General features: G+C 69.9%; 57 protein-coding genes (2 of these 57 cut by a window edge). 23 read left to right on the top strand and 34 right to left on the bottom strand.

The features are described from left to right. Window positions 1-664, top strand: partial view of a glycosyltransferase family 2 protein gene (locus AB0K73_RS15835; protein ID WP_360515194.1) — the 3' portion only. The gene continues 128 nt to the left of window position 1, outside the view; 664 of the gene's 792 nt are visible here — the last part of the coding sequence; its start codon lies beyond the left edge, outside the window; it ends in the stop codon at window positions 662-664. 34 nt (window positions 665-698) lie between these two features. On the opposite strand, the gene AB0K73_RS15840 is transcribed toward AB0K73_RS15835, so the two are convergent. Beyond that, complete coding sequence (locus tag AB0K73_RS15840) at window positions 699-1,607, bottom strand: alpha/beta hydrolase (RefSeq protein ID WP_360515509.1); 909 nt, start codon at window positions 1,605-1,607, stop codon at window positions 699-701. A 159-nt stretch (window positions 1,608-1,766) separates the two neighbouring features. On the opposite strand from AB0K73_RS15840, the gene AB0K73_RS15845 reads away from it, so the two are divergent. Further along, window positions 1,767-2,165 carry a thioredoxin domain-containing protein gene (locus AB0K73_RS15845; protein ID WP_360515191.1) on the top strand — a complete coding sequence of 133 codons (399 nt, stop codon included), beginning with the start codon at window positions 1,767-1,769 and terminating at the stop codon, window positions 2,163-2,165. 24 nt (window positions 2,166-2,189) lie between these two features. On the opposite strand, the gene AB0K73_RS15850 is transcribed toward AB0K73_RS15845, so the two are convergent. Genes AB0K73_RS15850 through AB0K73_RS15860 form a run of 3 tightly spaced genes read right to left on the bottom strand, consistent with a single transcriptional unit; the run spans window position 2,190 to window position 4,696 of the window. Beyond that, window positions 2,190-2,807, bottom strand: coding sequence for a hypothetical protein (locus tag AB0K73_RS15850; RefSeq protein ID WP_360515188.1), 618 nt, complete (start codon window positions 2,805-2,807; stop codon window positions 2,190-2,192). 5 nt (window positions 2,808-2,812) lie between these two features. Further along, window positions 2,813-3,691, bottom strand: a complete 879-nt coding sequence (locus AB0K73_RS15855; RefSeq protein WP_360515185.1) for an LLM class flavin-dependent oxidoreductase — start codon at window positions 3,689-3,691, stop codon at window positions 2,813-2,815. Window positions 3,692-3,700: 9 nt separating this feature from the next. Beyond that, the gene (locus AB0K73_RS15860; protein ID WP_360515182.1) at window positions 3,701-4,696 is read right to left on the bottom strand and encodes an EamA family transporter; all 996 of its coding nucleotides are present in this window, start codon (window positions 4,694-4,696) and stop codon (window positions 3,701-3,703) included. A 70-nt stretch (window positions 4,697-4,766) separates the two neighbouring features. On the opposite strand from AB0K73_RS15860, the gene AB0K73_RS15865 reads away from it, so the two are divergent. Then, the gene (locus tag AB0K73_RS15865; protein ID WP_360515179.1) at window positions 4,767-5,312 is read left to right on the top strand and encodes a CGNR zinc finger domain-containing protein; all 546 of its coding nucleotides are present in this window, start codon (window positions 4,767-4,769) and stop codon (window positions 5,310-5,312) included. 104 nt (window positions 5,313-5,416) lie between these two features. Here AB0K73_RS15865 and sigJ read toward each other — a convergent pair whose 3' ends face one another. Beyond that, complete coding sequence (gene sigJ / locus AB0K73_RS15870; RefSeq protein ID WP_360515176.1) at window positions 5,417-6,358, bottom strand: RNA polymerase sigma factor SigJ; 942 nt, start codon at window positions 6,356-6,358, stop codon at window positions 5,417-5,419. 134 nt (window positions 6,359-6,492) lie between these two features. Between sigJ and AB0K73_RS15875 the strand changes: the two genes are divergently transcribed. After that, window positions 6,493-6,948 (top strand): DUF6069 family protein, encoded by a 456-nt coding sequence (locus AB0K73_RS15875; protein WP_360515173.1) that lies wholly within the window; start codon window positions 6,493-6,495, stop codon window positions 6,946-6,948. Window positions 6,949-7,028: 80 nt separating this feature from the next. On the opposite strand, the gene rpsO is transcribed toward AB0K73_RS15875, so the two are convergent. Continuing rightward, window positions 7,029-7,298: a 30S ribosomal protein S15 gene (gene rpsO / locus AB0K73_RS15880; protein WP_130351110.1), complete on the bottom strand. Its 270-nt coding sequence runs from the start codon at window positions 7,296-7,298 to the stop codon at window positions 7,029-7,031. A 134-nt stretch (window positions 7,299-7,432) separates the two neighbouring features. Between rpsO and AB0K73_RS15885 the strand changes: the two genes are divergently transcribed. After that, the gene (locus tag AB0K73_RS15885; protein ID WP_360515169.1) at window positions 7,433-7,798 is read left to right on the top strand and encodes a DUF488 family protein; all 366 of its coding nucleotides are present in this window, start codon (window positions 7,433-7,435) and stop codon (window positions 7,796-7,798) included. Window positions 7,799-7,859: 61 nt separating this feature from the next. Then, a complete protein-coding gene (locus AB0K73_RS15890; RefSeq protein WP_360515166.1) occupies window positions 7,860-8,309 on the top strand; it encodes a CHRD domain-containing protein in 450 nt (149 codons plus the stop codon). Window positions 8,310-8,327: 18 nt separating this feature from the next. On the opposite strand, the gene AB0K73_RS15895 is transcribed toward AB0K73_RS15890, so the two are convergent. Then, window positions 8,328-11,741: a DEAD/DEAH box helicase family protein gene (locus AB0K73_RS15895; RefSeq protein WP_364775510.1), complete on the bottom strand. Its 3,414-nt coding sequence runs from the start codon at window positions 11,739-11,741 to the stop codon at window positions 8,328-8,330. Window positions 11,742-11,965: 224 nt separating this feature from the next. Here AB0K73_RS15895 and AB0K73_RS15900 point away from each other — a divergent pair, with 224 nt between their 5' ends. Together AB0K73_RS15900 and AB0K73_RS15905 are read left to right on the top strand one after the other, a co-directional pair. Beyond that, on the top strand, window positions 11,966-13,357 hold the full coding sequence (locus AB0K73_RS15900) for a DUF222 domain-containing protein (RefSeq protein WP_360515160.1): 1,392 nt from the start codon (window positions 11,966-11,968) through the stop codon (window positions 13,355-13,357). Between the two features lie 109 nt (window positions 13,358-13,466). After that, window positions 13,467-13,715, top strand: coding sequence for a hypothetical protein (locus AB0K73_RS15905; RefSeq protein WP_360515157.1), 249 nt, complete (start codon window positions 13,467-13,469; stop codon window positions 13,713-13,715). Window positions 13,716-14,061: 346 nt separating this feature from the next. Here the strand turns inward: AB0K73_RS15905 and AB0K73_RS15910 are convergent, their stop codons facing one another. From AB0K73_RS15910 to AB0K73_RS15930, 5 genes are all read right to left on the bottom strand, one after another. Next, window positions 14,062-14,364: a hypothetical protein gene (locus AB0K73_RS15910; protein ID WP_360515154.1), complete on the bottom strand. Its 303-nt coding sequence runs from the start codon at window positions 14,362-14,364 to the stop codon at window positions 14,062-14,064. Next, complete coding sequence (locus AB0K73_RS15915) at window positions 14,364-15,503, bottom strand: restriction endonuclease subunit S (protein ID WP_360515151.1); 1,140 nt, start codon at window positions 15,501-15,503, stop codon at window positions 14,364-14,366. Before AB0K73_RS15915 ends, AB0K73_RS15910 begins: the two co-directional genes overlap by 1 nt. Next, a complete protein-coding gene (locus AB0K73_RS15920; protein WP_360515148.1) occupies window positions 15,500-17,008 on the bottom strand; it encodes a class I SAM-dependent DNA methyltransferase in 1,509 nt (502 codons plus the stop codon). The genes AB0K73_RS15915 and AB0K73_RS15920 overlap by 4 nt, the downstream gene beginning before the upstream one ends. Before the next feature lie 191 nt (window positions 17,009-17,199). Continuing rightward, on the bottom strand, window positions 17,200-17,814 hold the full coding sequence (locus AB0K73_RS15925; RefSeq protein WP_360515145.1) for a LysE family transporter: 615 nt from the start codon (window positions 17,812-17,814) through the stop codon (window positions 17,200-17,202). After that, entirely contained in the window at window positions 17,811-18,548 is a 738-nt protein-coding gene (locus AB0K73_RS15930; protein ID WP_360515142.1) for a metallophosphoesterase, read from the bottom strand. The genes AB0K73_RS15925 and AB0K73_RS15930 overlap by 4 nt, the downstream gene beginning before the upstream one ends. 140 nt (window positions 18,549-18,688) lie before the next feature. Between AB0K73_RS15930 and AB0K73_RS15935 the strand changes: the two genes are divergently transcribed. Beyond that, a complete protein-coding gene (locus AB0K73_RS15935) occupies window positions 18,689-19,531 on the top strand; it encodes a MurR/RpiR family transcriptional regulator (protein ID WP_364775554.1) in 843 nt (280 codons plus the stop codon). Between the two features lie 126 nt (window positions 19,532-19,657). Then, complete coding sequence (locus tag AB0K73_RS15940; protein WP_360515138.1) at window positions 19,658-20,134, top strand: hypothetical protein; 477 nt, start codon at window positions 19,658-19,660, stop codon at window positions 20,132-20,134. 42 nt (window positions 20,135-20,176) lie between these two features. On the opposite strand, the gene AB0K73_RS15945 is transcribed toward AB0K73_RS15940, so the two are convergent. Then, window positions 20,177-21,022, bottom strand: coding sequence for a CPBP family intramembrane glutamic endopeptidase (locus tag AB0K73_RS15945; protein WP_360515136.1), 846 nt, complete (start codon window positions 21,020-21,022; stop codon window positions 20,177-20,179). 75 nt (window positions 21,023-21,097) lie between these two features. Between AB0K73_RS15945 and AB0K73_RS15950 the strand changes: the two genes are divergently transcribed. Next, window positions 21,098-22,222, top strand: a complete 1,125-nt coding sequence (locus AB0K73_RS15950) for a M4 family metallopeptidase (RefSeq protein WP_360515134.1) — start codon at window positions 21,098-21,100, stop codon at window positions 22,220-22,222. 9 nt (window positions 22,223-22,231) lie between these two features. Beyond that, window positions 22,232-22,558, top strand: coding sequence for a protealysin inhibitor emfourin (locus tag AB0K73_RS15955; RefSeq protein WP_360515131.1), 327 nt, complete (start codon window positions 22,232-22,234; stop codon window positions 22,556-22,558). Window positions 22,559-22,567: 9 nt separating this feature from the next. On the opposite strand, the gene AB0K73_RS15960 is transcribed toward AB0K73_RS15955, so the two are convergent. The 10 genes from AB0K73_RS15960 to AB0K73_RS16005 form a co-directional block, all read right to left on the bottom strand. Continuing rightward, complete coding sequence (locus AB0K73_RS15960; protein ID WP_360515128.1) at window positions 22,568-23,350, bottom strand: anti-sigma factor; 783 nt, start codon at window positions 23,348-23,350, stop codon at window positions 22,568-22,570. Then, window positions 23,331-23,897: a sigma-70 family RNA polymerase sigma factor gene (locus AB0K73_RS15965; RefSeq protein WP_360515125.1), complete on the bottom strand. Its 567-nt coding sequence runs from the start codon at window positions 23,895-23,897 to the stop codon at window positions 23,331-23,333. The genes AB0K73_RS15960 and AB0K73_RS15965 overlap by 20 nt, the downstream gene beginning before the upstream one ends. Before the next feature lie 108 nt (window positions 23,898-24,005). Further along, complete coding sequence (locus AB0K73_RS15970; RefSeq protein WP_360515122.1) at window positions 24,006-24,686, bottom strand: class F sortase; 681 nt, start codon at window positions 24,684-24,686, stop codon at window positions 24,006-24,008. 5 nt (window positions 24,687-24,691) lie between these two features. Then, the gene (locus AB0K73_RS15975; protein WP_360515119.1) at window positions 24,692-25,540 is read right to left on the bottom strand and encodes a DUF4397 domain-containing protein; all 849 of its coding nucleotides are present in this window, start codon (window positions 25,538-25,540) and stop codon (window positions 24,692-24,694) included. Window positions 25,541-25,639: 99 nt separating this feature from the next. After that, entirely contained in the window at window positions 25,640-27,973 is a 2,334-nt protein-coding gene (locus AB0K73_RS15980; protein WP_360515116.1) for an FdhF/YdeP family oxidoreductase, read from the bottom strand. Then, window positions 27,970-28,827 (bottom strand): formate dehydrogenase accessory sulfurtransferase FdhD, encoded by an 858-nt coding sequence (gene fdhD / locus AB0K73_RS15985; RefSeq protein ID WP_360515113.1) that lies wholly within the window; start codon window positions 28,825-28,827, stop codon window positions 27,970-27,972. The genes AB0K73_RS15980 and fdhD overlap by 4 nt, the downstream gene beginning before the upstream one ends. Before the next feature lie 5 nt (window positions 28,828-28,832). Further along, window positions 28,833-29,528, bottom strand: a complete 696-nt coding sequence (locus tag AB0K73_RS15990; RefSeq protein ID WP_360515110.1) for a lysoplasmalogenase — start codon at window positions 29,526-29,528, stop codon at window positions 28,833-28,835. 147 nt (window positions 29,529-29,675) lie between these two features. Then, window positions 29,676-30,047, bottom strand: a complete 372-nt coding sequence (locus tag AB0K73_RS15995; RefSeq protein WP_360515107.1) for an FKBP-type peptidyl-prolyl cis-trans isomerase — start codon at window positions 30,045-30,047, stop codon at window positions 29,676-29,678. A 169-nt stretch (window positions 30,048-30,216) separates the two neighbouring features. Continuing rightward, window positions 30,217-31,374 carry a PrsW family intramembrane metalloprotease gene (locus AB0K73_RS16000; RefSeq protein ID WP_360515104.1) on the bottom strand — a complete coding sequence of 386 codons (1,158 nt, stop codon included), beginning with the start codon at window positions 31,372-31,374 and terminating at the stop codon, window positions 30,217-30,219. 48 nt (window positions 31,375-31,422) lie between these two features. Beyond that, a complete protein-coding gene (locus AB0K73_RS16005; protein WP_360515101.1) occupies window positions 31,423-32,811 on the bottom strand; it encodes an FAD-binding oxidoreductase in 1,389 nt (462 codons plus the stop codon). Window positions 32,812-32,885: 74 nt separating this feature from the next. Between AB0K73_RS16005 and AB0K73_RS16010 the strand changes: the two genes are divergently transcribed. The 3 genes from AB0K73_RS16010 (at window position 32,886) to AB0K73_RS16020 (ending at window position 36,054) form a co-directional block, all read left to right on the top strand. Next, complete coding sequence (locus AB0K73_RS16010; RefSeq protein WP_360515098.1) at window positions 32,886-34,502, top strand: AlkA N-terminal domain-containing protein; 1,617 nt, start codon at window positions 32,886-32,888, stop codon at window positions 34,500-34,502. Window positions 34,503-34,598: 96 nt separating this feature from the next. Further along, window positions 34,599-35,474, top strand: a complete 876-nt coding sequence (locus tag AB0K73_RS16015) for a fumarylacetoacetate hydrolase family protein (RefSeq protein WP_360515095.1) — start codon at window positions 34,599-34,601, stop codon at window positions 35,472-35,474. A gap of 139 nt (window positions 35,475-35,613) precedes the next feature. After that, on the top strand, window positions 35,614-36,054 hold the full coding sequence (locus tag AB0K73_RS16020; protein ID WP_360515092.1) for a hypothetical protein: 441 nt from the start codon (window positions 35,614-35,616) through the stop codon (window positions 36,052-36,054). A 116-nt stretch (window positions 36,055-36,170) separates the two neighbouring features. Here AB0K73_RS16020 and AB0K73_RS16025 read toward each other — a convergent pair whose 3' ends face one another. Both AB0K73_RS16025 and AB0K73_RS16030 read right to left on the bottom strand, forming a co-directional pair. Next, window positions 36,171-37,685 (bottom strand): aspartate ammonia-lyase, encoded by a 1,515-nt coding sequence (locus tag AB0K73_RS16025; protein WP_360515089.1) that lies wholly within the window; start codon window positions 37,683-37,685, stop codon window positions 36,171-36,173. 131 nt (window positions 37,686-37,816) lie between these two features. Then, complete coding sequence (locus tag AB0K73_RS16030) at window positions 37,817-39,376, bottom strand: amino acid permease (protein WP_360515086.1); 1,560 nt, start codon at window positions 39,374-39,376, stop codon at window positions 37,817-37,819. 229 nt (window positions 39,377-39,605) lie between these two features. Here AB0K73_RS16030 and AB0K73_RS16035 point away from each other — a divergent pair, with 229 nt between their 5' ends. The 5 genes from AB0K73_RS16035 to AB0K73_RS16055 are packed head-to-tail and all read left to right on the top strand — an operon-like array spanning window position 39,606 to window position 44,682. Continuing rightward, complete coding sequence (locus AB0K73_RS16035; RefSeq protein ID WP_360515083.1) at window positions 39,606-40,973, top strand: glutamine synthetase family protein; 1,368 nt, start codon at window positions 39,606-39,608, stop codon at window positions 40,971-40,973. Then, a complete protein-coding gene (locus AB0K73_RS16040; protein WP_360515080.1) occupies window positions 40,954-41,748 on the top strand; it encodes a gamma-glutamyl-gamma-aminobutyrate hydrolase family protein in 795 nt (264 codons plus the stop codon). The genes AB0K73_RS16035 and AB0K73_RS16040 overlap by 20 nt, the downstream gene beginning before the upstream one ends. Beyond that, window positions 41,745-43,106 (top strand): aldehyde dehydrogenase family protein, encoded by a 1,362-nt coding sequence (locus AB0K73_RS16045; protein WP_360515077.1) that lies wholly within the window; start codon window positions 41,745-41,747, stop codon window positions 43,104-43,106. Before AB0K73_RS16040 ends, AB0K73_RS16045 begins: the two co-directional genes overlap by 4 nt. Before the next feature lie 13 nt (window positions 43,107-43,119). After that, window positions 43,120-43,911: a 3-oxoacyl-ACP reductase gene (locus AB0K73_RS16050; RefSeq protein ID WP_360515074.1), complete on the top strand. Its 792-nt coding sequence runs from the start codon at window positions 43,120-43,122 to the stop codon at window positions 43,909-43,911. A 9-nt stretch (window positions 43,912-43,920) separates the two neighbouring features. After that, window positions 43,921-44,682 carry a GntR family transcriptional regulator gene (locus tag AB0K73_RS16055; RefSeq protein WP_360515071.1) on the top strand — a complete coding sequence of 254 codons (762 nt, stop codon included), beginning with the start codon at window positions 43,921-43,923 and terminating at the stop codon, window positions 44,680-44,682. Between the two features lie 109 nt (window positions 44,683-44,791). Here the strand turns inward: AB0K73_RS16055 and AB0K73_RS16060 are convergent, their stop codons facing one another. From AB0K73_RS16060 to AB0K73_RS16085, 6 genes are all read right to left on the bottom strand, one after another. Beyond that, window positions 44,792-45,127: a hypothetical protein gene (locus AB0K73_RS16060; RefSeq protein WP_360515068.1), complete on the bottom strand. Its 336-nt coding sequence runs from the start codon at window positions 45,125-45,127 to the stop codon at window positions 44,792-44,794. Between the two features lie 129 nt (window positions 45,128-45,256). After that, the gene (locus tag AB0K73_RS16065; RefSeq protein WP_360515065.1) at window positions 45,257-45,589 is read right to left on the bottom strand and encodes a peptidase; all 333 of its coding nucleotides are present in this window, start codon (window positions 45,587-45,589) and stop codon (window positions 45,257-45,259) included. Continuing rightward, window positions 45,586-46,764, bottom strand: a complete 1,179-nt coding sequence (locus AB0K73_RS16070; protein ID WP_360515062.1) for an inorganic phosphate transporter — start codon at window positions 46,762-46,764, stop codon at window positions 45,586-45,588. Before AB0K73_RS16070 ends, AB0K73_RS16065 begins: the two co-directional genes overlap by 4 nt. A 92-nt stretch (window positions 46,765-46,856) precedes the next feature. Beyond that, on the bottom strand, window positions 46,857-47,339 hold the full coding sequence (locus AB0K73_RS16075; protein ID WP_360515059.1) for an 8-oxo-dGTP diphosphatase: 483 nt from the start codon (window positions 47,337-47,339) through the stop codon (window positions 46,857-46,859). Window positions 47,340-47,365: 26 nt separating this feature from the next. After that, on the bottom strand, window positions 47,366-48,394 hold the full coding sequence (locus AB0K73_RS16080; protein WP_360515056.1) for a 6-phosphofructokinase: 1,029 nt from the start codon (window positions 48,392-48,394) through the stop codon (window positions 47,366-47,368). Between the two features lie 114 nt (window positions 48,395-48,508). Then, window positions 48,509-50,635 (bottom strand): DEAD/DEAH box helicase, encoded by a 2,127-nt coding sequence (locus AB0K73_RS16085; RefSeq protein WP_360515053.1) that lies wholly within the window; start codon window positions 50,633-50,635, stop codon window positions 48,509-48,511. A 255-nt stretch (window positions 50,636-50,890) separates the two neighbouring features. On the opposite strand from AB0K73_RS16085, the gene AB0K73_RS16090 reads away from it, so the two are divergent. After that, on the top strand, window positions 50,891-51,097 hold the full coding sequence (locus tag AB0K73_RS16090; RefSeq protein WP_360515050.1) for a hypothetical protein: 207 nt from the start codon (window positions 50,891-50,893) through the stop codon (window positions 51,095-51,097). 41 nt (window positions 51,098-51,138) lie between these two features. Here the strand turns inward: AB0K73_RS16090 and AB0K73_RS16095 are convergent, their stop codons facing one another. Continuing rightward, window positions 51,139-52,989, bottom strand: a complete 1,851-nt coding sequence (locus AB0K73_RS16095) for a DUF2207 domain-containing protein (RefSeq protein WP_360515047.1) — start codon at window positions 52,987-52,989, stop codon at window positions 51,139-51,141. 74 nt (window positions 52,990-53,063) lie between these two features. Between AB0K73_RS16095 and AB0K73_RS16100 the strand changes: the two genes are divergently transcribed. Both AB0K73_RS16100 and AB0K73_RS16105 read left to right on the top strand, forming a co-directional pair. Further along, window positions 53,064-53,342, top strand: a complete 279-nt coding sequence (locus tag AB0K73_RS16100; protein WP_360515044.1) for a metal-sensitive transcriptional regulator — start codon at window positions 53,064-53,066, stop codon at window positions 53,340-53,342. 8 nt (window positions 53,343-53,350) lie between these two features. After that, complete coding sequence (locus tag AB0K73_RS16105; RefSeq protein ID WP_360515506.1) at window positions 53,351-53,893, top strand: O-acetyl-ADP-ribose deacetylase; 543 nt, start codon at window positions 53,351-53,353, stop codon at window positions 53,891-53,893. Between the two features lie 5 nt (window positions 53,894-53,898). Here AB0K73_RS16105 and AB0K73_RS16110 read toward each other — a convergent pair whose 3' ends face one another. Both AB0K73_RS16110 and AB0K73_RS16115 read right to left on the bottom strand, forming a co-directional pair. Next, a complete protein-coding gene (locus AB0K73_RS16110; protein WP_360515041.1) occupies window positions 53,899-54,792 on the bottom strand; it encodes a glycerophosphodiester phosphodiesterase family protein in 894 nt (297 codons plus the stop codon). Window positions 54,793-54,868: 76 nt separating this feature from the next. After that, window positions 54,869-55,254, bottom strand: partial view of an SDR family oxidoreductase gene (locus AB0K73_RS16115; RefSeq protein ID WP_360515038.1) — the 3' portion only. 1,093 nt of this gene lie beyond the right edge of the window; 386 of the gene's 1,479 nt are visible here — the last part of the coding sequence; its start codon lies beyond the right edge, outside the window — the gene reads right to left on this strand; it ends in the stop codon at window positions 54,869-54,871.

Here is a 55,254-nt window from a genome sequence, read left to right on the forward strand (position 1 = left end):
TGCCACGGGCGACGTGGCGGTCGCTGCGGGTGCCCGGCTCGTGGTCGAACCGCTGCGCGGCATCTGGCCGGCGACGGCGGCGGGTTTCGACGCCGCCACCGGCGAGATCCTCGCCCGCCTCGACGCCGACTCCGTGCCCGGGCCCGGCTGGCTCGCCGAGATCGAGCACCGGATGTCGCGTGCCGACCAGCCGACCATCGTCACCGGGTCGGGCGTCTTCTACGGGGGCAACGCGATCGTCCGCTGGATCGCTCGCAACGTCTACATCGGCGGATACTTCAGCGTCATCGGCCCCCTGCTCGGCCACCCGCCGGTCTTCGGGTCGAACTACGCCATGCGTCGCGACGCCTGGCTGCAGTTGCGCGAACTCGTGCACCGCGACCGCGCCGACGTGCACGACGACCTCGACCTGTCGTGGTGGATCCAGCCCGGCATGACGGTGGTGCGCGATGACCTGCTGCGCGTCGGGGTGTCGGCCCGACCGTTCGACACCCTCGCGGGGCTCTGGCGCCGAGTGCGCATCGCGTTCCACACGCTCGCCATCGAGTTCCGCGCATGGTCGCCGCTCGAGCGACGGGCAGCGCATCGGCGAGCACGCGAGCGCTGGGAGTCCGCCGATGAGGCGGACGAGGGCGCCGACGGCGAGGAGCCGGTGCCCGCCTGATCGGCGCGCGGCATCCGTCGCCCGCATGCGACCGTCAGGGCGTCGCGTCGGTCTCGGCGAAGAGCGCCTCCATGTCGCGCACCAGCTGGTGGGGCGCCGTCTCGCACGGGCTGTGGCCGGTGGGGTAGACGGCGAAGCGGGCGCCGATCTCGCGCGCGAACCGAGCATGCAGCTCGCGCGGCCACAGGTCGTGCTCGCCCACGGCCACGAGCTTCGGCACCGGCGAGGCGGCGACGGAGGCGCGCACATCGGGGGTGCGCATCATGAGCTCGACGATGTCGTCGACGCTCTCTCGGCGGGTGAGCGCGAACCGGTCGCGCACGAACGCGAGCCGGCGCGGCGGCACCCGGTTGAGATTGCTGCGGATGCCCCAGAGCATGAGTGCCGCGGCCTGGCGCGCCGAGGTGATGCCGCTGATCGGCCCGATGCGCTTGATGCTGCGGAACGCCAGCCCGGGTTCGGGCGGAGCGCTGAGCAGGGTGAGGCTCGCGAACCGGTCGGGTCGCTCGGTGAGCGCGAGCTGCGCCAGCGTGCCCGCGAAGCTGTAGCCGAGCACGTGGGCCCGTCCGGCGCCGTCGTCGAGGACGGCGAGCAGGTCGTCGAGGAACAGCCGTTCGTCGTACCGAGCACGCGGCGGCGTGAGGTTCCACGGCCCGGCGTCGGCCGACTCGTACTGCCCGGCGAGGTCGAAGGACTCGACCCGGTAACCGGATGCCGCGAAGAGCGGCATCATCAGCACGAAGTCCTCCTTCGAGCCGGTCGCCCCGGGCACGAGCACGACCCGTGGACCGGACGCAGGTCCGAACGCCACCCGCGCGAGCGGGCCGCTCGGCGCGGCGAAGCGCGTGACCTCCGTGCCGCGCGGGAACGCGCGCCAGTCGAGGTCGGGAATGGCCGCGTCGAGCAGGCGCGCCTCGTCGGCCGCCGAGGACGCGTCGGGCAGGCGCGCCTCGTCGGCCGCGGACGCCGCATCGGGCGTGCCGCGGCGGCGGAAGGATCCCAGCACCCCACCGAATGCGACCACGCCTTCACGATAGCGGCACACCGTCGTCCCACAGGCAACCCGGGTCGACCGTCCAGTGGGCACGCGTAGGGTGGATCGATGGCTACCGTTGCGCTGACCCTCGACACCTTCGAGAAGACCATCCTCGACGGCGGAACCGTCTTCGTCGACTTCTGGGCGGGCTGGTGCGGCCCCTGCCTGCAGTTCGCCCCGAACTACGAGGCGGCATCCGAGGCGAACCCAGACCTGACGTTCGCGAAGGTCGACACCGAAGACCAGCAGCAGCTGGCCGCCGCGATGAACATCACGTCGATCCCCACGATCATGGCGTTCAAGGACGGCATCGGCGTCTTCGCACAAGCCGGGGCGCTCCCCCGCGCCATGCTCGACGACCTGATCTCGCAGGTGCGCGCGCTCGACATGGACCGCGTGCGTGCCGATCTCGCGCGGCAGGAGACCGAGCAGGCCATGGCGTCCAGTGAGGCCGTCGAGGAGTGACCCCGCGGATGCCGCGAGCCGCCGCTACCCGTCGCGGCCCGCGTCGTCGATCGCCGCGAGCCCGCTGAGGTCGAGCTCGACCCCGTAGGGCCGCCCGGCGCCCGTGATCAGCGCAGGCACCCGCACGTACCGACCGCGCTCGCGGAGGCTCTCGAGCAGCTCGACCCACCGGTCCTCGGTTGCGCGGCCGAGGAATCCCGCGTGCCGCGGACGGTCGCCGCCGGCGAGCTGCACGCCGATGCGATACCGGCGCGAGAGCCACCGACTGGCCCGCGGTACGAGCACCACCTCCTGCTCGGCGCCGCCGTGCAGGCGTGCCAGCTCGATCGCCGGCTGGTGTCGATGCGTGTCGTCGACGGGAACGACGGCGCGCACCTCGCGCGACCGCCGTGGCGCATCGACGAGCTCGAGTCCCTCGAGCGTGGAGAGATCGCCCCACTGGTCGGGGTTCTCCCGGCGGACCGAGCGCACGAGCGATGCGGCCAGCCAGCCGAGCGCCGCCACGATGAGGGCGATGAGGCCCCAGAACAGCACGGGTGGGGCGTCGGGACGCACGAACGTCGTGAGCAGGAGGAGCACCACCAACACGAGGAACGGGGCCGGCTCCCACCGGGTGAGGGGCTTGGAGCGTCGCGCGGGCATGGCCTTCAGGCTAGCCGCTGCGCCACCTCGTCGAGCACCGCCTCGTCGCCCGCGTACAGGCCCTGCTCGCGCGGCCAGTGCGTGACCACGTCGGTGTAACCGAGCGAGGTCGCACGCCCGAGGGCCTCATCGAACGCATCGATGCTCGACAGGGCGTAGCGACCTTCGTCGTCGAGCAGCAGCGTGCGGCTGATCGTCGACGGGTCGCGGCCCGCGTCGGCGCAGACGTCGTCGAGGCGGCGGATCAGCTCGCCCGCGCGCCGCCACCACGACTCCGCGTCGTCGGCCGAGCCCGCTGTGGTGACCCAGCCGTCGGCGAGGCGCACCGCGAGGGCGAGCGCCTTGGGTCCGTCCGCGGCGAGGAGGAGCGGTATCCGCGGCTCCTGCGAGGGCTCGCCGACCATACGGGCGCGCACGGCCGTATACCAGTCCCCCGTGAACGAGACACCGCCGGAACCCGGTGGTTCGTAGCGCAGCAGCACGTCGAGGGCCTCCGCGAACTCGCGGTAGCGCTCGAAGCGCTGCCGCGGCGTGAGGTCGGCCTGGCCGAGCACGGATGCGTCGAACCCGGTGCCGCCCGAACCGACGCCCAGGAGCATCCGGCCCCCCGAGATCTGGTCGACCGTGGCGATGTCCTTCGCGAACGGCACCGGATGGCGGTAGTTCGGAGACGCGACGAACGTGCCGAGGCGGATGCGGCTCGTCACGCCGGCCGCCGCCGTGAGCGTCGGCACGGTCGCGTGCCATCGTTCACCCGCAAGACCGCGCCACGAGAGGTGGTCGTACGTCCACGCGTGATCGAAGCCGTACTCCTCGGCGGCCCGCCAACGCCGGGCGGCTTCGGGCCAGTCGTATTGCGGGAGAATGACGATTCCGACGCGCATGCGGCGAGTCTACGGCGCGGAGGTCTGCCGCTCGGGCACGGGCACCGCCCCGGTCTCGACCGGAACGAGGTCGATGTCGAGGGCGACCGCGACCGTGTCGGCCGCGCTGCGCTCGAGGCGAACCAGCACGATACCGCCCAGGATGAGGAGGCCGCCGATGGCCTGCACCGGGCCGATGGCCTCACCGAGGAGTGCCCACGCGACCACCGCCGCGAAGATGACCTCGGAGAGGCCCAGGAACGACGAGAGCCGGGTGCCGAGCATCCGGATGGCCTGGATGCCCGCCACGTAGGCGAACGCCGTCGAGAACGCGCCGACCGTGAGCACGGGCACCCACCAGGGTGCCGTGGCGCCGAGGAAGTCCACCTCGACGAACGCGACCTGGAACGGCACGAGCCCGGTGAGCGCCGCGACACCGAGCACGACGGCGCCGATCGCGAGCCCGGCGGCCGCGAGCGCGATGGGCGGCACGCCGAGGTCGTCGCGCTCGCCGATGACGTAGTAGACCGCGACACCGATCATCGCGACGCCGGCCATGACCACGCCGAACGGGTCGAGCGCTCCCCCGGCGGGGCCGACCACGAGCACGAGGCCGGCGATCGCCACGACCGACCCGGCGAGGACGACCAGTTGCGGGACGTGCCGCGTGCGAACCCACGCGAACAGCACCAGTGCGACCGGGGCGAGGTACTCGATGAGCAGCGCGGTGCTGACGGGAATGCGGGCGAGGGCCGTGTAGAACGCGAGCTGCACACCGGCGACGGCGATGACGGCGTAGATGAGCACCGTCCACTTCGCGCGCCATAGCGGCCGGAGGTCGAACTTCAGCGCGATGAGTCCGGGCACGGCGAGCAGCAGCGCCGCGACGATGACCCGGAACAGCACGGCCGCACCCGGAGACCAGCCCGCTTCGAGGAGCGGTTTCACGATGGCGCCGCCGGCGCCGAACGCCAGCCCGGCGGCGAGACCGAGCGCGATGCCGAGGATGCCGCGTCTACTGCCCATGTCGTTGCCCCTGTCATGCCCGAAAGTCGTTATGCTCGTGACAGTACTCGCATCGAGTGTCAGGAGTCAAATGATTTTCACCCATGACACGGAGGCGGCCCTGGGGTTCGTCGCCGCGCTCGCGGACACGGCGCCCGGGGCATCCGATTCCGGCGACGACGAGCTCGCCCACCCGGTGCAGCTCGACGCGCTGCTCGATGCGTGGACGTACTCGGGCCGACGCGACGGCGACGAGCGCGAACTCGCCGAGGTGCGCGAGGTGCGCACCCGCCTGCGGGCGCTCTGGCTCCTCGATCGCGACGATGCGGCAGAGGCCGTGAACGAACTCCTCGCCGAAGCGAACGCGCTCCCCCGACTCGTGCGACACGACGGCCTCGACTGGCACATCCACGCCACGCAGCCCGACGCGCCGCTCGCGCGTCGCATCCTCGTCGAGGCCGCGATGGCGCTCGTCGACGTCATCCGCGCCGACGAGATGCACCGCCTGCGCGAATGCGACGCCGACGACTGCGACGGCATCTTCGTCGACGTGTCGAAGAACGCGTCACGCCGGTTCTGCAGCACGCGCTGCGGCAACCGCATGGCGGTGCGGGCGTACCGGGCGCGCACGGCCTGACGGCTAGGCCGTCTGCCCGGCGTGCTCGCCCTCGGCGATCTCCTCGATGGTCTTGTCGATGAAGGCCGGCAGGTAGGCGGCGCGGCGGGGCATCCGCCAATCCGTCAGTCCGCCGTCCAGCCGCGGAGCTTCTCGGGGTTCCGGATGGCCCAGACCGCCGTGATCCGGTCGCCGGCGAAGTCGAACGCCATCACGGTGCCGACGACCCCGTTCTGCAGCAGCACCAGCCCGGGTTGGCCGTTGACGGAGCGCTCGAGGATCGTGAGGTCTGGCGCTTCGCGGACCAGCCCGACCAGCCGGCGCGCGATCTCGTTTGCGCCCTCGATCGGATGCAGCTCGGCGGTCACCAACCCGCCGCCGTCGGCCCGCGCGGTGGCGTCGGGATCGAGGATGCCGATGAGCGCCTCGATGTCCTGCGCCTCCCAGGCCGCCTTGAAGTCGCGGACGAGGCCGGCACGTCGGGAGCTCGGCGTCGGCCTCACGGGTGCGGTTGAAGCATCGATGCGTCGCCTGGCCGAGGACGCGAGCTGCCGGCAGGCCGCCGGGCTGCGTCCGACGATGTCGGCCACCTCGTCGAAGGAGTAGCGGAACACGTCGTGCAGGATGAACGCGACCCGCTCGGCCGGCGTCATCAATTCGAGCACGACGAGGAATGCGAGGTTGAGCGACTCGTCGAGCGTGACCCGGTCGGCGGGATCGGCGTTGGCGGCGCCCGGGCGGCCGTCGCCCCACGCTCCACGATCGGGCAGCGGCTCGGGGATCCACTCCCCCACGTACCGCTCTCGACGGACGCGCGCAGAGCGGAGCACGTCGAGGGCGATGCGACTCGCGACGGTGGTCAGCCACGCACCCGGAGCCTCGATCTCGGCCTGCTGCTCGGGCGACATGGCGTACCAGCGCGCGTACGTCTCCTGCACCACGTCCTCGGCGTCGGCCAGCGAGCCGAGCAGCCGGTACGCGAGCCCGACCAGCTGCCGACGCTCGCCCATGATGGCCGTCAGGCGCGCGTCGGCGTCGCCGTCGTGCGGCTGGGGTCGGGCGCTCATGGTTCCCTCCGATCGACGTCCTCATCAGTACGACGAAGCATCGGCCGAGATCGTGAGGTGCGCTGTCATCGGGAGATGCGGTTCGCCTCACATTCCGGGCGGATGCCTCGTCGGATCACTGAGAGGAGCACATCATGCACACCGCATCCACCATCGACTCGTCCACCGACACTACTCCGGGGCGCCGATCGAGCTCGCTGCGCCGGGAGGCCCTGATCGGCGCGGTGATCGCCACGACCGTCAACGCCGTGATCTGGGCCGTGGGCCGGGCGCTCGGCGTCACGTTCCATGTCAGGCCCGAGTCGGGCTCAGAGGTGGGGATCCTGCTCGTGATTCCGGCCACGCTCGTCCTGTTCGCGGCCGGTATGTGGTTGTTCGGGCGGGCGGCGCGCCGTTCACGCCGACTCGCTGTGGCCGTGCTCGTCGCGGGCGTCCTGTTCGCGGTCGCGTCGACGGGCGGGGTGCTCTGGGCGGCCGAGGACGCCGCGACCGCGTCGCTGCTCGTGACCATGCACCTGGTCACCGGGGCCGTGTTCGCGGTCACCGCGGCGAGGACGCTCGCGACATCCGCTCGCGACATCCGCTCGTGACATGACGAAGGCCCCTGCCGGGGGCAGGGGCCTTCGCAAGAAGTTCGCGGTGTCAGCGAGAGCCGCGCGGACTGTGACGCTTAGCGGCGCAGCCCGAGACGCTCGATGAGCGAGCGGTAGCGGTTGATGTCCACATCGGCGAGGTAGCCGAGCAGACGACGACGCTGACCGACGAGGAGCAACAGGCCACGACGCGAGTGGTGGTCGTGCTTGTGCTCCTTCAGGTGCTCGGTGAGGTCCTTGATTCGCTTCGTGAGGAGCGCGATCTGGACCTCGGGGGATCCAGTGTCACCGGGGTGCGTCGCGTACTCTTCGATGATCGCCTTCTTGACATCTGCTTCAAGTGCCATAGATGGGATCCCCTTCCTCTTCGTTGCGCGCTGCCCGGGGCCTTGTGCCTGGGCTCTCTTGATGCGCGGCCGTTTCACGGCAACCTCAATACTCTACCAGAGCGGATGCCCCGCGCTTGGCGCACACTGGCCTCATGGCATTCGTGATGAAGCGGGTCTACGAACCCGCCGAGGCATCCGATGGCTACCGGCTGCTCGTCGACCGGCTGTGGCCGCGGGGCGTGTCGAAGGAGCGCGCCGAGCTCGACGAGTGGGCGAAGGATGTCGCGCCCTCCCCCGAGCTGCGCGCCGAATGGCATCACCACCGCGAGCGTTTCGACGAGTTCGCCGCCCGGTACCGCGAGGAGCTCGACGCGAATCCGGCGGCCGAGCAGCTGCTCGGCCTCGGCCGCGAGCACGACCGCGTGACCGTGCTGTTCGGCGCTCGCGACGAGCAGGTGAACCACGCCGCAGTGCTGCTGGCGTGGCTCGGCGACCACGGGGCATCCGTCGAGTCGTGACCTTTCGGCCGGGCCGCCGCGGGAGTAGCGTGCGGACATCGAGTGGAAGTGAGTGAAGATCATGAAGCCCAGCCATTCCCGTACTCTCGCCCTCGCTCTTGCCGCCGCCGCGGCCCTCACCCTCGGTGCGGTCGGCGCCGCACAGGCGGCACCGCCGACGATGACGAAGGTGCCGTTGAACACGGGCCAGGAGGTTCCCGCCCCGACCGAGGGTGGAGCCCACGGCTTCTTCTCCTACGAGATCGAGGGCGACCAGCTCTGCTACACCCTCGAGGTGACCGGCCTCTCGTCGCCCGCCGCCGCCGCGCACATCCACGTCGGCGAGCGCAACGTGCCCGGGCCCGTCGTCGTTCCGCTCATGGTCGAGAACGCGACGAGCTTCGAGGTGAGCACCTGCACGACGGCCGATGCAGCGTTGCTCGCGGCCATCGAGGCGAACCCGAAGGACTACTACGTCAACGTGCACACGCCGATGAACATGCCCGGCGAGATCCGGGGGCAGCTGAAGTAGCGGTCGGCTGCGTCGCCTTCAGGCGGTTCGAGAGGCGTCTATCGGCTCGGCTGTGGCGTCAACCGCGCTCAGCGCCGCCTGGAGCTCGACGATCTCCGCCTCGGTGAAGAGGTCCTCGGGTCCGCCAGGGGCCGTCTGCGAGAACGGCTGCGCGTACAGTGCGCCGATCGGCACCGACCCGGTCTGCGCGAGCCGGTTGACGATGAGGTCGACGAACGAGATCTGACGCGAGCCGAGCCGGTGCTGCGCCACGAAGCTCGCGAGCGCCTCCTGTGCGGCGGAGCGTTCCAGTCCGACGATCGAGCGGATGAATCGGCCGAGCCCGTGCGCCGATTCGACGGCTGGCGCGAGCTCGTCCGCACCGAACTCGCCGCTCTCGGTGAGCATTCGCTCGAGCTCGTCGAGGTCGGTGGATGTGAGCTGCTTGCCGGTGCGGAGCTTGCGGAGCACGACATGGTTCTCGTGCGCCCGCAGATATGCGAAGAGCTTGGCGCGGAAGCGGTCTCGATCGACACCAGGTGTGGCGATGACGAACTCGCCTTCGCCCGAGCGCACGACGTCGTCGAAGTCGGTGTAGATCGCCTTCTGACCGGTGGCGTCGATGAGCTTCACGAGGTCGCGCAGGCGAGTGCGCACGAGTTCGAGCATCGGCAGCGTGACATCCTGCCACCACTCCTCCCCGGCGACTGCGTCGATCAAGCCGAGCTGTTCCCGAACGGCCGGAATGGATCGCTGCTCTCCGAGCGCGGCGGCGATGGCACGTATCCGGTCGCGCGCGTTCGCGAACCCGCCGTCAGCGGTGAGCACGCCGAGTTGACCATGGAGCACGAGCAGGTCGAATCGCTTGGCACGCTCATCAGTGTCGTCGACGAGCGCGGACGAGGGCAGTTCGGCGAGCGCGGATGCCTCGGCGAGCGCGTCTTCGCCGGGCCCGGCCTGACCGACCTGCCACGCATCGCCGCCCGCGAATCGCTCGACGAGGCGCCGATGCGGGCGCACCAGCACGTTGTGCTCGTTCATGCCCACGACGATGCCCTGAAGCCGCTCGGCGAGGGCGGCGCGAAGTTCCCGATCGGCGCCGGTGGCGACATCCGACCGGTCGATCTCGGTGATGAGCGCGAGGCGGGCGTCGAAGAGTCGGCCGTGCAGCGAGCGACCCGACGACGATGCGACCTCGGGCACGTCACCGTTGAAGAACTCGATGTTCCCGCCCACGTCGAAGACGATGAAGTCGCGCTTGTCTTCGCCGGGCCCGTAGAGGTCGGGTCGCAGGCGCGTGCCGCGTCCGACCATCTGCCAGTACTTCGACTTCGAGAACACGGCCTTGAAGAACACGAGGTTGACGACGTCGGGCACGTCGATGCCGGTGTCGAGCATGTCGACCGAGATCGCGAGGTGCGGCGATTTCTCGGGCTGCGCGAACTGGTCGATGAGGACCTGCGCTCGATCGTCGCTCGAGACGATGACCTGCGCGAAGTGGCCCGCGTACTCGGGGTAGTTGGCGTCGAACCGCTCCTGGATGAATCGGGCATGCGCGATGTTCTTCGCGAACACGATGGTCTTGCCCAGCCGATCACCCGCGGCGACGGTTCGGCCCTGTGTCATCACGATCGCCAGGACGTGGTCGACGGTGTCCTCGTTGAAGAGCCAGCGGTTGACGGCTTCCGCCTCGATGCGATCGGGGATCACCCCGTCTTCGCCCCACTCGGTGAGATCCCAGATCTCCTTCTGCTCGTCGGTCAGGTCGTCGTAGCGGATGCCGCCGCGCACGAACTTCGACTCGATCCGGTGCGCGACCGGCGGCACGAGATATCCCTCGTCGATCGCGGTGGCGAGGTCGTAGGAGAACGTGGGCACGCCGTCCTCGAGGTGGAACAGCCGGTAGGTGTTGTGATCGACCTCGTCTTTCGGCGTGGCGGTGAGGCCGACGATGGGCGCGTCGAAGTAGTCGAAGATGGCGCCGTACTTCTGGTACACCGATCGGTGCGCTTCGTCGATGACGATGAGGTCGAAGAACCCGGGGCCGAAGCGGCGCGCGTCATCGCCGTTGTTCAGGAGGCCCAGCATGGTCGGGTAGGTCGAGACGTAGACTCGCCCGTCGATGTCGCGTCGGTCGAGGAGGTTGACCGTGGGGCTGCCGGGCAGATGCGCCTTGAACGCGTTCGTCGCCTGCGTGACCAGGGCCGTGCGATCGGCGAGGAAGAGCACGGTCTTCACCCAGTTGGCGCGAGTGAGCAGGTCGACGAGTCCGATCACGGTGCGGGTCTTTCCTGCGCCCGTGGCCATGACGACGAGCGCTCGGCGCTCACGGTCGTGCTCGAACGCCTCGGCGACGGCTCGAATGGCCTGGTGCTGATAGGCGCGCCCCGCGATCTGCTCATCGACCGGGAGCGAGGCGAGCGGCTTTCGCACGCCCGGTCTGCGGCGCTGCTGCAGCCGAGCCAGTTCCTCTCTCGTGTAGAACCCCTGCACCTCGCGTGGCGGGTGCGCGACGTCGTCCCAGATCCAGTGCTCGTAACCGTTCGAGGTGAAGATGACCGGACGCTGCCCGTACTGCCGTTCGAGGGCATCTGCGTAGAGCTTCGCCTGCTGCTGTCCGTTGCGGGGGTCGCGCGTGGTGCGCTTCGCCTCGACGATGCCGAGTGGCAGGCCGTCGTCGCCCCACAGCACGTAATCGATGCGGCCGACACCGTTCGGCGTACCTTCGAGATCACGTACCTCGACCTCGGTGGCGCGCTCGTCGGATGGGTCCCATCCCGCTTCGCGCAGCAGCTGGTCGATGTAGAGATCGCGGGTCTCGTCTTCTCGGTAGTCGTGCGTGTCGGCCACGACCGCGTTGGCCGCTTTCGCCGCGGCGACCTCGGCCTGGAGTGCCGCGATCTGGGCGAGGAGCTCGGCACTCTCCACCTCCTTCGCCGTGAGCGCGGCATCCTTCGCTGCGTTCTCTTCGAGCGCTTTCGCGAGTTCGGCCTTCGTCTTGACGACGACGCCGGGCTGCGGCTTCGGGATGGAGGCGGCGTCGAACGGCAGCCCCGGTGCGGGCCGGCGTTCGGTGCCGCTCGCGTAGTGCGCGGCCAGCCAGATCAGCACGTGGAACAGTTCGCGCACGATGGCAAGGCTGTCTTGGCCGGTGAGCTGGAACGTCTTGTGCACGGCATCATTGCCGCGCTTGCGGATGAGGTTCATCTTCGTGAACACCGCGCCGCCGACGAGTCGCTTGAACGTCGGCTCGTGCAGGAGCGAGACGAGGTCGTCCTTGTACGGCTTCTGCAGCGAGGCATCCGCTCGGTAGAGCCAGGAGACCGTGAGCTCGACGGTGCGTCGCGCGTAGAAGAGGCTCGACCGAGGGTCGCCGAAGGTGTAGAACTCGGCGCGCGCGGCTTCGGTGGCGATCTCGGGCCAGTCGGCCTTGATGAAGTCGAAGTTGCCCACCCCGGGCAGTTCCTTTCTCGGAGGCGCCGGATGCTGGGTCGGGTCGGCGCTCGGACCGAGCGTATCGAAGGGCGCGGTCGAGGGATGCCCCGGCGCGTCGGTCACCCCCATTCGAGGGGTGGGTTCGTTGCGTTGTTCTGCGGTGCTTTTCGGTCGTCGATCTTCCCGATGACCTGCGCTTTCGGCGCCCCTCCAATGTCAGTGGGTCCTGCTTGGATGGAACCATGCCAGCCACCCCCGACGCCACCCCGCGCGCCGCGCTGGAGCGTGAACTGGCCGAGATCATCAAGCATGACATGACCATCCGGCGGCTGCACGCCGAGCAGTACCGCCGCATCCATCGGGCGCGTGAGCTCGCAGCGGTGGTCGAGGGCGTCACGGCCGCGAGCGCGTCGAGCGAGCGCGATATGGCCACCCGTTCATTCGTCGCCGAGCTCGCGACCACGCTCGGCCAGCACGAGGCATCCGCGTCGCGCCTCATGTCCGAGGCCGACCGGTTGACCGGGCCGCGTCGTGCGACGCTCGACGCGCTCGAGGCGGGTGAGCTCGGGCTCACGCAGGTGCGGTCGGTGCTCGAACTCACGCAGGGCGTGCCGGCTGAGGTCGCCGACGCCGTCGAGGGGGTCGCTCTCGACGCCGCTTCCGACGCGATGGCCCTCGGCATCGTCTCGACGAACGCCGACCTTCGTCGCCGCATGCGCCGGGTGCGCGAGCGGATGCATCCCGAGCCCCTTGTCGACCGGCGCGCTCGCGCCGTCGCCGAGCGGCGCGTCTGCGTCGATCCCGCACCCGACGGCATGGCCTGGTTCGGGCTGTACGTCGAGGCCGAGCGTGCGGTCGCCATCGACGCTCGCCTCACGGTGCTGGCCGCGCGCGAGGCATCCGGCGACACGCGCACGACTGCGCAGCGGGCCGCCGACGTCGCCGCCGACCTGCTGCTCGGCGGCGTGCTCGCCGACGACGACCGCACGCATTGGGGAGTGGCGGGCTCGACTGGCGCCGTGCGGCCGTGCATCAACGTGACCGTGCCGGTGCTGACACTGCTCGGGCTAGACGACGAGCCCGCCGAGCTCGAGGGCTACGGCCCGATCGACGGTGACACGGCCCGCCGGCTCGCAGCGCATGCACCCTCGATGCGCCGAATCTTGGTGCACCCCGAGATCGGCACTGCCCTCAGCTACGGTCGCGAGCACTACCGCGCGCCGGCCGATCTCGACGGGTTCGTGCGCGTACGCGACGGCCGGTGCCGCTTCCCGGGCTGCTCCCGCCGCGCCGAGTACGCCGATCTCGATCACACCAGCGCCTGGGCGCACGGCGGTGAGACCGACGCCTCGAATCTCGCGGTCTTGTGTCGACACCACCATCGCCTCAAGCACGAGAGCGGCTGGCGCGTGACGCACGAAGTCGGCGGCGTGATGCGGTGGATGTCCCCCGCCGGTCACGTGCTGCGCACCCTGCCCGAGCGGCCGTTCATGCCGGTGGGCGCAGGTGAAGGAGTGAGTCCACCGGTCGTCGAGTCGTTCATCGACGACCCGCCGATTCCGCCCGACCCGGTCGACTCGTTCGATGATGAGTGGCAGGCGTTGCTTGAGCTGTGTGAGCCGGTGCCGTTCTGAGGCTGCGTGCCGAGCGCGCCGTGTCAGTGGTCAATGCGAGCCTTGAAGACTTGCCCGAATGCGGTGGGTCATCCGACTACTCGGATGTCGAGAGATCGGAGAGCCAACAATGACCCAGCCCACCCGTCATGTCCGAGCGAAGGTGATCTGCGACAACGGACACGACCACGACGTCTGTGTTCCTGTCAGTCGCGGCGTTCCCCCCGAGTTGCTGTGCGGGCACGACAGCCACTCGAACTTCGGTGGCGCCGCGTCATGCCGCCTTCCGGGCGCACTCGAGGAGCTCGTCGAGCGCGAACTCCGCGACCGTTTTCAGGAGTTCAAGCGGTTGGGTTTCGTGCTCGTCCGCGCCATCTGAGCTCTCACTGCGTGGGCCGGAGGCACCTCGGTCCTCCCGGCCCATCACACTGGGTCTCAGGTTCGCGAAGCTGTTGAGGCGCCGCAGCGGGACCAGGAGCGTCAGGCGAGGAGGGCTGGAAGCTGTGACATCACGGCATCCGCCTCCGCTTTGCCGGCGTACGGACCCGGCATTCGGAACACAACCGCGCCCCACGAGGTGCGGGCTGGCTGTATGCCCGGAAGCCCGAGTCGACCGAGCAGCGCCTCCACGGGATGCCGGAATACGCAGATCACGAGCGGCACCAATCGCTCGCTGAGAGCCGCTTCGAGCGCTTGCTTGCCGTAGGCCAACTCAGCGGCGGCTGTCACATCGCGCTCGCTGCGAGTCGGGCGCCTTGACGAGATCTGTGAATCCGAGGCCGCCAGCGACCGCAGTCCTCCTCGAAGTACGTACCGTTGGGCGGGCCAATAACACCGACTTCGACGAGGCGCATGAGCTGACGTTTGCCGGCGCGACCCTGATAGTAGTGACCTGCATCAACGCTCGCCGGAACGGGATTGAGGCCGACGATCATTCCACGCGGACGCCTCGGCCAGATGTCGGCAAGTGTGAGGAGGTCGTCGCCGAGCCAGTCGGCGCGGGTCTGGTAGCCAACGAACTTCGTCATCAGAGTTCGCCTCGGAAGGCTCGGTGCTGGAGAGCGTCGAACAGTTCCCCCTGCGTTCGAAGCGCACCACTCGACGACTCCAGGCTGCTGTCTATCTCCTCGAGTCGTCGGGCGAACTCCTCCTGCTCATCGAGCGGGGGAAGCGGCAACTCGATCGAGCCAATCGACTGTTGGTTGATCTTGAATGTGCCGTTCGTTGTCTTTGCCCCGGCTTGAATCTGTCTGCGCACGGACGGCCGATTCCAGGCGGTGGCTACGAACCTCGCGTTCACTGCGCTTGGATCGAGCGTCATTGCGATCATCGTGTCGGGGAACGCAACCGCATCGGCGGTGCGATCCACCAGTTGTGCGCGGCCGACGAGGTCCCGATTTCCGTTGCCGCGACAGATCAGTAGCTCCCCCGCCCTCAGGGTCTTCGCCGAGTGATGCTCGGACGCGAATGTTCCGATCTTTCGCTGCGTGAAGTCGAAGCCGTCGCCGGTGATTGCGGAGAGCGTGAGCACCTCCGAAACCACGGTCCCGGAAGTCGAGGGCGAGATTCCATTTCGAAGTGTCCCGCCGTGGATCTCCGACACTCGAACTCGTTGTGGATCTCCGCCTGTTTCGAAAGCATCTGCGAAGAGGGCGCTCGGAAGTTCCCGCAGGTACTCCACGGCACGTGCGCGAGCGCGTCGGAGCGCGTCGGCCTCGTCGAGGATGGCGGCGATGCGGCGCTGTTCGGGGAGGGGTGGGAGGGGAAAGGCGAGCTCTGCTATGTCCGTGCGATTGACTTGTAAGAATGTCGCCCCTCGACCCTTCGCGGCCAACGCGGGCGCCAGGTGCTCGATGAGATGCCATGCGTATCTCGCGTCGAGCAACTCCGACCGCGGGCGTATCCCAGCAACTCCACGGCCGAGCGCGACCCGCTGACCAGCGAGGACGCGAGCCCCAATCGACGCGCGAATGCTCAGGACGATGTCGCCTGCCTCAGCGACCTTCGAGTAGATCGAGCTGTACTTCTTCGGAGATGTAGTGTCACCGGCGAAGTCGCCTGCACCGGCGACGAGCGGCAACCCGGCTCCTTCATCGTTGTAGGCGTCGCCCGGCGGTGCTTGGCCCATCGCGATCTCAGTGACATCTGCAAGTCGGACGATGGTCACGCGACGTCCGCCTCGCGATTCGCCAGCATCCCCCGCAACCGCTTCAGCCCCTCCGCGATCTCCCCCTCGAGCGCCTCGAGCTCGTCGAGAATCTCCTCCGGCGACCGGTGCTCGACCTCCTCGTGCTCGATCTCCCGGTATCGGTTGATCGAGAGGTCGTACCCGTTGTCGACGATCTCCTGCTTGGGCACGAGGAAACTCTGCGCAGTGCGCGGGCGGTCGCGCTCAGCGTCGCGGCTCTGCCAGCGGGCGAGCACATCGGGCAGGTCGTTCGCCTCGATCGGGGTGCGCTTGTCGTCGAGCGTGAATCCGTCGGCACGCACGTCGTAGAACCAGACCTCGTCGGTTCCGCCCGACGAGGTCTTCGTGAAGAACAGGATCGCGGTCGACACCCCGGTGTACGGCTTGAACGTGCCCGAGGGCAGCTTCACGACCGCGTCGAGCTTGTGGTCTTCGACGAGCATCCTGCGCAGCGACTTGTGCGCGTTGGATGAGCCGAACAGCACGCCGTCAGGCACGATCACGGCGGCGCGCCCGCCGTTCTTCAGCAGCTTCACCATGAGCGCGAGAAAGAGCAGCTCGGTCTTCTTCGTCTTCACGACCTGCAGCAGGTCCTTCGCCGTGGTCTCGTAATCGAGGCTGCCGGCGAACGGCGGGTTGGCGAGTACGAGGGTGTAGTCCTCGGTGGCCGGATGCCCTTCGGCGAGCGAGTCGGCTCGCTCGATCACCGGCTCCTCCACGCCGTGGAGCAGCATGTTCATGCTCGCGATCCGTGCCATCGAGGCATCCGAGTCGTAGCCAGTGAACGCACGCGTGTTGAAGAACTCGCGTTTCGCGGCATCCGAGAAGATCTCGTCGCCGTAGTGCTCGCGCAGGTACTCCTCGGCCATCACCAGGAAGCCCGCAGTGCCCGCCGCAGGATCGATGATGCGGTCGCTCGGCGTTGGCGCCGCCATGTCGACCATGAGCTTGATGATGTGACGGCTCGTGCGGAACTGACCGTTCTGCCCGCTCTGCGAGAGCTTCGCGAGCATGTACTCGTAGATGTCGCCCTTGGTGTCGCGATCCTCCATCGGGATGTCGGCGAGAAGATCGACCACCTTCGCGAGCAGCGCCGGCGTCGGGATCGTGAATCGCGCGTCCTTCATGTTGCGCGCGTAGCTCGAACCCTCGCCGCCCATGCGTCGCAGGAACGGGAACACGTGCTCGCCGATGATCTCGAACATCTCCTGCGGCGAGCGATTCGTGAACACGCTCCAGCGCAGGTCGTCGTAGGGCCGCGGCATCCGCCCGGTGTCATCCATGCCCTCGGGGAAGACGCGACGCTCCATGGGCTGGCCGGTGCGGTTCGCCTTGCGCTCCTCGCGGGTGTGGATCTCGTCGAGCCGCCGGATGAACAGCAGGTACGTGATCTGTTCGATCACCTCGACCGGGTTCGCGATACCGCCCGACCAGAACGCATCCCAGACCCTGTCGACCTTGGAGCGCAGTTCACCTGTGATCACTTCGGCGTCGCCGTCCTTCCAACTTGTGCGGCATCCGTGCCGCCACGGTTCGAGTCTGGCAGATGGCACCGACGTGCGGGCGAGGGGCCATGTCGCACCCGCCGTTAGCTTCGCTATTGGCAACAGCGGAACAGCCACGCGGTGTTCAGAACGCCAGTTCCTTCTGCGATCGCCGATCAGGAATGGGCCCTTCAGTGCAGCGACTCCAGAGAAGTCCGGATGCCGATTGCGATGAGCGTGAGGGCGGTGAGCCCTGTGAGGCCGACGCGTACTCGGGGTGACGTACCGAAGCGAGGGGTACGTCGGACTACGTGTCCGAGCAGAGACAACCACGCGAGGAGCATCACGGCGTGAACGACTGCGAATGCGAAGAGGAGCGATACATCGCCTAGACCTTCCAACCGCAGGTTGGGCACGACCAGGGTATAGAGACCGAGTGCCTTGATATTCGTGACAAGCGCGAAGAATGCCCAGAGGATGAGTCGTCGTGCCGGTCGCGAATCGGTCACGGACCGGCGCATCGACCTCAAGGTTTGTGCGCCGGAGAGGATGCCAAGCAGTATCAGGATTGCGCCGCCAACGATGCCGAATATCTCGCGCGCGGTCTGGTGCGTGGCGAGCAACTGTCCGATACCGCTGAGGGCAGCGATCACGACGACGACGGTGATGCCCAGAGTTGTTCCCGCCCACACCTTTGCTGGGGCGCGGCGGTCACCCGCGCTTACGGCGTCGACCGTGATCGCGAAACTCGCTCCGGGACTGACGACGAATGGGAGTGCTGTCAGGGCCAGGAGCGCCAAGGTCATAGCGCTGACGGGCTGAGGTAGTGGAAAACCGTGCTGATCGTCGTACCGGTAATGGCGTGTACCGCGAATCCGGGCATGGCGTCTGGGTCAGCGATCGGGTCGATTCTGCCGCCTAAGCGCATCGTGGACACGATCCCGGGTGCACCGAGGAGTGGAACGCCGGCATAGATGGTTGCGAGAGCGGTGTGGACATGCCCGGTGAAGATGCCGATGATGTTGTCGTGAGTACGGACGAGCTCAGCGAGGTCATCGGTGTTCCTGAGCCCGAACCGGTCCATCACGCGATGCCCCACCGGAACGGGAGGATGATGCAACGCGAGGATGACTGGGCTCTGGGTGCCGGCGAGCTGTTCGCGAGCGTACACAAGAGCCGCCGGGGCGAGAGCACCCTCGTCGTGCTGGTCTCTGTGTGAGTCGAGCCCAATGAGCCGCACATCCACAACGTCCAGCGTGGTGTTCAGGGTGGCAGGAAACCCGTAGCGACCCAGCGCGTCGAGGAGAGGGCCAGCGAGGTCGTGGTTACCCGGAACAGCGAGAATCGGGAGGGCGCGAGGAAGAGTGTCGAACAACTGCTCGTACTCGTTCGCCGCGCCGTGGTCTGCCAGGTCGCCGCTGATCAGGACCGCGTCGAGTTCGGGAAGGTCGGCGACCTGTTCCAAGACAGCCCGGAATCGACGAAGCCGCTGTGAAGAGCCATCGAGGTGCGGATCGCTGAGGTGTGCGATAACGGTCAATGCTTCTCCTATGGTGCGCGGATGTTTGAGATCGAGCCGGTCGGCGTGCGATCAGGGTCACGAATGGCTTGCTGATCGGTCACGATCCAGATGGTACGCTGTTACATATGGATGCACAACCTCGTAACCCGGTTACAGAGATGCGGTTGGGTGTCGATGAATTACGGGGATATTTGCAGTCGCGTCTCGCGGGCATGAGTTCGAGCGAGGCGGATGTGCTGCGGCGCGTGATCGAGGATCCCCAGTTCGCTGCAGAGGCGACAACCGCGGAGCTTGCCAAGCGTGCCGGCGTCTCGCCTCCAACGGTCGTGCGTGCGGCGAGGGCGGCCGGGTTCGATGGGTTTGCCGAGTTGAAGCTGGGGCTCGCCTACGCTCGAGGGTCGGCGCGATTCTTCGCCCCGCCTCAGACGCTCAACGCCACCTCGACACCAGCCGAGGTCGTGTCCACGGTCATGGATGGGGGACGGCGCGCGTTGAGCGCGGCGGAAGGCATCGTCGACCCCTCCGCCGTCAGCGAGGCCGCTGAGAGGCTCGGAGCGTCGAGCCGCGTCGTCGTCGTCGGAGCCGGCACCTCGGCCGCGGTCGCGGCCGATATCGCGTTCCGCCTGACCACGGTCGGCGTCGCCGCAGTGAACATCGCTGATCACATGTCAGCGCTTGTCGCGGCGCGATTGCTCAGAGAAGGCGACGTCGCTCTCGCATTCAGCGCGACTGGTCGGACTCCGCACACACTCTCGGTCTGCGACGCTGCGCGATCCAGCGGGGCATCTCTCGTGGCGATCACGAACCAGACACAATCACCACTTGCCCTGCTGGCCGACATCTCTCTCGTCGTTGGAGGAGACGACCTTGACGACCAAATGGCCGCAGCCGCCAGTCGCGTCGCACACCTCGCCATTGCTGACGCGATCGTCAGCCTCGTTGCCCTGAGGAACCCCGACCGGGTCCGCACCGCAGAGCGAGCGGGCACGGACCTTCCCTAGCCCCTGACCCGCATCCGTCGATCGATCACGAGCCGCGGTGGTTGCTGGAGCAGTACGATCCGGCGCCATTCTGACCTCGGCCGTACGTGCGACGATGAGACGAGTGACCCGAAAGGTCGCACCACCATGACCACCCATGAACCACGAACCGATGAGCGTGCGGGGTATCCGCCGCCGGCGCTCACCGCGGCCGTGGTCGGGCTCCTCGCCGTCGTGCTCGCCGTGTGTGCGGTCATCGCGATCATGGAGACATCCGCCCGCGCACGTGCGTCGTACACGCCGGTCGAGGTCACCGTCGTCGATGAGCACACCGAGGAGCGGGTGGTCGCCGACCGGCGCGGCAGCATTCGCGAGCCGACCCGGGTCGTGAGCGTGGAGCTGCCCGATGGCGCGCGCACCGACCTTCGCAGCGACGACCTCGCCGTCGGCACCACCGCGACGGTCTACCGAGCCGACTCGGGTGGTGTGTTCGAGACTCCACCGGCGCGGCCGGGGCTGTTCGAGTGGTCGCTCTGCGCGGCGACCGTGGCCGCGACGGTCGGGCTGGCGGTCGCGTCGATCAGGTCGATTCGCCGTGTCCTTCGGTCGCGTTCGCCGTCGTGAGCCGAGGATGAGCGTCGGCTCGCGGCATCCGCCGGGCTGCCCCTACACCGGCACGAGCGGGAAGATCGCCGGCCAGCCGTTGTGCGCGTAGACGATCACCATGAACACGATCGCGTCGAAGAGCAGATGCACGACGAGCACATAGGTGAGCGACTTCGTGAGCTTGAACGTGTAGCCCTGGATGAGGGCGAACGGAATCGTGAGCAGCGGCCCCCACGACTGGTAGCCGAGCTCCCACAGGAACGATACGAACACGACGGCCTGCAGGATATTCGCCTGCCACGTCGGGAAATGTCGTCGGAGCAGCGCAAACACCGTGCAGATGAAGAACAGCTCGTCCCACGTGCCGACGGCGTTGACGCCGACGAAGAGTCGCGCGATCTCGTCGGCCTCGGTCACGGTGGGCCAGTTCGTGTAGACGCCCGAGGTGATGAAGTAGAACGGCAGGATGAGCCATCCGGCCGCGATGACCCCGATGAGGTAGAGCCACTGCGTGCGCGTCCACCTGCGACCGGTGCGCCACGGGAAGCGGATGACCCGGTCGCCGTAGACGTAGCGCGAGATGACGTACGGCACCACGACCGCCCCGCCGAGTACGACGGCGAAGCGCACGATGCTCGGGTAGCTGATGTCGGCCTTGAGCGAGATGGTCGAGATGATGACCTGACCGAGCGCGATGAGCGCGAGGTCGGCGAGGAGCCGGCTCGTGCGGCCCGAACGGTCGGTGAGCCACGCCGCGAGCAGCCCGGCGATGAGCATGAGGTAGCCCGGGATCAGCAGCATGAACCCGAACAGCAGCACGGCCGCGCCGCACACGAGCGCCGCCGGCACGAGGCCGATCGGGTGGGTGCGCACCTCGGATGGGGCGGCGAGAGTGGCGGCGGTCATCACCCAAGCTTCGCAAGCCGGGGTGCGCGCGGCAAGTCGCACGCGGCTGTCGGCGGATCATGCCACGATCGGTGCATGACGCGGATGCTCAGGCCCTCACCCCATCCGTCGCGACACGCGGCGATCGTGCCGCCGTACCTGCTCGCCCGCATCGCGGCGAGCCACGACCCGCGTTTCGACCTCGCGGCCGACGCCGCCCGTCGTTCGCTCGTACGCGATTGGTCGATGCTGGAGTGGCGCATCCCCGGCGAACCGCCCTCGTTCGTCATCCATGACCACGCCGCGCGCGACGAGCGACCGGCCGCGGCGCCCGGCATGGCGCCGCAGCCCGACCGGCGCATCTCCGACGCCGAGGGCACCGACGTGCTGCCCGGCCGCCTCGTGCGCCGTGAGGGCCAGCCCGAGACCGGCGACCAGGCGGTCGACGAGGCCTACGAGGGTCTCGGCGACACCTTCGAGATGTTCGCGCGCGTGTTCGCCCGCGACTCCATCGACGACGCCGGCATGCCCCTCGAGGCCACCGTGCACTTCGGCGACCGCTACGACAACGCCTTCTGGGACGGCGAGCGCATGGTGTTCGGCGATGGCGACGGCGAGATCTTCCATGGGTTCACGAGATCGCTCAGCGTGATCGGCCACGAGCTCGCGCACGGCGTCACCGAGCGCACCGCCAAGCTGCGCTACCAGGGGCAGTCGGGCGCCCTCAACGAGCACGTCTCCGACGTCTTCGGGGCGCTCGTCGAGCAGTACTCCATGGGACAGGACGCCGAGTCGGCAACGTGGCTCATCGGCGAGGGCGTGTTCACCGACGCCGTCGAGGGCCGAGCCATCCGCTCCATGATCGAGCCCGGCACCGCCTACGACGACGACGTGCTCGGTCGTGACCCGCAGCCCGGCCACCTCGACCGATACATCGAGACCGACGAGGACAACGGCGGCGTTCACCTGAACTCCGGCATCCCGAATCGCGCGTTCGCGCTCGCCTCCATCGAGCTCGGCGGGTTCGCGTGGGAGCACACCGGACGCATCTGGTACGACGTGCTCACCTCTGGGCGGCTGCGGCCGACGAGCGACTTCCGCACGTTCGCCCTCGAGATCGTGCGAGCTGCGTACGACCGGTATGGCAGCACCTCGCGAGAGGCGCGGGCCATCGCCGGCAGTTGGGCCGAGGTCGGACTCGGGGTGCCCCCGCCGGAGTAGCATCACGACATGGACGTCATCGTGTCGCGAAGCGGCGGCCTGGCGGGGCTCCGGCTCGTCTGGCACGTCCACGTCGACGAGCAACCCGACCGCGACGACTGGTACCTGCTCATTCGGCAGATCCCCTGGGAGCAGCCGCCGCCCGTGCCGCCCGAACCCGACCGCTACATCTACCGCATCCGCTGCGATCCGCACGAGACGACCCTCGCCGAGCGCCAGCTCACCGGCCCGTGGCGCCGACTCGTGAAGCGTGTGCAGGAGACCGCCGAGCCGCAACGGGCTCGACCCTTCAACGGATCCGACCGCGGCCTCAGGAGGCCCGACCGCGACGCCTGACGTCGGCGATCACGTCTCGTCTTCGTGCAGCTCGCCACGCACGATCGAGTCGCCCGAGTGCGCCGGCTCCCCGTCGAGGGGTTCGGCCGAGACATCGACGATCGGGAACTCGCCGAGGTCGACCCCGTTCGGGACGACGAACCGACCCGATGTCCCGTCGAGCAGGCCGAGGCTCACGAGCCCCGAGGCATCCGACCTGATCAGCCAGACCTCCCGCACCGATCCCGACGGAACGGGCGCGTCGAGGTCGACGACGATCGACCGGGCGCCGTCGGCGTCCTCCTCGACGAGGGCCTCACCACTCGCCTCCCAGCCGGGGAACGGTTCGAGCGCGGCCCGGGCGAGCACGGTCTGCGGGGGCGGCGACCCGGTGCGGGCGATGCCGAACCCGAGGGCGACGCCGGCGAGGATGCCCACGACGGCCGCGGCCAATGCGAACGTCCACCACTTGGCGCGGGTGCCGCCGCCGCCGCGCGGAGACGGCGCCGGGGCCGGCGCGTCCGGAGCCGGCCCTTCGGGTGCCGGCGCGGTACGCACCTCCCCGGAAAGCGGGTCGGTTGCGAGCGCGCGATCGAGCCCCAGTTCGGCATGGATGCCGCCCCAGACGGCCGACGACGGCAGGTCATCGCCCTGGTCGGGCACTCCGCCACGGCCGAGGGCCGCGGTGTGGGCGTACGCCTCGTACTCCGCGAGGCACTCGGCGCATGTGTCGAGATGATCGCGGGCGGCCGCGTCGGGCTCCTGCCTCTCGATGGCGAGGACGGCGAGTTCGTCAGGCTCGATGTGCCCCATCGTCCACCTCCCATCGGGTGCGCATGCGCATCAGGCTACGTCGGATATGACTCTTCACGGTGCCGACCGGCAGGTCGAGCGTCTCGGCGATCTCGGTGTGGCTCAGCTGGTCGAAGAACGCCAGCCGCATGACCCGCCTCGGCACCGGCTCGAGGCGCTGGAGCTCCTCGGCGACCATCGCGCGTTCGGCGAGGTCGTCGTGCTGAACGGGCGGCGACGTGATGGCCGCGGCGGCGAGGGTGTCGCCCAGCCGTTGCCGCCGCGACCGAGCCTCGTGCGCGTCGGCGATGCGGTGCCGGGTGATGCCCACGATCCAGGCACCGAGGGCCGACTTCGCCGGGTCGAACCCGGCGCGTCCCCGCCACGCCGAGATGAACACCTGCTGCGTGACGTCCTCGGCATCCGACCGGTCGCCGAGCGACCGCAGTGCCAGGCGGAACACGAGCGGACCCCAGCGCGCATACGCGTCACGCAACGCCACCGCGTCGCCCGCCCTGAAGCCGGCGACGAGCAGGTCGTCGTTCGCGTCGGAGTCCGCAGCACTCACCTCGCGCCAGCCACCCCCTCGTCGACCGTCGATCCGCCCCCGGGGAACCGGGAAGGCCACCACCGGCCGGGTCGGTTCCACCGCTTCGATCAGCATAACCATCGCCGGTCATCCGATCGGTATCGCGGTCACGATGACGTTGCTGAGGTATCGACGGGCGTCGTAGTCGAACTCGCCCCCGCACGTGACGAGCGTCAGCCTCGGGCTGCCGTCGCGTGCGAACGCATCCGACCAGTCGATCGACTCCTTCGGCAGCACCGCCGTGGACTGGAACGCGTACGCGTGCACCAGGCCGTCGGCGGTCGTGACCTCGACACGCGTGCCCGCCGGCGCCCCCGCCAGCCGGGCGAACGGCCCGATGTCGTAGACGGCCGAGTCCACGTGCGCGGCGATCACGGTCGAGCCGGTCGCGTCACCCGGTGCTGAGCCGAAGCGGTACCAGGCGCCGATCGCCGGATTCGCGGGGAGGCCCATGCGTCCCTGATCGTCGAGTCCCACCGATTCGATGGGCACGTCGATGCCGAGGTCGGGCACCACGAGCCGGACCGGCGCGGGCGCCGACAGCGCCGGACGGTCGGCGAGCGAAGCCGACGTGCGCGGGATGTCGGGCACCGGCGCGCGAGCCGGCGACGACGCGGAGGGCGTTGCGGATTCCGCGGCGGCCGTGCCGCTCGCCGACCCCTCACCCCCGGGCACCGTGCACCCGACCAATGTCAGGAGCACGAGTGCGGCGAGGGCCGCGATCGAGGCCGCCCCCACGACCCCGCTCGCGACCCTCGCCCGGAGCATGTGACTCAGCGTTCCGCTCGAGCCGCCGACCGGCGACGCGCCACACCCGCGAGGAGTGCGACCGCTGCCAGCAGCGACGCTCCGATCACCGCAGCCCAGACGGGGGCTCCGGAGTCCTGTCCGTTGGTGGCGACCATGCCGGCCGAGCCGGCGGGAACGCCGTCAGGGCTGGAGTTCATGCCGGCGACCGCGACGGTCTGCACGGCGAGGTCGAGGTTGTCGGCCTCGAGGCTGCCCCACGCGTACACGATGGTGTTCGCGCCCTCGGCCACCTCGACGTCGGCCGGCCCGAGCACCGGCTCGGTCGTGCCGGTCGCCGCGACGGCAGCGGAGACGGTGCCGGCGGCGAGGTCGAGCTTCGCCTCAGCCGGATTGGCGAGCGCCGTGATCACGGGGCTGCCGCCGGCGAGCACGTCCACGGCAGGTGCCGCGGCGACGTGGCGCACGGTCAGTCGGCCCTGGCCTGCCGCCATCTGCGACGTGTCGTTGGTGAAGAGCGTCGCGGTCGGGTCGCCGCCCTCGTTCAGGTGAGCGACGGCCGTGTAGTTGACGCCGCCCTCGAGCGGCAGGTCGATCGGCCCGATCGCGGGCGACGAGGCATCCGCTGCATCGGACGCCGTGATGGCGACGGTGTAGGTGCCGGCCGGCAGTTCGAGCGGCCCGGCGAGATCGCCCGGCTCGAAGTCGTCGAGCGTCAGTTCGTCGTTGACGTAGACGTCGACCGTGAGGCCGGGCACGCCGTGCAGCACCGACAGCATGGCGGTGTCGGTGGGTGCGGCGGTCGCCGGCGCTGCGCCGGCGAATGCCACGAGTGCGCCGGCTCCCAGCGCGGCGGCAACGATGGTCTTCTTCATGGTGTCCTCCAGATGCGGCCCACGTGGGGCGGTGAATGTCCTTCACCACCTGTTTCCGGAGAATCCATGCAAACGGATGCATCGCATCCGAACTTTTTTTCAGACCGCCGCGCGCGTGCCCTCCCGGTCGGAGCTCGTCGACCTCGCGCCCACCGGCTCCAGCCGCACGATGACGGCCTTCGACACCGGCGTATTGCTGCCGATCGCGGTGCTCGAGAGCGACACCAGCACGTTCGCCTCGGGGAAGTACGCCGCCGCACATCCGCGCGCCGTGGGGTACGAGACGATGCGCTGGTTCGGCAGCACACGGTCGGGCTCGCCAGGCCACTCGCTCACCACGTCGACCCGGTCGCCGTCGGCGAGGCCGAGCTCGGTGAGGTCGTCGGGGTTCACGAACACGACGTCACGGCCCTTCTTGATGCCGCGATACCGGTCGTTCAGGCTGTACACGGTCGTGTTGAACTGGTCGTGCGATCGCAGCGTCTGCAGGATGAGCCGCCCGGGCGGGCACTCGATGGCCTCGAGCACATTCGCGCTGAACTGCGCCTTGCCGGTCGAAGTTCGGAACGTGCGAGAGTCGCGCGGCCCGTTCGGCAGCACGAAGCCGTCGCGGCGCCGCACGTCGTCGTTGTACCGCTCGAACCCGGGGATGACCCGGCTGATGTGGTCGCGGATCACGTCGTAGTCGCGCTCCATCCCGCTCCAGTCGATGCCGGTCGACTCCCCGAGCGTCGCTCGCGCCATGCCGGCGACGATGGCGATCTCGCTGCGCACCTCATCGGAGATCGGCGGGATGCTGCCGTGCGACGCGTGCACTGCGCACACGGTGTCCTCCACCGAGACGAACTGCGGCCCGGTCTCCTGCAGGTCGACCTCGGTGCGGCCGAGCGTCGGCAGGATGAGCGCCTCCTTCCCGGTGACCACGTGCGACCGGTTGAGCTTCGTGGAGATCTGCACCGTGAGGTCGGCGCCCCGCATGGCCGCCTCGGCGATCGCCGTGTCGGAGATGGCGCCCACGAAGTTGCCGCCGAGCGCGATGAACACCTTCACCCGTCCGTCGCGCATGGCGTGCAGCGCGTCGACGGCGTCGAGTCCGTCCTTGCGCGGCGGTTCGAAGGAGAACTCCCGCGAGAGCGCGTCGAGGAACTGCGGGGGCATCTTCTCCCAGATGCCCATCGTGCGGTCGCCCTGCACGTTCGAGTGCCCGCGGATCGGTGAGGCACCCGCGCCCGGCTTGCCGATGTTGCCGCGCAGCAGCAGCAGGTTCACGATCTCCTTGATCGTGTCGACCGCCCGGCGCTGCTGCGTGAGGCCCATCGCCCACGTGATGATGACGCGGTCGGCGGCCATGTAGCGGGCCGCGAGTTCGTCGATCTCCGCCGACGACAGCCCCGTCGCCGCGAGCACCTCCGCCTCGTCGAGGTCGGCGAGCCCGTCGGCGAACACCTCGAAGCCGGCGGTGTGCTCGGCGAGGAACTCGTGGTCGAGCACCGTGCCGGGGGCCGCCGCCTCGGCGTCGAGCACGCGCTTCGACACCGCCTGCAGCAGGGCCAGGTCGCCACCCGACCGGATCTGCAGGTGCTGGTCGGCGATGGGCGTGCCCTTGCCGATGACACCGCGCACCTTCTGCGGGTTCTTGTACCGGATGAGCCCGGCCTCGGGGAGCGGATTCACCGCCACGATCGAGCCGCCGTTTCGCTTGGTCACCTCGAGCGCCGACAGCATGCGCGGATGGTTCGTGCCCGGATTCTGCCCCATGACGATGATGAGGTCGGACTTGCCGAAGTCGTCGTAGGTGACGGTCGACTTGCCGACCCCGAGCACCTCGCCCATCGCGGTGCCCGTCGATTCGTGGCACATGTTGGAGCAGTCCGGCAGGTTGTTCGTGCCGAACGCGCGCACGAAGAGCTGGTACAGGAACGCCGTCTCGTTCGCGGTGCGACCGCTCGTGTAGAAGGCCGCCTCGTCGGGCGAGTCGAGACCTCGCAGCCGCTCGCCGATGAGCTCGAACGCGGCATCCCAGCCGATGGGCTCGTACACGTCGCTGCCGGCGGCCTTGTACACGGGTTCGATGAGGCGCCCCTGCTGGCCGAGCCAGTACTCCGTGGCATCCTGCATCGACGACACCGGATGCTCCGCCCAGAACGAGCGCTCGACCTTCACGGGGGTGGCCTCCCAGGTGATGGCCTTCGCGCCGTTCTCGCAGAACTCGAGCTTGTTGCGGTCGCCCGGGTCGGGCCACGCGCAGCTCATGCAGTCGAAGCCGTCCTTCTGGTTGATGTCGAGGAGCAGGCGCGCGGCACGTGCCGGCCCGAGACCGCGGATCGTCGTGTCGAGCGTGCGGAGGATCGCCTCGGGGCCCACGGCCTCGTGCTTGGGGTGCCCGACCTCCAGGTCGGGGTACTCGGCGTTGGGAGAGATGTCCCGACTCATGCTCGAACCTCCAATGGTGCAGCGGCGGATGTCATCCGCTCATCTCCGGCGTAGACGACGAGGGACGCCCCGCGGACGAAGCCCGCGAGCGTCATTCCGACCTCGTTGGCGAGGTCGACGGCGAGTGACGATGGGGCCGACACCGCGGCGAGCGCGGGGATGCCCGCCATCGACGCCTTCTGCGCGAGCTCGAAGCCCGCGCGACCCGAGACGACGAGCACGGTGCCCCGCAACGGCAGCAGGTCCTCGCGCAGCGCCCATCCGACGACCTTGTCGACGGCGTTGTGGCGACCCACGTCCTCGCGCACGACGAGGATCTCGTCGCGCTCGACGTCGACGAGCGCAGCGGCATGCAGGCCGCCCGTGCGCGCGAACACCGCCTGGGCGTCGCGCATCCGGTCGGGAAGCCCCGCAAGCCAGGCGGGGTCGAGGCGCACAGGGTCGTCCATGACCTCGAACGCCGACTTCGAGCGAACGGCATCGATCGAGTCCTTGCCGCAGAGCCCGCAGGCGCTCGTCATGATGAGCGCGTGCTGAGCGGATGCCGCGGGCGGAGCGACACCGGGCGCGAGCGTCACGTCGACGACGTTGTACTCGCCGGAGCCCTCGAGGGGATCGCCGGCGCAGTGTCGGGCGCCGAGCACGTCGTCGCGACGGCGCAGCACCCCCTCGGAGACGAGAAGGCCGAGTGCGAGCTCGATATCGTGCCCGGGGGTGCGCATCGTGACGGCGAGCGCTGTGCCGCCGACGCGCACCTCGAGAGGCTCCTCGACCGTGAGTTCGTCCTCGCGTCGCGAGGTGCGCTCGCCGAGCGTGTAGCGGGCGACGCGGCGCCGTGCCGTGATGCGTGACATGGAGATCACCACCGTTCCGTTCGAAGCATGCGCAGCACTCCGACTGCGATGAGCCCCTGCGCCGCGAGATAGCTCGACATGACGACGAGGTCGTGCAGGGGGAAGTCGTAGACCGGCAGGAAGCGGCCGAGACCGAGCACCGAGTCGGAGATCACGAACAACGCGCCGCCGGCCGCGACGAGCGGGCCGTGCCAGGCCGCGGTCGCCGCCATGGCCGCCAGCACGAGTCCGTAGAGCGCGACGGGTGCGAAGAGCGCTCCGGTGTGCGGGCCCAGGAGCGCGAGGAACCCGGCGTACCAGAGGAGGTAGAGGAGCGTCCACGCCGGCGGGCGGCGGCCGGCCCCGGGCATCCGGAGGAACAGCGCGATGTAGACGACGTGCGCGCAGAGGAAGCATCCGAGGCCGATGATGAATGCGACGGTGCCGGGGAACGAGAGGGCGACGTCACCGGCCCAGGAGAGGGCGATCGCGAGCACGAGCAGCCGACCGGTCGCGCCGATCGCACCGGCCAGCGGCCGGGCCACGACCACGACCGCCAGCACGAGCAGCGGCATGAGCAGCGCCTTCGTGCCGGTCACCGCCCAGCCGGGCCCCGTCTCGAGGATCACCAGGTGCAGCACCGCGGCGACGAGGAACGGCGCGAACGCCGGAAGCATCGTGCTGGTGGAGCTGCTGCGCGTCGGCGCACTGGTCTGGGTCACGTCGTCGTGCCTCTCGGGATAGGTATTTCGATGCTAACCCCTGCCGGGTCCCCCACGTCCGGCGTCATCCATTGCGCGGAAAACTCGCGCAGTACGCGAGGAGGCCGCCGGATTCACCGGCGGCCTCCTCGGGTGGGTGGACGAAGCTCAGCTCACGCCGAGCAGGTCGATCACGAAGATGAGCGTCTTGCCCGACAGCTGGTGTCCGCCGCCGGCGGGCCCGTACGCCTTCTCGGGCGGCACGGTCAGCTTGCGACGGCCGCCGATCTTCATTCCGGGGATCCCCTCCTGCCAGCCGGCGATGAGGGCCTGCAGCGGGAAGTTGATGGACTGGCCGCGGCTCCACGACGAGTCGAACTCCTCGCCGGTCTCGTACTCGACGCCGAGGTAGTGCACGTCGACGGTCGAGCCGGGCTTCGCCTCGGCGCCGGTGCCCTCCACGACGTCCTCGATGACGAGGTCTGCGGGGGCCGGGCCCTCGGGCGCGTCGACCTCGGGCTTGCTGTTGGTGTCAGTCATGCGTTCCATCCAAACCGACGGGGGCCACAGGGACAACCGTCCACCACGCTCTTGCGCTGACTGCGAACAGCCTGCACGCTGGAATTCGAGAACTCGTCGCCTGGTAGAGATGTCGGCATTGCCACACCACAGGGCGGCGAGTCTCTTGTGTGCGAGGCTTCCTCGTCGCTCAGCGCACCAGCGCCGCCCGGTCGGCCGTCACGGCGGTGAGCAGGGCGTGCTCGTCGGCGGCCGCCCGGCTGCCGCCGCGACCCGTGACGATCCGGTGACGTGTGAAGGCCAGGTGCGTGGCATCCGTGATCATCTTGCGCATCGTGGCGGTGCGCGGCGGGGTCTGCGATCGCGCCCACGCAACCGCCTGCCGGCGCCCGGCCGGCGTCGCGAGCATCTCCACCTCGGCCGGGCTGAACCAGCCGGCCGCGCCGTACTCCGCGAGGCGCATGCGCGTGACCCGCATCTCCTCGCGACGGAGGAACCAGGTGATCAGCATGAACCCGATGAAGATCGGAACCTGCACCGTGAAGTACAGGCCGATCGCATCGCTCGCGAACGCGAGCGAGCCGTTCCAGAACCCGTGCAGGAGCACGGCCGCGACGAGGCCGAGGAGGAACCAGCCGATCACGCCCACACCTCCCCCGCGACGCGCGCCGATGCCGAGGGCGAGACCCGTGCACGCCGTGAAGAGCACATGCGCGAACGGGGAGAACAGCCCGCGCACCACGAAGGTGGCGCCGAGTCCGGCCGCCCCGCCCTCGGCGAGGGCCGCACCGAAGTACAGGATGTTCTCCGTGAAGGCGAAGCCGGCCGCGACGGTGGCCCCGTAGACGAGCCCATCGACCGGGCCGTCGAAGTGCGAGCGCCGGAACGCGAAGATCAGGAGCACCCCGATGCCCTTCGCGAGCTCCTCGACGATCGGCGCCTGCACGACCGCCTGCATGGCCTCGTCGGGCCGACCGGATGCGGCGAAGGCGAGCGCGAGTTGCACGCCGAGGTCGACGATGAGGGCGACCGCGACCGAGACCGCGGCGCCCCAGAGGAACGCGAACCACAGCGCCCATCTCGGCTCGGGCTCCCAGCGGTCGACCCAGCGCACGGCGAGCAGCACGATCATGAGCGGCACGAGCGCGAGCACCGAGCCGATGACGAGGGCCGAAACCCCGAGTCCGAGCGCGAGGTAGGCGATCACGAGGAGGCCGACGACGCCGGCCACCACGATGCCGACGGCCGCGAACGCGCCGCCGCCAGCCCGGGCGCGCGGCGGCGGTGCCGACCAGAGCGGCGGCGACGGCGACGGGTTGGGTGCCGGCGACGACTGCGGAGAGCTCACTCGCGCAGCATATCGACCACGGCGGTCAGCGAGTGGATGCCGCGGGCATCACGCCTCGAACATCACGCCCGGATTGAGGATGCCCGCCGGGTCGAAGAGCGCCTTGATCCCGCGCTGCAGCCCGAACGAGTCGTCGCCGAGCTCGTCGGCGAGCCACCGCCGCTTCAGGATGCCCACGCCGTGCTCGCCCGTGAGGGTGCCGCCGAGCGCGACCGCAGTGCGGAACATGTCGTCGGCCGCGGCCCAGACATCCGCCGGCACCTCGTCGCCCGTGAACACGAAGTTCGGGTGCAGGTTGCCGTCGCCCGCGTGCGCGATGGTGGGGATCTCGATGCCGTACCGGCGGCCGATCTCGTCGATCGCGCGGAACATCTCGGGCAGCCGTGAGCGGGGCACGGCGACGTCCTCGATGAGCACCTGTCCCGAGGCGGCGAGCGCCGGGTGCATGGCGCGGCGAATGTCGAGCAGGCGCTCGCCGGCCGCGGCATCCGCCGATCGCGAGACCCGGCCACCGGCGGCGGCGAAGATCTCGGCGATCGTGTCGGCCTCGCTGCCGGCGCCCTCGGCGTCGCTCTGCGCGAGCAGGAACGTCTCGCCGGGCGCGATGTGCTCGATGGGGGTGCCGGCGATGCCGTCGGGCCCGAGGTGGGCGGCGACCCGGGCGAGCCCGGCAGCGTCGATGAGTTCGAGCACCGCCGGGCGGATGCGGGCGGCGGTCACGGCGGCGGATGCCGCGGCGGCCGAATCGACGTCGGGGAACGCCGCGGCGACCGTGACCACCTCGCCGCGCGCGATCGGGCGCAGGCGCACGGTGGCCTCGACGATGACGCCGAGGGTGCCCTCGGAGCCCGTCATGAGCGCCGTGAGATCGTAGCCCGTCACGCCCTTCACGGTGCGGTGGCCGGTGCGCAGGAGGCGCCCGTCGGCGAGCACGACCACGAGCCCGAGCACCGCCTCGCGGGTCACCCCGTACTTCGCGCAGAGGAGGCCGCCGGCGTTGGTCGCGATGTTGCCGCCGATCGAGGAGATGGCGCGGCTCGCCGGGTCTGGTGCGAACCAGAGTCCGAGCGGGGCGAGCGCGTCGTTGAGGTCGCCGTTGAGCACGCCGGCCTCGACGACCGCGAGCTCGTCGGCCTCGGAGATCTCGAGGACCCGGTTCATGCGCGACAGGTCGAGCACGATCGCGCCGGGGCTCGCGATGGCGCCACCCGCGAGTCCGGTGCCGGCACCGCGCGGCACCACGGGCGTTCCGGTCTCGTGGGCGAGGCGCATGACCTGCTGCACCTCGGCGACGGATGCCGCGTGCACCACCGCGAGCGGCGGGGTCGCGCTGCGCCATCCCGACCGATCCTCGCGGCTCGCGTCGAGCACGTCGGCGTCGGTGGAGACGGATGCCCCGAGGGCCTCCTGCAGGCGGGCGAGCGTGGCGTGCGGCATCCCTCCACCCTAGCGACGCGGGCCATGTCCGATTTCCGCCAGTCGATGTCGGCGGGCCGTGCGACGCTGGAGGCATGAGCACCGCCGCCCGCACCATCAGATCGACCGCCGATCCCCTCGACGATCCCGTCTTCGCCGAGCGCTACCGCGCCATGCAGTCTCGCGACGCGCGCTTCGACGGCCAGTTCATCACGGGCGTGCACTCCACGGGCATCTACTGCCGGCCGAGCTGCCCCGCGGTCTCGCCGAAGCCCACGAACGTGAGCTTCTACCTCACCGCGGCGGCCGCCCACGAGGCGGGGCTGCGCGCCTGCAAGCGGTGCCTGCCCGACGCCGTTCCCGGCTCCCCCCAGTGGGACCTGCGCGACGACCTCGCCGCCCGCGCCATGCGCCTCATCGCCGACGGCGTCGTCGAGCGCGAGGGCGTGCCGGGGTTGGCAGCACGGCTCGGCTACACGCCGCGGCACCTCACTCGCGTGCTCACGGCCGAGCTCGGCGCGGGGCCGCTGGCGCTCTCCCGCGCGCATCGCGCGCAGACGGCTCGGTCGCTGCTCACCGCCACCACGCTCCCCGTCACCGACGTCGCGTTCGCGTCGGGGTTCGGCAGCGTGCGGCAGTTCAACGACACCATCCGCGAGGTCTACGAGCGCAGCCCGCTCGAGCTCCGAGCGGCGGCGCGGCTGCGCCGGCGCGGGCGGTCGGCGGCGGCCTCGACAGGGGCCACGGCCTCCTCTGCGGCGGACGTGACCTCGCGGGCGGGTGCCGCGGCAGATGCGACCGGCGATACGACGGGCTTCGTGCGGCTGCGCCTTCCCGCCCGGGCGCCGTTCGACGCGGCCGGCGTCTTCGCCTGGCTCCGGGCGCGGGCGCTTCCGGGCGTCGAGGCGGCCGAAGCCAGGAGGTACCGGCGCACCCTGCGACTTCCGGGCGGCCCGGCCCTCGTCGCCCTCACGGCCGACCCCGAAGCCGCCGCGCCCGCCATCGACATCGAGGCACGGCTCGCGACCCTCGCCGACCTCGCGCCGCTGGTGGCCAGGGTACGGCGCCTCTTCGACCTCGACGCCGACGCCGTGGCGATCGACGCGGCCCTCGCCGCCGACCCGGCGCTCGCGGCATCCGTTGCCGCCGTGCCCGGCATGCGCGTACCCGGGTGCCTCGACGCCCACGAACTCGTGTTCCGCGCCCTCATCGGGCAGCAGGTGTCGGTCGCGTCGGCACGCACGGCGCTCGGCCGACTTGCGGCCGAGCTCGGCGAGCGCGTGCTCGCCATGTCCGACGACGAGCCCGACCTGCTCTTCCCCACCGCGGCCGCGATCGCCATGGGCGGCGAATCCGTGTTGCGCGGCCCTCGCGCCCGCATCCGCTCGATCGTCGAGGTGGCGCGTCGGCTCGACTCGGGAGAACTCGTCGTCGCACCCGAGCGAGACCGGGAGGAGCTCGTGGCCGACCTCCTCGCGCTGCCCGGCATCGGCCCGTGGACGGCCGGCTACCTCGCCATGCGGGTCACGCGTGCGCCCGACATCCTGCTCACGAGCGACCTTGCGCTGCGCAACGGAGCCGCGCGGCTGCGACTCCCGTCCTCCGCGAAAGAGCTCGACGCCGCGGGTGCGCGATGGGCGCCGTGGCGCAGCTACGCCTCGATGCACCTGTGGCGTGCCGCCGCGCCGGCCGATCGAGGCCCGCTCCGTTGACGTCCGACGGTGCTTGTCGACATCCGCTCATGGCCGCTCGACTTCGTTGTCTTCGGCGCACAGCTTCGCCTCAAGGCCGCCCGATAGCCTGAAGGAGTGAAGTTCGCGCACCTGAGAGTCGAAGGCCAGCTCACCCCTCGACTCTCGGTGGTCGTCGCCGAGGCGGCGCTCTTCCTCGACGAGATCATGCCGACACCGCCGCGCGACCTCCAAGACCTCATCGAGCGAGGCCCGAGCGGCCTCGCCCACGTGCGTGAGGCGGTCGATTCGGCGCTCGCCTCGGGCAGCGCACTCACGCCCCTGCACGAGCTGCGCCACGCGTCGGCCGTGCTGCGGCCCGCCCAGATCATCGCGATCGGCGCCAACTATGCCGCCCACGCCTCCGAGCTGAAACTGCGCTCCGAGACGGCGATGACGATCTTCTCACTCTGGCCCAACTCCCTCTCGGGGCATGGCGCCACGACCACCTGGCCCGAGGACCTCACCAAGCAGGTCGACTACGAGGCCGAACTCGGCGTGATCATCGGCCGTCCCGCCCGCGGCGTGCACGTGCGCGACGCGCTCGACTACGTGTGGGGCTACACCATCGTCAACGACATTACCGCGCGCGACCTGCAGTTCAGCGAGGCGCAGTGGTCGCGCTGCAAGTCCTTCGACGGCTTCACGCCCACGGGCCCCGTGGTGGTCACCGCCGACGAGGTGCCCGACCCGCAGGACCTCTGGCTCACGACGAACCTCGACGGCCGCATTCTGCAGGATGCCTCCACCAACGAGATGGTGCGCACCGTCGCCGAGATCATCTCCTACCTCTCGCGGTCGGCCACGATCCCGCCCGGCACGCTCATCTCGACCGGCAGCCCCGGCGGTGCCGGGTACTCCCGCAATCCCCAGGTGTTCCTGCACGACGGCGCCACCGTCACGGTCAGCATCGAGGGCATCGGCTCCCTCACCACGCACTGCCGCGTCGTCTGATCACGGTCCGGCCCCTCAGGGCTTTGCCACGCGACATCCAGCAGTCCCGCCGGGTCGTCAAAGCGCCCGCATAGGCCATGTCGCGACCGTGGTCGTACGGCATCTCCCCCGGTGCCGACGACGAAAGGATCAACCCCCCATGAACGACCAGACCAGCACCTCCACCGGCTCGCCGACGAATGCACGGCAGGGCCGCCGCGTGCGCCGAGCGGGCGCGATCATGGCCGGCCTCGCCGGTGCGGCCGTCGTGGGCACCCTCACGATGGGTGCCGCGTCCGCCGCGAATGCGGCACCGTCCGAGACCGCGACCGATTCGGCGACGAGCCAGTCGCAGCACCAGAAGCAGCACCAGCACCGCTACGGCGCGACGGCCACCGAGACGACGGACGAGACCGGCGGCACGGGCCAGGGACGCATGGGCGCCGGCGGCACGGGCGGGCACACCGGCGAGCGCGGCACCGGTGGCGAGGGCGCGGGCGCGGGCGAATGCGATCACGCCGAGCGGGGCGGGCACGCGGAGCAGGGCGAGCACGCCGAGTCGGGCGTCGACGCGGATGCCGGGGCCGACGCGACCAGCTGAGTCATCCGCCCATGTGACGACGACCGCCGGTCGCGCCCGCTCCGATTCCGGAACCGCGGCGCGGCTCGGCGGCCGCCTCGCGATGATGCGGCATCCGCTCGGTCAGTGCGCGGTACTCACTCCGAGGGCTCGCCGTGCATGTCGATGACGGGAATCGTCTGGGTGACGGGGTGCATGCCAGAGAGGCGCGACGGCGCCAGCTGCCGCTCGACGTCGTGGCGGGTCATGAGCCCGGCCTCGACCACGAGATCGGCCACCGGCCGCCCGGTCGTCAGCGCCTGCTTCGCGAGCGTGGCCGCCGCCGTGTAGCCGATGAACGGGATGAGCGCCGTGATGACGCCGACGCTCGACGCCACCATCGCGTTGAGGCGATCGACGTTCGCGGTGATGCCGTCGACGCAGTTCACGCGCAGCGTCCAGCACGCCTGGCGCATCCACGTGATCGACTGCAGCAGCGAGTGCGCGATGACGGGTTCGAAGGCGTTGAGCTGCAACTGACCGGCCTCGGCCGCCATGGTGACCGTGACATCCGTGCCCGCGATCGCATAGGCCACCTGGCTGACCGCCTCGGGGATGACGGGATTCACCTTTCCCGGCATGATGCTCGAGCCGGCCTGCCGCGGCGGGAGGTTGATCTCGCCGAGACCCGCCTGCGGGCCGGAGGAGAGCAGTCGCAGGTCATTGCAGATCTTCGACAGCTTGATGGCGCTGCGCTTCAGCGATCCCGAGAACGACATGAACGCGCCGGCGTCGCTCGTCGACTCGATGAGGTCGGGCGCGGTCTCGAGGTTCAGCCCCGTGATCTCGCGCAGGTGGCGCACGGCCGCAGCGGCGTACCCGGGGTCGGCGGTGATGCCCGTACCGATCGCGGTGGCGCCCAGGTTGATCTCGGAGAGCAGCCAGATGGTCTCGGTGAGCCTGGCGTGATCCTCGCCGAGCGTGGTGGCGAAGCCGTGGAACTCCTGGCCGAGGGTCATCGGCACCGCGTCCTGCATCTGGGTGCGGCCGACCTTGAGGATGCCGTGGAACTCGTCGGCCTTGCGCCCGAACGACTGGCGCAGGAGCTCGAGCTCGGCGAGCAGCGTCTTCAGTGAGAACGCGAGCGAGATCTTGAGCGCCGTCGGATAGGTGTCGTTCGTCGACTGGCTGCGGTTGACGTCGTCGATGGGGTGCAGGATGTCGTAACGCCCCTTGGCGTAGCCCGCGACCTCCAGCGCGAGGTTCGTGATGACCTCGTTCGCGTTCATGTTCGTCGACGTGCCGGCGCCGCCCTGGATCACCCCGACGACGAACTGGTCGTGATGCTCGCCGTCGATGATGCGTTGGCAGGCCTCGTCGATCCAGGCCGCCTTCTGGGCGCTGATCACGCCGACCTCGCGGTTCGCGCGCGCGGCCGCCTGCTTCACCGAGGCGAGGGCCACGATGAGCTCGGGGTAGACCGAGATGGGACGCTTCGAGATGGGGAAGTTCTCGAGCGCGCGCATGGTGTGCACGCCCCAGTACGCGTCGGCCGGAACCTCGACGGTGCCGAGCGAATCGGTCTCCGTTCGAGTGACCGGCTGGGGATCGGCTGGGTTCGTCACGTGCTCCTCCGCGATGGTGTGCTCGGGCAGGTGGTCGGGTCGGGTCATCGACACGGTGTTGGCTCCATTGCCTCGTTGCGCGCGGGATCGCCGCGCCTTTGGTATTGGTCTCGAGCCTACCGCCGGGGCGCACGGGAGACGGGCGGCGAGATATCCGCTCGCCGCCCGTCGCCACCGCTCTAGACCTTGTCGGATCCGCCCCCCGACGAGTCGACGCCGTCGGCCGCGAGGAGCTCCTCCTCGACCCGGCCGCCGTAGCCCTCCTTCTGCGGGTCGCCGTGCAGGCCGCCCGAGACGGCGTACTCCTCCTCGGGCGAGAGCACGAGGCGGTGGCGGCCCCAGAGGGCGAACACGAGGAGCATGACCGCGTACACCACGATGATCGCGATGATGGCGGGCAGGAAGGTCGGGTTGAGGAGGAACCCGAGGAAGATGAGCGCCGCGATCACGGCGGCGACGACCGCCCCGGGGATGCCCCACGGGCTGCGGTACGGACGGCTGGCGTTCGGGTACTTGCGTCGCAGGATGATGAACGCCACCATCTGCAGCAGGTACGCGAGCACCGCGCCCCACACCGCGATGTTCAGCACGATCGCACCGGCGACGCCGCCAGCGCCACCGGCCGCGTCGACCACGACGAGCGCGACGAAGCCGATGATCCCGCCGGCGACGAGGGCGACCCAGGGCGTCTGGCGTGCACCCGTGAGGGAGAGGAACTTCGGGTAGTACCCTGCGCGCGAGAGCGAGTACATGTTGCGGCCGTAGGCGAACATGATGCCCTGCAGCGAGGCGAGCAGGCCGACGAGCGCGAACAGCGCGAGCAGCGCGGCGAGCTGGTCGCCGACGATCGCCCGGAACCCGTCGAGGAGCGGCTCCCCCGCCGATCCCGTGGCCTCGGCACCGATGACGCCCGTGTTGAGGAACAGCACGAGCAGGCCGGTGATGATGAGCGTGCCACGTGCCCAGAGGCCGGCTCGCGGGATGTCGCGCACCGGGTCGTGCGACTCCTCGGCGGCGAGCGGCAGTTCCTCGATGCCGAGGAAGAACCACATCGCGAACGGCAGCGCGAAGAGGATCGGCAGGACGCCGTGCGGCAGGAACGCGGTCTGGCCGGCATCGGGAGCGATGTCGAAGAGGTTGTCCCAGGCGAACTGGCCGGAGAACAGTGCCATTGCCGAGAAGACGAGCAGGATCCCGATCGAGATGATCGACACGACGATCGCGAACTTGAACGAGATGTTCGCGCCCGCCGAGTTCAGCGCGATGAAGACCAGGTAGAGGATGACCCACCAGATCCACGCGGGCATCGAGAAGCCCAGCAGCTCGCTCGTGATGCCGTCGGCGTAGGCCGCCGAGAAGTACACGATGACCGCGGTCGTCGCGACGTACTCGATGGTCTCGGCGAGGCCGGTGATGAATCCACCCCACGGCCCCATGGCCGCGCGGGAGAACGAGTAGGCGCCGCCCGTGTGCGGCATCGCCGACGCCATCTCCCCGATCGAGAAGATCAGGCCGTAGTACATGGCGACGAGGATCGCGAAGGCGATCAGCATGCCGCCGAAGCCCGCGAAGTCGATGCCGAAGTTCCAGCCGGAGAAGTCGCCCGAGATGACCGCCGCGACCGCGAGGCCCCAGAGGCCCCAGACGCCGGCCGCGCGGGTGAGCCGGCGTTTCTCGAAGTACCCGGATTCGGCGGTCGTGTACTTCACTCCCGAGACCCGGAGGGTGTCTTTCGCCATGACGGCTCCCTTGCTCTCTCATCGCGCGAAGCCCTGGGGGCGGGCGCGGGGTGCGATGCGTGTGGCATGACTATAGGGCGAGCAATGGTCGCCCGTACAGACCTTTTTTCGGGGGTCACTGCGACTGGGTGCCGAGGTCCCGCTGATTCGCGCTGTCGTCGGCGCTCGCGACTGTGATGTAATGGTCGACATTGCAGACCTTTTCACTCGCTCGAGGAGGAGCTCACGGATGTCGGCACCGACCGGATACCTCTCGCTCGACCAGCTTCGCAGCGCCGTGGCCGATGGCCACGTCGACACCGTGGTGGTGGCCTTCACCGACATGCAGGGGCGTCTCATCGGCAAACGCTCGTCGGCGCGGCTCTTCCTCGAAGAAGTCGCACAGCACGGCGCGGAGGCATGCAACTACCTGCTGGCGGTCGACGTCGAGATGAACACCGTCGACGGCTACGAGATGTCGAGCTGGGAGCGCGGCTACGGCGACATGGCCCTCGTACCCGACCTCGCCACGCTCCGCATGGCGCCCTGGCTCGAAGCCACGGCGCTCGTGACCGCCGACCTGCAGTGGCTCGACGGGCGCCCCGTCGAGGCGTCACCGCGGCGCATCCTGCAACGACAGCTCGACCGTCTCGCCGAACGCGGGCTCACCGCATTCGTCGGCACCGAACTCGAGTTCATCGTCTTCGACGACTCGTACCGCGACGCCTGGCGCAAGGGCTATCGCGACCTCACGCCGGCGAGCGACTACAACATCGATTACGCCCTGCTCGCGTCCACCCGCATGGAGCCGCTGCTCCGCGACATCCGGAACGCCATGGACGGCGCCGGCATGTACTGCGAGGGCGCGAAGGGCGAGTGCAACTTCGGCCAGCAGGAGATCGCGTTCCGCTACACCGACGCGCTCGGCACGTGCGACAATCACTCGATCTACAAGAACGGGGCGAAGGAGATCGCCGACCGGCACGGCAGGTCGCTGACGTTCATGGCCAAGTTCAACGAGCGCGAGGGCAACAGCTGCCACATCCACATCTCGTTGCGGGGCGACGACGGCGCAGCGGTCTTCAGCGATCCGGATGGCCCGCACGGCATGTCCAAGCTCTTCCGGCACTTCCTGGGTGGTCAGGTGGCCGCGATGCGCGAGCTCACGCTCTTCTCGGCGCCGAACATCAACTCGTACAAGCGCTATGTGCCCGGAAGCTTCGCGCCGACCGCCATCGCCTGGGGCCTCGACAACCGCACGTGCGCCCTGCGCGTGGTGGGCCATGGGCTCGGCATGCGCGTCGAGAACCGGGTGCCCGGTGGCGACGTGAACCAGTACCTCGCCGTGGCCGCGCTCATCGCGGCCGGACTGCACGGCATCGACAACGAGCTCGAGCCAGGCGACGTCTTCGTGGGCAACGCCTACGAGAGCGACGTGGCACGGGTGCCCGCGACGCTGCGCGAGTCGGCCGACCTCTTCGCGGGCTCGGCGCTGGCACGCGAGGCCTTCGGCGACGAGGTCGTCGACCACTACCTCAACAACGCCAAGGTCGAGCTCGCCGCGTATGACGCGGCCGTCACGGATTGGGAGCGGGTGCGTGGTTTCGAACGACTCTGAGCTGAACGGGCGCGATGACCGCACCACGCACCACGCGGTCGCGCCCGTCATCGGCGTGACCACCTACCTCGAGCAGGCGCAGACGGGCGTCTGGGACGTGCCCGCGTCGTTCCTGCCGAAGGTGTACCTCGACGCCGTGACCGACGCGGGCGGCATCGCCGTGCTGCTGCCACCGCAGCCGGTCTCCCGCGAGATCGCCCGTTCCGTCGTCGCGACGCTCGACGGCCTGATCGTGTCGGGCGGCGCCGACGTCGACCCCGCCCGCTACGGCCAGGAGGCGCATCCGCGTACCGGCGCCCCGCGCACCGACCGCGACGAGTGGGAGGATGCCCTCCTCGCCGAGGCGATCGCCGTGGAGCTGCCGTTCCTCGGCATCTGCCGCGGTGCCCAGGTGCTCAATGTGGCCCTCGGCGGCACGCTCGTGCAGCACCTGCCCGACGTCGTCGGCAGCGAGAAGTACCAGCCGGCCCCCGCGGTCTTCGGCGAGGGCGACGTCGCCGTCGAGCCGGGGTCGCGGCTGGAGGCCGTGCTCGGCGAGGGCCACCGTACGCTGCCCGTGCACTTCTACCACCACCAGGCGCTCGACGAGGTCGCCGACGGGCTCACTGTCACGGCCCGCAGCGAGGACGGCGTCATCGAGGCCGTCGAGCTCGACTCGGTGCCGTTCGGCCTCGCCGTGCAGTGGCACCCCGAGGAGAACGCCGCCGACCGCCGGCTCTTCGCCGGCCTCGTCGACGCCGCCCGCACCCACCGCATGGGAAGGAGCCGCTCGTGAGCCACACGATCGTGAACCCCGCCGACGGAGCGGTCGTCACGACCGTCACGGCGTCGTCGATCGAGGAGACGGATGCCGCGATCGCACGCGCCGCCGTCGCGCAGCGCGACTGGGCGGCCGTCGCCCCCGTCGACCGGGGGCGGATGCTGCGTCGGTTCGCCGCGGCGGTCGACGGCGCGGTCGAGGAGCTCGCGACGATCGAGGTGCGCAACTCGGGACATCCGATCGGGCAGGCCCGCTGGGAGGCCGGCCACGTGCGCGACGTGCTCGAGTACTACTCCGCGGCACCCGAACGGCTCTTCGGCCGGCAGATCCCCGTCGCGGGCGGCCTCGACGTAACGTTCCAGGAGCCGCTCGGAGTGGTGGGCGTGATCACGCCGTGGAACTTCCCCATGACGATCGCGTCGTGGGGTTTCGCCCCGGCGCTCGCGGCCGGCAACGCCGTGGTCCTGAAGCCCGCGGAGTGGACGCCGCTCACGAGCCTGCGCCTCGCCGAACTCGCCCTCGAGGCCGGGCTTCCCGAGGGCCTGTTCCAGGTGGTCCCCGGCAAGGGCTCGGTCGTCGGCGAGCGCTTCGTGACGAACGAGACCGTGCGCAAGGTCGTCTTCACGGGCTCGACCGAGGTCGGCAAGCACATCATGGCCGGTTGCGCCGCCCAGGTGAAGCGCGTGACCCTCGAGCTCGGCGGCAAGAGCGCCAACATCGTGTTCGCCGATGCCGACCTCGAGCGCGCGGCCGCCACCGCGCCCTACGGCGTGTTCGAGAACGCCGGTCAGGACTGCTGCGCCCGCAGCCGCATCCTCGTGGAGCGCAGCGTCTACGAGCGGTTCATGGAACTCCTCGAGCCGGCCGTGCAGGGCGTGAAGGTCGGCGACCCGGCCGACGAGAGCACCGAGATGGGTCCGCTCGTCGCGCGCCAGCACCTGGAGCGGGTCCGCTCGTTCGTGCCCGACGACACCGACGTCGCCTTCCGCGGCGCCGCGCCCGACGGGCCGGGATTCTGGTTCGCGCCGACCGTGCTCACGCCGTCGCGCGATTCGCGGGCGGCGCGCGAGGAGATCTTCGGCCCGGTCGTGTCGGTCTTCCCGTTCGACGACGAGGCCGACGCCATCCGCTTCGCGAACGCGAGCGAGTACGGGCTCTCGGGGTCGATCTGGACCCGCGACCTCAGCCGCGGCATCCGTGTGGCCCGTGCGGTGGAGTCGGGCAACCTCAGCGTCAACTCGCACTCGTCGGTGCGCTACGGCACCCCGTTCGGCGGGTTCAAGCAGTCGGGCCTCGGCCGCGAGCTCGGACCCGACGCGCCCCTCGCCTTCACCGAGACGAAGAACGTCTTCATCGCCGTCGACCCGGCCTGAACCAAGGAGCACCATGGCAGACCTCCCCCGCATCGACCTGACCCAGCGGCTCGCCGGCCGTGTCGCGGTCATCACCGGCGGCGCCTCCGGCATCGGCCTCGCCACCGCGAAGCGGCTCGCCGCCGAGGGCGCGCACGTCGTCATCGGCGACATGGATGCCACGGCGGGCCCCGCCGCCGCCGAGCTCGTCGGCGGCCTCTTCGTGCAGGTGAATGTGACCGACGAGGAGCAGGTGAACCACCTGTTCGACGAGGCCGCCCGCGTCTACGGGTCGGTCGACGTCGCCTTCAACAACGCGGGCATCTCGCCGCCCGACGACGACTCGATCGAGACCACCGACCTGCCGGCCTGGCAGAAGGTGCAGGACGTGAACCTCACGTCGGTCTACCTCTGCTCGCGGGCGGCGCTGCGGCACATGGTTCCGCAGGGCCGGGGCTCGATCATCAACACGGCCTCGTTCGTGGCCGTGCTCGGATCGGCGACGTCGCAGATCTCGTACACGGCTTCGAAGGGCGGCGTGCTCGCCATGAGCCGAGAGCTCGGCGTGCAGTTCGCCCGACAGGGCATCCGCGTGAATGCGCTCTGCCCGGGGCCGGTCAACACGCCGCTGCTGCAGGAGCTCTTCGCCAAGGACCCCGAACGCGCCCAGCGACGCCTCGTGCACATCCCCGTGGGCCGGTTCGCCGAACCCGAGGAGCTCGCCGCGGCGGTCGCATTCCTCGCAAGCGACGACGCGTCGTTCATCACGGCCTCCACCTTCCTCGTCGACGGCGGCATCAGCTCCGCCTACGTCACGCCCCTCTAGGGTCGAACCATGGGGCGGCGGGGGGAGGACGGGCCGGCGGATGCCGCGGGCGAGGTGCTGAGCGCCGGCCTCCTGTTGACCCCCGCACGCCCCGCGAACGCGTTCGAAGAGACCGTGCAGCGCCTGTTGCAGTCGATCCGGCTCGGGCTCATCGGGCCGGGCGAGCGGCTCCCGCCCGAACGCGAACTCGCGGGGATGCTCCAGGTGAGCCGGGACACGCTGCGCGAGGCGCTCGCCTCGCTCGCGGAGGCCGGATGGGTGGTGTCCCGGCGCGGCCGCAACGGCGGCACGTTCATCTCGGAGCAGCTGCCCTCGCCGCCGCCCCGCTCGATGGACGCCGGCGACCGGCTCGCCGCGACCGCGCTCCTCGAGGACACCCTCGCGTTGCGGGCCGTGCTCGAGGTCGGCACCGCACGTCGCGCCGCCGAGCGCGAGCTCAGCGCGGCCGACCGCGAGCGCCTCTGGCAGGCGTACGAGGAGTGCCGGTCCGCGCAGGGAGCGCAGTACCGCATGGCCGATTCGCGGCTGCACCTGCTCATCGCCGAGGTCATCGGGGCGCCGAGCCTCATCCCCCTCGTCGCCGACGTGCGCATGCGGGTGAACGAACTGCTCGACGGGATCCCCCTGCTCGCCCCGAACATCGCCCACTCCGACGAGCAGCACCGGGCGATCGTCGGTGCGATCCTGCGCGGGAACCCCGACGACGCCGCCGTCGCGATGGCGGAGCACATCGAGGGCACCGAGGCGCTGCTGCGCGGCTTCTACGCCTGACGCACGAGCTCGGGGCTGCGGCATCCGTCGCCGTCGTCGTCGTCGCCACGCCCGAACGGGCCGCGCCCCCGAGGAGGCGCGGCCCGTTTCGGCGGCCAGCCGAGCGCGATCAGAGAAACGCGAACGGCAGGAACGGCAGCATCGCGAGTCCGAAGACGAGCGCACCGAACGTCACCAGCACGGCGCCGGCGAGCATGACGGCGTTGAGCACGATGCCCCAGATCGCCATGGTGCGTGACGCGGGCTCCCGCTTCAGCGCCATGATGCCGAGCACGAGGCCGGCGGCCGGCACGAAGAACGTGGAGCTCGCGATGATCGACACGAGCCCGAGCACGAGGCTCGAGATGCTGAACCCGCGCGACTCCTCCGCGGGCGCAGCGGGTGCCGCGTAGGGGTTCGGCTCGCCGAACGGCGCCTGCGGCTGGGTGGGGGTTGCGGTGGTCATGGGGTTTCTCTCCTGTTCGTGGATGTGATTCCACGGTACGGATGCCACGTGGCCGCTCGGTATGGGGCTATCCCCCGAGTCGCGGGGTGGGCGCGCATCCGCATCCGTACCCCGGACGATCGCGCGATGTCAGCGGTGCAGCGCCGGGACGATGAGGTAGATGCCGAAGAGCACGGCGACACCGCTCACGGCGAAGCACGCCCAGGCGCCGACGAGCGCTGCGCGCTTCTGGCCCGCGGTGAGCGGGTTCTTCTTCGCGGCCTTCGCGGCGCGCTTGGCGGCGGCCGCGGCCTCCGCGGGAGAGACGACCGTGATGGCGTCCGTGAATTCAGCGGGTGTCACGACCGGGGTGCGACCGGAGGCGGTGATGAGCCGGATGCCGAGCGAGAAGGAGGCGACGATCACAGCGGCGCCGGTCAGCGCCGCAACGAGGACGATGAGGAAGGAGAACCAGTCGATCACGGCGTCACCTTCCGCTTGGGCTTGGGGTTGCGCTTGATCTTCACGGCACGGCCCGACACGGCGACCTCGCTCAGGACGTTCCGGTGCGAGATCTCGTTGCGGCGCGACCACAGGAAGAGTCCGGTGATGATGACGACGCCCGCGATCGCGTCCACCACGATGCCGGCGATGCCGAGGTGGGCGACGAGGGCGGCGAGGGCACCGACCGCACCCGCCGCGGGAAGCGTCATGAGCCATCCGATGCCGATGCGGCCGGCGGTGCGCCAGCGCACCTTCGACCCCCGGCGACCGAGGCCCGAGCCGATGACCGACCCCGACGCGACCTGCGTGGTCGACAGGGCGAAGCCGAGGTGGCTCGACGCGAGGATCGTCGCGGCGGTCGCGGTCTCGGCGGCGAATCCCTGGGCCGGCTTCACGTCGGTGAGCCCGGTGCCAAGGGTCTTGATGATGCGCCATCCGCCCATGTACGTGCCGAGCGCGATCGCGATGGCGCAGACCACCACGACCCAGAACTGCGGCCCCGTGCCGGCGGGCTGCAGGTTCACCGAGATGAACGTGAGGGTGATGACGCCCATGGTCTTCTGCGCGTCGTTGGTGCCGTGCGCGAGGGCCACGAGCGAGCTCGAGAAGATCTGCGCGTATCGGAACCCGTCGCGTCCGTCGGGCTTGCCGTCGTAGCGACGCGTGATGGCATACGCCAGCTTCGTGGCGGCGAAGGCCACGAGCCCGGCCGTGAGCGGGGCGAGCAGCGCCGGCAGGATCACCTTCGACATCACGACCGAGAAGTCGATGGCCTGGAGGCCGAAGCCGACGAGGGCGGCGCCGATGAGGCCGCCGAACAGGGCGTGGCTCGACGACGAGGGCAGGCCCAGGAGCCACGTCACCATGTTCCAGACGATGGCGCCGATGAGGCCAGCGAAGATCAGCTCGGGGGTGATGAACACCCCGTCGTCGCCCTCGCGGATGATGCCGCCCGAGATGGTCTTGGCCACCTCGGTCGACAGGAACGCCCCGATCAGGTTGAGGATCGCGGCGAGCCCGACGGCCACCTTCGGCCGGAGCGCGCCGGTCGCGATGGGCGTCGCCATGGCGTTGGCCGTGTCGTGGAACCCGTTCGTGAAGTCGAAGAAGAGGGCCAGTGCGACGACCAGCACGACGATGAGGGTGAGATCCACCGGCGACCTTCTCTGGATCGGTGCTTGATATTCACCGGATGTTCAGGGGACGTGGTTGCAGAATCGGCGATCGCCGTGCTTCCCGCACGATACTACGCGACCGACTCCCGCTCCTCCACCACGGTGGCGAGGTCTGCTCCGAACACGAAGGTACGCCGCACGGATGCCCCGGCGAGCACGCTCGGGAGCCACCGCTGGGCGTCGTCCCACATCTCGGTGTACGGCACCCGGTCGAGCGGGAACCACTCGGGATCCAGCTCGTCGGACCCGCGCGGATCGCCCGTCCAGGTGCGGCACACGAAGACGCTCGACTCCTGGCTCCATGGCAGGCGATGCGGGAAGTGGTACGTGAGGAGGCCACGTGGTTCGAGGTCGGATGCCGCGACCACGAGCCCCGACTCCTCGAGCACCTCGCGCACCGCCGCGTCCACGGCGGACTCTCCCGGCTCGAGCTTGCCGCCGAGTCCCACGAAGTAGCCCGTGCCGAGGCCCTTCTTCTTGCGTCCGAGGAGCACCTCGGTGCGGCCCGCGTGTTCGCGCAGGAGGTAGCAGACGCAGACCTGGGGCAGCGGCATCCGTGGTCCCTGAGCTCGTCGGTCGATCAGCCGAAGAGGATCTTGGCCTCGTCGTACCGGTGCTGCGGCACGCGGTTGAGGCTGCCCACGGCCTCGGCGATCGAGACCCTTTCGATGTCGGTGCCGCGGAGCGTGACCATCGAACCCCACGCCCCGTCGTAGACCGCGTCGACGGCGTGCATGCCGAGGCGCGTCGCGAGCACGCGATCGTACGCACTCGGGGCGCCGCCGCGCTGGATGTGGCCGAGCACGGTGTGCCGCGACTCGAAGCCCGTGCGCTCCTCGATCATCGGGGCGAGCTTCTCGGCGATGCCGCCGAGGCGCGGCCGGTTGAACGCGTCGAGCCCGAGGTGCGAGTGCGCCTCCTCCATCGTGTCGAGCTTGAAGCCCTCGGCCACGACGATGAGGGGCGCGCGACCGCGCGCGCGCACCGAGTCGACGTAGTGGCAGATCTCGTCGATCCCCATGGGCTGCTCGGGGATGAGGATCGCGTGGGCGCCGCCGGCCATGCCGGAGTGCAGGGCGATCCAGCCGACGTGGCGGCCCATCACCTCGAGCACCATGGCCCGGTTGTGCGACTCGGCCGTGGTGCGGAGCCGGTCGATCGCCTCGGTCGCGATCTCGACGGCCGTATCGAAGCCGAATGAGTAGTCGGTGGCGGCGAGGTCGTTGTCGATCGTCTTCGGCACGCCGATGATCTTGAGGCCGGCGTCGGTGAGCCGCTGCGCCGCTGCGAGCGTGCCCTCGCCGCCGATCGCGATGATCGCGTCGATGCCGTTCTCGTCGAGCATCCGCTGGATGTTCTCAGGGCCGCCGTGCTCGCCCTCGAACGGGTTGGTCCGGCTCGAGCCGAGGATGGTGCCGCCCTGCTTCGAGAGCCCACGCACGTCGTGGCGCGTGATCGGCATGAGGTCGCCCTCGACGACGCCCTTCCACCCCCACCGGAATCCGACGAACTCGGTGTCGTACGAGATGACGCCCTTCAGCACGGCGCCGCGGATGACCGCGTTGAGGCCGGGGCAGTCGCCGCCGCTCGTCAGAATCCCGATCTTCATGGTGTGGACGTCTCCAAGGTGCTCGACTCGAACATGGGTGCCGGAGGCCACGTCCTCGGGGCGATTCGACTGCGGCAGTCTATAGCGTTGCCGAGGACCGCTCGGTTCCGGGGCCTACAGCGTGCCGTCGAGCGCAGCACGCAGCACGTGCTGCAGTGCGTCGAGCTGCACCGAGTCGGCCGAGCCGGGCTCGACGTCGCTGCCGTCGAGGGCTCGGGCCGCGAGGCCCTGCTTGGAGTCGATGAGCTCCGCAATGCGCGCGTCGATGGTGTGCGCGGCGATGATGCGCCATGCCGTCACGGGCTCATCCTGCCCGATGCGGTGCACGCGGTCGATCGCCTGCGTCTGCTCGGCGGCGGTCCAGCTGAGCTCGGCGAGCACCACGTTCGAGGCGGCCTGGAGGTTCACGCCGACGCCCGCCGCGGTGAGCGAGCAGACGGCGACGGCGACCTCGGGATCCTTGTTGAACGCGTCGATCGCGGCCTGGCGCTGCAGCGCGGTCTGATCGCCCCGAAGCGAGACGGTGCGCAGGTCTCGCGCGGCGAGCGCGGCCTCGGCCTGGTCCATGACGTCGATGTGCTTGGCGAAGAAGACGACCTTGCCCACCGATCGCGCGAGCTGCGCGGCGTAGTCGGCCGCGAGTCCGGCTTTCGCCTGGCCGATCTTGCGCACCATCGTGAAGACGTTCTCGCCCGACTTCGCCGACTTCGACTCCTCGAGCTCGCCCCGGGCGACGGCTCGGATGAACTGATCGCGCAGGTCGTCATCGAGGTTGCCGATGCGGAGGTTCCGCGACTCCACGAGTGCGCGGAATCGGCCGACGAGGCGGTTGCCGAGCTCGCGCTCCGCGGCACGCACCGAACGGCCGAGTTCGTCGTCGAGCTCCACGGGGAGGTCGGCGATGCGCTTGGCCGGCAGGTCGGCGGCCACGTCGACCTTGCGTCGGCGCACGATGCCGAGGTCGATCACGATGCGCCTCGCCTCGGCGTAGAACCCGAGGTCGGCAGGCGTGAGGCCGGTCTCCTCGAGCTTGCCGAGCAGGTCGGGTGACGGCTTGTCGCCGTCGATCCAGCCGAGGAACTGCCAGATCGCGCGGAAGTCGTCGACGTCGTTGATGAGTGGCGTTCCGGTCAGTGCGAGCAGCAGCGGGTTGCCGCCGGGAGCGGTGCTGCGAATCCGGTCGGCGAGCGCGAGCACGTTGCGCGAGCGCTGCGACTGCAGGTTCTTGATGAAGTGCGCCTCGTCGACGACCATGCCCCGGAAGCCGAGCGTCGAGAGCCACGCCATGTGACGATCGAGCACGTCGTAGTTCACGACCACCACGTCGGCGAACGCGTCGAGGGAGTCGCCGTCGCCGTGGATCACGGTGGCCCGGCGGTGCGGGGTCCACCGTTCCACCTCGCGCGCCCAGTTCATCTTCACGACGTTCGGCACGACGGCGAGCAGGGGGTAGGCGTCGGCGACGGATGCCGCGAGCACCGACTGTGCGGTCTTCCCGAGTCCGGGCTCGTCGGCGAGGAGGAACGTGCGGTGGCCGAGCCGGGCGGACTCGATGAAGCGCGACTGGTGCTTCATGAGCTCGAGGCCGCGCGGGGAGAGCCGGTCGACGACGGGCGCCTCGGGCAGCTCCATCGTGGCAGCCTGGCCACCGGAGCCGAGCTCGAACGACTTGAACAGCGGGCCGAGCAGCTCCCAGTTGGCGAGTCGGCGCACGGGCACGACGGGCGCGGCCGACCGGGTGAAGTCGGGCGCGAGGAACGGGTTCGCGAGCTGCCGCGCGCGGACGGATGCCGGGATCACCTGATTCTCGGCGAGCTCGGGCGCCATGATCGGCTCGCGCGTGATGATCAGCTCATCGGGGCTGAGTTCGGCGCCCGATTCGAGCAGCCAGTCGCGGCGGAAGCGCTGCGCGACCGTGGAGATCGAGGCATCGGGCTCGAGGAGCGAGATGAGGCTCGTGTCGCGGGCTGCGGTCTTCGCGAGGATCTGCGCGATGCCGTCGAGGCGCTTGAGGAGCTCGGCGCGGCCGGCATCGGCGAGCTCGGGGTCGGCCTTCACGCGAGCGCGCTCCTCGCGCATGAGGAGCGCGATCACCTGGAATTTCGTGCGGTTGGTGGGGCCGAGCTTGCCCTTCTGGGCCTTCGTCTCCACCTCGCGCACCTTGCGCGCGAGGATCGGGATGATGGGCGCGTCGTCGTCGCGCGATCGCGTGCGCTGACGCTGCCTCGTCTGCTGGGCCATGGTCCTCCCGTTTCTGGCCTACTGCCGAGCGCCCCCTGCACCGGTTCACGGTGGCCGGACCGCTCGGGGCATCGGGGATGCCCTCGCTCGCGGTACGCCGAATCCCGAACCGAGCAGCACGTGAGCGGAGCTCACGTGGTCGGCCGAAGAACGGATTCGTCGGGCGCCCTGCCATTCTAGCGGTTCTGCGGCCTCCGCGGTGACGGTCGCCGTGGGCACGGTGCGGACGGATGCGAGTCGGCCTATGCTTCAGGCATGGACGAGCTCGCGGGGGCGGACGTCACGCCCGAAGACGACGAATTCACGGTCGCGCAGGACACGGAGTTCGAGGAGCAGGAACTCGCGTTCGAGGACGACGAGCGCACGCTCGACGACAGTCTCCAGGACGAGGTGCCCGGCATCGACGAGGAGCGCCGGGTGCCGCTTCCCGACGAGCCCGCGGTGCCGGCCGAAGAGGATTGAGCGCGAAGCGCATTCCCCGGGCGGCGTCAGTCGCCGCCGCGTCAGACGCCGCCGCCTCCGCCGCCGCCACCGCCGCCGCCTGACGAGCCGCCACCACCCGAGCCGCTCGACGACGAGCTCGAGCTCGATCCCGACCACGACGAGCTCGAGGCCGACGAGAACGACGAGACGGATGCCGCGAACACGCCGGCGTTGAAGCCGTCACGCCCGGAGTACCACGAGGGGTTCTCGCCGCGCTGCTCGTAGAGGGTCGCCAGCTCACGACTCCACTCGCGCTCCAGGCCGAACAGGACCGCGTAGGGTAGGAGCCGCTCGTTGAGCTTCAGCACCACGGCCGGATCGAGGGTCGCCGTCGCACCCGGGCGATCCACCCGCATGGCGCCGCTCGGGCTCTGCAGCACGCGCAGGCGATCGGCCTCGGCGAGCCGGATGTAGAGCTGAAGCCCCTCCAGGTGGTCGCGCAGTTCGCGACCGGTCTCGGTGAGCGGCCGCACGTCGGCGACCGCGATGAGCGTCACCACGGCCGCGCCGATCGCGACGATGAAGAGCAGGGCGGGCCACGGGCCGCCCCTCGCGTCATCGAGGGCGATGATCCCGAACACGACGCTGAGTGCCGCGAACGCACCTGAGCCGATCGCGAGCAGCACTCGACGGCCGAGGTCGGGCCGGCGCCGGAGGCCCCTGGCCACGACGTCCTTCTTCACCTGCTGGCGGATGGCGAGCAGTCGCTTGCCGAGGGTGGTGTCACGCGTCTTCAGGTCGCGGCTCTCGCCGGGCGTCGGGAAGCCGTCGTACAGGGCCGAGACGACCGATCGGGCGTCGTCGTCGCCGGCCGGGCCACCGACGTACTCCACCGCGTAACGCTTGCGCCCGGTCTCGACGATGCGCAGCTCCCCCTCGACCGCACGCTCGAGGATGGTCGCCGTCACGCCCTTGCCCGGCTGACCGACGAGTTCCGATGAGGCCATGGCGCTGATGGGCGGCGGCTCGTACTGCGCGATGATCGTGCCGCGACCGGGGTGGTCGCGCCAGCGCGTGAGGCGCAGCACGATCGCCCAGATCATGGCGGCGACCGCGCCCGCCGCGCCCACGGCACCCGTGATCGCCGCCGGCGAGGAAGCGAACGAGTCGTCGCGAGGTTCGAACGTGGCCGGGTCGAAGCCGACCGCGATCGTGAGGTTCTCGTACGGGCCGAGGCCCGCGGCCTCCGCGGTGATCACCGGCGGGAAGGACTCGGCGGTCGCGATCGACTCGCACGGCGTCGAGGATCCCTCCCAGCCTCGGTAGCACGAGACGGCGCCGGTCAGCCCCTCGGCAACCGCCTCCGACATCCGCAGCTCGGCTCGTACGCGGCCGAACGGCTGGGCCCAGCCGGTGCCGTTCACGTCCCAGTAGAACTCGTCGACGTCGGCGTCGTCGGCTTCGAGGGTGACGTTGTGCTGCCGGTAGCTGATGACGTAGGTCTGCTCGCCGTGCACGTAGTCGTCGGCGCGCACGGTGACGAGCAGGAACTCGCCCTCCTCGTCGCGCTCCACCTCGAAGTCGCGGGCGTTCCCCGCGCCGTCGGTCACGGACTCGACGCGGATGTCGGTCGGATGCCCCTGGTAGCGCAGCGGGATCGCACGCCGGATGCCGCGGTTCTGGTCGAAATCGGGGAAGACGGCCACGAGCGTCTCGGTGGTGTCGAGCACCGAGCGCCGATTCTCGTCGCGACGGAGTTCGTAGACGGCGTCGAAGGATGCGAACGTGAAGTCATCGGGTCCGGCGGGCAGCACGGTGACGGATGCCACGGGCTCGGCCGTCGTCGGGGCAGCGGATGCCGCCGCGGCGGGCCCCATCGCGAGTGCGAGCGTGACGAATGCGAGGGCGGCGCGGAGCGGGGCACTGACCATGCCCCCACGCTAGCGTCCCGCGCTCCTTTGGAATACCGCCATGGGTATCTAGCGGAAGGCGGTATCCTGAATGGGTGATCGACGACATCAAGAAGCGCGCCCTGCACCGCACGAAGATCATCGAGGGCCAACTGCGCGGCATCGAGAAGATGATCGAGAACGAAGACTACTGCGTCGATATCATCACGCTGTCGCTGGCCGTGCAGAAGTCGCTCGGGTCGCTGAACAAGCTGCTCGTCGAGAACCACCTGCGCACCCACGTCACCGACATGTACGAGGAGGGGGGCGACGAGCGCGACGCCGCCGTCGTCGAACTGCTGCGCATCTTCGAGCTCTCCAACAATCGCGGGTGAGCCGTCGCATGCGGCGCATCCAGATCGTCACGGGCGACATCACGCGCGAGCACGTCGACGCGATCGTGAACGCCGCGAATTCGAGCCTCCTCGGCGGGGGTGGCGTCGACGGCGCGATCCACCGGGCCGGTGGGCCCGCGATCCTCGACGAGTGCCGCAGGCTGCGTGCGACGACCCACCCCGACGGCCTTCCCACCGGCGAGGCGGTCGCCACGCACGCCGGTCGGCTGTCGGCGCGATGGGTCATCCACACCGTCGGGCCGGTATGGCCGGGCGCAGGGCCCGAGGCCGACGAACGGCGGATGCTCCTCGCGAACGCCTATCGCAACTCGCTCGACCTGGCCGTCGAGCTCGGCGCGACCTCCGTCGCGGTGCCCGCCATCTCGGCGGGCGTCTATGGATGGCCCGCCGACGATGCCGCAACGGTCGCGCTCGAAGCGGCATCCGTCGCCGAACGCGCGCCTGCCCTCGTGCGGTTCGTGCTGTTCTCGGCGCACATGCACGACGAGTTCCGGGGCGCCGCCGATCGGCTCGGCATCGACGTCGACTGACGCGATCACGTTCCGGGCGCGGTGACCGCGAGCCACTGGTCGAGTTCGCTCGGCTGGTCGGTGATGATGCCGTCGATGCCGAGCGCGCTCACCTCCTGCCACGTCTCGTGCGTGTTCAGCGTGTAGCAGAGCACCGCGATGCCCGCCTCGTGCAGTGCCTCGAGCGCGCCGGGCACGGCGGTGACGGATGCCGCGGTCGTGCCGAATCCGATGACGCCGAGTCGCTCGGCGAGCGCGACGGGCTCCGCGGGCAGTTCGCGGATGAGCATGATGCGCGGCGTCGTGGGCGAAACCTGCTGGATGGCGAAGAGCGTCTCGAGGCTGAAGCTCTGCAGCACCACCCGGCCGCGGAGCCCGTGGCGTTCCACGAGGTCGACGACCCGGCGCACCTCCTCGATGCGCCAGTCGGCCTTCAGTTCGACGAGCGCCCGAGCGGTCTCGCGTCGAGCAAGTTCCGCGAGGAACTCGTCGAGCGTCGGCATCCGCTCGCCGGCGTGGGCGGCGTCGTACCAGGCGCCGACGTCGAGGCGCCGGAGGGCGGCGAGGTCGAGTTCGGCGACGCTGCGCCGGTCGCCCGTCACGCGCTCGAGGCTCGGGTCGTGGAAGAGCACGGGCACGCCGTCGCGGCTCAGCTGCACGTCGGTCTCGACGAAGTCGAGGTCGTCCATGGCCCGCTCGAGTGCGGGCATGGTGTTCTCGGGGGCCTGCGATCGGTCGCCGCGGTGGCCCACGATGAAGGCCGGATCGCCCGGGAGGCGAAGCGCCCCGAACACGTCCACGGCCGAGGCGGTGGTCGGAGTCGTCGCGATGAACAGGAGCGTCGCGATCACCGTGGTGCCGACCAGCGCGCAGGCGATGCGCACGGCACGTCGGGGCGGGTGCGAGAGCCGGTCGAGCACGGGTTCGGCCTTTCCACCGAACGAGCGACGTTGCGCGATCGGTGCACGTCACTCTAGCAAGACCGTTACCGTTTCGTTACCTCGGGATGCCGTGAGCGTGTCCCGCCTCCGCCTCGGCGGTGATGCGATTCGCCATGCCGGCGAAGATGATGCCGTGGAACGGCGCGATGGCCCACCAGTAGAGCCGGCCCGCGAGTCCCTTCGGGAAGAACACCGCGCGCTGGCGGTACACCGACCCGCCGCCCGGTGAATCGATGGCCGAGAGTTCCAGCCACGCGCGACCGGGCACGCGCATCTCGGCACGCAGGCGCAGGAAGCTTCCCCGCTCGATCGCCTCGACGCGCCAGAAGTCGACGGCATCGCCGACGTGGAGCACCTCGGGATCCCGTCGGCCCCGACGCAGGCCCACTCCCCCGGTCATCTTGTCGATCCAGCCGCGCAGCGCCCATGCGAGCGGGAACG

The organism is Agromyces sp. NPDC052230, from assembly GCF_040679595.1.
Classification (GTDB): domain Bacteria; phylum Actinomycetota; class Actinomycetes; order Actinomycetales; family Microbacteriaceae; genus Agromyces.

What these genes read in the sequence shown, in the direction of transcription:
- AB0K73_RS15850 (WP_360515188.1), bottom strand. Translation starts at nt 2,807, where the DNA reads ATGCCCGCGCGACGCTCCAAGCCCCTCACCCGGTGGGAGCCGGCCCCG.
- AB0K73_RS15950 (WP_360515134.1), top strand. Translation starts at nt 21,098, where the DNA reads ATGACGCGGATGCTCAGGCCCTCACCCCATCCGTCGCGACACGCGGCG.
- AB0K73_RS15970 (WP_360515122.1), bottom strand. Translation starts at nt 24,686, where the DNA reads ATGCTCCGGGCGAGGGTCGCGAGCGGGGTCGTGGGGGCGGCCTCGATC.
- AB0K73_RS15925 (WP_360515145.1), bottom strand. Translation starts at nt 17,814, where the DNA reads ATGACCTTGGCGCTCCTGGCCCTGACAGCACTCCCATTCGTCGTCAGT.
- fdhD (WP_360515113.1), bottom strand. Translation starts at nt 28,827, where the DNA reads ATGTCACGCATCACGGCACGGCGCCGCGTCGCCCGCTACACGCTCGGC.
- AB0K73_RS15940 (WP_360515138.1), top strand. Translation starts at nt 19,658, where the DNA reads ATGACCACCCATGAACCACGAACCGATGAGCGTGCGGGGTATCCGCCG.
- AB0K73_RS16055 (WP_360515071.1), top strand. Translation starts at nt 43,921, where the DNA reads ATGGGGCGGCGGGGGGAGGACGGGCCGGCGGATGCCGCGGGCGAGGTG.
- AB0K73_RS16005 (WP_360515101.1), bottom strand. Translation starts at nt 32,811, where the DNA reads ATGCCGCACGCCACGCTCGCCCGCCTGCAGGAGGCCCTCGGGGCATCC.
- AB0K73_RS15905 (WP_360515157.1), top strand. Translation starts at nt 13,467, where the DNA reads ATGACCCAGCCCACCCGTCATGTCCGAGCGAAGGTGATCTGCGACAAC.
- AB0K73_RS16090 (WP_360515050.1), top strand. Translation starts at nt 50,891, where the DNA reads ATGGACGAGCTCGCGGGGGCGGACGTCACGCCCGAAGACGACGAATTC.
- sigJ (WP_360515176.1), bottom strand. Translation starts at nt 6,358, where the DNA reads ATGAGCGCCCGACCCCAGCCGCACGACGGCGACGCCGACGCGCGCCTG.
- AB0K73_RS15865 (WP_360515179.1), top strand. Translation starts at nt 4,767, where the DNA reads ATGATTTTCACCCATGACACGGAGGCGGCCCTGGGGTTCGTCGCCGCG.
- AB0K73_RS16050 (WP_360515074.1), top strand. Translation starts at nt 43,120, where the DNA reads ATGGCAGACCTCCCCCGCATCGACCTGACCCAGCGGCTCGCCGGCCGT.
- AB0K73_RS15885 (WP_360515169.1), top strand. Translation starts at nt 7,433, where the DNA reads ATGGCATTCGTGATGAAGCGGGTCTACGAACCCGCCGAGGCATCCGAT.
- AB0K73_RS15960 (WP_360515128.1), bottom strand. Translation starts at nt 23,350, where the DNA reads ATGGGGCACATCGAGCCTGACGAACTCGCCGTCCTCGCCATCGAGAGG.
- AB0K73_RS16030 (WP_360515086.1), bottom strand. Translation starts at nt 39,376, where the DNA reads ATGGCGAAAGACACCCTCCGGGTCTCGGGAGTGAAGTACACGACCGCC.
- AB0K73_RS16095 (WP_360515047.1), bottom strand. Translation starts at nt 52,989, where the DNA reads ATGGTCAGTGCCCCGCTCCGCGCCGCCCTCGCATTCGTCACGCTCGCA.
- AB0K73_RS16105 (WP_360515506.1), top strand. Translation starts at nt 53,351, where the DNA reads ATGCGGCGCATCCAGATCGTCACGGGCGACATCACGCGCGAGCACGTC.
- AB0K73_RS15955 (WP_360515131.1), top strand. Translation starts at nt 22,232, where the DNA reads ATGGACGTCATCGTGTCGCGAAGCGGCGGCCTGGCGGGGCTCCGGCTC.
- AB0K73_RS15995 (WP_360515107.1), bottom strand. Translation starts at nt 30,047, where the DNA reads ATGACTGACACCAACAGCAAGCCCGAGGTCGACGCGCCCGAGGGCCCG.
- AB0K73_RS16035 (WP_360515083.1), top strand. Translation starts at nt 39,606, where the DNA reads ATGTCGGCACCGACCGGATACCTCTCGCTCGACCAGCTTCGCAGCGCC.
- AB0K73_RS15975 (WP_360515119.1), bottom strand. Translation starts at nt 25,540, where the DNA reads ATGAAGAAGACCATCGTTGCCGCCGCGCTGGGAGCCGGCGCACTCGTG.
- AB0K73_RS16010 (WP_360515098.1), top strand. Translation starts at nt 32,886, where the DNA reads ATGAGCACCGCCGCCCGCACCATCAGATCGACCGCCGATCCCCTCGAC.
- AB0K73_RS16025 (WP_360515089.1), bottom strand. Translation starts at nt 37,685, where the DNA reads ATGACCCGACCCGACCACCTGCCCGAGCACACCATCGCGGAGGAGCAC.
- AB0K73_RS15855 (WP_360515185.1), bottom strand. Translation starts at nt 3,691, where the DNA reads ATGCGCGTCGGAATCGTCATTCTCCCGCAATACGACTGGCCCGAAGCC.
- AB0K73_RS16060 (WP_360515068.1), bottom strand. Translation starts at nt 45,127, where the DNA reads ATGACCACCGCAACCCCCACCCAGCCGCAGGCGCCGTTCGGCGAGCCG.
- AB0K73_RS16075 (WP_360515059.1), bottom strand. Translation starts at nt 47,339, where the DNA reads ATGCCGCTGCCCCAGGTCTGCGTCTGCTACCTCCTGCGCGAACACGCG.
- AB0K73_RS15935 (WP_364775554.1), top strand. Translation starts at nt 18,689, where the DNA reads ATGCGGTTGGGTGTCGATGAATTACGGGGATATTTGCAGTCGCGTCTC.
- AB0K73_RS16085 (WP_360515053.1), bottom strand. Translation starts at nt 50,635, where the DNA reads ATGGCCCAGCAGACGAGGCAGCGTCAGCGCACGCGATCGCGCGACGAC.
- AB0K73_RS15980 (WP_360515116.1), bottom strand. Translation starts at nt 27,973, where the DNA reads ATGAGTCGGGACATCTCTCCCAACGCCGAGTACCCCGACCTGGAGGTC.
- AB0K73_RS15945 (WP_360515136.1), bottom strand. Translation starts at nt 21,022, where the DNA reads ATGACCGCCGCCACTCTCGCCGCCCCATCCGAGGTGCGCACCCACCCG.
- AB0K73_RS16080 (WP_360515056.1), bottom strand. Translation starts at nt 48,394, where the DNA reads ATGAAGATCGGGATTCTGACGAGCGGCGGCGACTGCCCCGGCCTCAAC.
- AB0K73_RS15875 (WP_360515173.1), top strand. Translation starts at nt 6,493, where the DNA reads ATGCACACCGCATCCACCATCGACTCGTCCACCGACACTACTCCGGGG.
- AB0K73_RS15890 (WP_360515166.1), top strand. Translation starts at nt 7,860, where the DNA reads ATGAAGCCCAGCCATTCCCGTACTCTCGCCCTCGCTCTTGCCGCCGCC.
- AB0K73_RS16020 (WP_360515092.1), top strand. Translation starts at nt 35,614, where the DNA reads ATGAACGACCAGACCAGCACCTCCACCGGCTCGCCGACGAATGCACGG.
- rpsO (WP_130351110.1), bottom strand. Translation starts at nt 7,298, where the DNA reads ATGGCACTTGAAGCAGATGTCAAGAAGGCGATCATCGAAGAGTACGCG.
- AB0K73_RS15910 (WP_360515154.1), bottom strand. Translation starts at nt 14,364, where the DNA reads ATGACGAAGTTCGTTGGCTACCAGACCCGCGCCGACTGGCTCGGCGAC.
- AB0K73_RS15860 (WP_360515182.1), bottom strand. Translation starts at nt 4,696, where the DNA reads ATGGGCAGTAGACGCGGCATCCTCGGCATCGCGCTCGGTCTCGCCGCC.
- AB0K73_RS15845 (WP_360515191.1), top strand. Translation starts at nt 1,767, where the DNA reads ATGGCTACCGTTGCGCTGACCCTCGACACCTTCGAGAAGACCATCCTC.
- AB0K73_RS15900 (WP_360515160.1), top strand. Translation starts at nt 11,966, where the DNA reads ATGCCAGCCACCCCCGACGCCACCCCGCGCGCCGCGCTGGAGCGTGAA.